A 55,650-nucleotide genomic window follows, 5' to 3' on the forward strand; every position below is an offset into this window, starting at 1 on the left:
AAAATTTAAGACGCAAGAAAATCTAAGATTTTCAGCAAGGGACGCGACAGAATAGTATTAAATTTCTCGCAGATCCAGCAAATGCAGATTAAAATCTACAGTACACAATTTTATCGGAGATAAAATCCTTGCGCCTTAAAAGCATGAGTTATATCAAAAAAATTGCGCCTTAGCGTTTTCCAACTCCTCATCCTTTTTAGTAAAAAAAAGACTGCTTCAAAATTGAAACAGTCTCTTGTGTAATATTATTTTTCAAGCTGCTTAGCATCTCTTTTTTGTTGGAATACGCAAAGGCGCAAGGGATTTTCATGTAGTATGAAAATTTAAGACGCAAGAAAATCTAAGATTTTCAGCAAGGGACGCGACAGAATAGTATTAAATTTCTCGCAGACCCAGCAAGTGCTGGTTAAAATCTACCGTACACAATTTTATCGGAGATAAAATCCTTGCGCCTTAAAAGCATGAGTTATATCAAAAAAATTGCGCCTTAGCGTTTTCCAACTTCCTCATCCTTTTTAGTAAAAAAAGACTGTTTCGAAATGAAACAGTCTCTTGTGTAATATTATTTTTCAAGTTGCTTATAGCTTCTCTGTATAAAGTTTGTCAGGTCTTTTCCTTTCAGTAAATTCTGTGAAAGCTTGGCAAGATCCAGAGCATATTTGATCAGGTTTTGCTTTTCGTCACTATTTTCAGTTTTTAATATCTGATTAGAAAGTTCACTGTTGGAATTGACAACAAGATTGTACATTTCCGGGAATCCTCCCATTCCGAACATTCCACCTCCACCTGTAGCCTGCATTTCTTTCATTCTTCTCATAAACTCCGGCTGGGTAATAGTGAAAGGAGCATCACTGCTGTCAAGATCTTCAAGCTGAACGGTGAATTTAGCATCCTGTATTGCTTCTTCTACATTCTTTTTTAAAGATTCTTTTTCAGTTTCATTTAATTTTGAAATAACCGGCTCATCTTTTTTGATCAGGTTATTGATGTGATCAGCATCTACTCTTGCGAATGAGATGTTTTCTTTTGAAGTTTCCAGTTTCTGGATCACATGTGGAATAATAGGAGAGTCTAATAAAAGTACCTCATATCCTTTATCCTTTGCAGATTGGATGTAGCTGTGCTGTTCATCAGCATTGGTAGCATAGAGAACAACTAATTTGTTATCCTTATCCGTTTGTGACGGCTTGATTTTCTCAACTAATTCATCCCATAAAAAGTATTTTCCGTCTGTGGTAGGATACAGCGTAAATTTATCTGCTTTTTCAGAAAATTTCTCTTCAGTGATAATTCCGTATTCAATAACGATTTTAATATCGTTCCATTTTTTCTCATAATCTTCACGGTTTTCGTTGATCAGAGAAACCATTTTATCGGCTACTTTTTTGGTGATATAAGATGAAATTTTCTTTACAGCACCGTCTGCCTGAAGATAAGAACGGGATACATTCAACGGAATATCCGGAGAGTCGATAACTCCTCTAAGAAGCATCAGGAAATCCGGAACGATACCTTTTACTTCATCTGTTACAAATACCTGATTTTGGTAGAGTTGGATTTTATCCTTGTCGATATTCAGATTGTTGCTCAGTTTTGGGAAGAATAAAACTCCGGTAAGGTTGAATGGATAATCAACATTAAGGTGAATATTGAATAGAGGTTCATCAAACTGCATTGGATACAATTCGTGATAGAACTTCATATAATCTTCGTTGGTCAGCTCACTTGGAGCGATAGTCCATGCCGGTGTAGGGTTGTTGATGATATTATCTACTTCTTCTGTTTCCGCAACGGCATCTTCAGGAGCGTCTTCCGGTAAAGGCAGGGTATGTGTTTTTGTTCCGAATTTAATAGGAACAGGCATAAACTTGTTATACTTTGATAATAGCTCACGGATTTTTCCTTCTTCTAAAAACTCTACAGAATCTTCTGCAATGTGAAGGATGATTTCTGTACCTCTGTCAGTTTTATCCGTTGTTTCCTCAAGGGTAAATTCCGGGCTTCCATCACAGATCCATCTTACAGCCGGTTCATCTTTATATGATTTGGTAAGGATTTCCACTTTCTCAGCCACCATAAAAGCAGAGTAGAATCCAAGCCCAAAATGTCCGATAATTCCTGAATCTTTTGCAGAATCTTTATATTTTTCCAAAAACTCTTCAGCTCCGGAAAAAGCAACCTGGTTGATGTATTTTTCAACTTCCTCACCCGTCATACCAATACCCTGGTCGATGATGCGTAACGTTTTTTGTTCTTTATCGATTTTAACCTCAAGTTTTGGGTTACCGTATTCAACCTTAGCCTCTCCGATACTTGTTAAATGCTTTAATTTTAAGGTAGCATCAGTAGCATTAGAGATTAATTCTCTTAAAAATATTTCGTGGTCGCTGTAAAGAAACTTTTTTATAAGGGGAAAAATATTTTCAACAGATACATTAATATTTCCTTTAGTCATAATATTTTAGATTTTTAATTGTTACCCATAACTTCTCAAAAAAAATACCACGAAGAAGAATGTGACAGAATGACATTTTTTTTATGAGCGGTCTATTCATCCCTTTTATTATATTTACCGCCAATTATAATAACAATATGGGAATCTTTAATTTTTTTAAGAAAAAAGAAAACAGACAGGAGGAAGTTTATGCTCCGGTTCAGCAAAATGAAACATCAGTTAAAAATGTAATGGAAGAAGCTGAAGAAGTGGAAGTAATGTTAGATACATTACCTGAGCAGCCTTCGGAGCCAGTTGAAGAAAAGAAGATCAATAATGAATATGAAAAGATAAAGATTTACAATGATTATATTGTCTATTTCATTGCGCTTCAGCTAAAGGGTGATTATGCCCCTATTTCTGCATTTGAAAAGGAAAATGGTGAAGTGGAAGGATTTGCCTATATGGTGAACGATGATACATATATGTTTTCAATGGAAGATGCTATCGGAAGAATGGAAAAAAAGTTTGAGTCTGAGCTTAAGGAAGGTAAGATCAGGTCATACATGATTTTATACCATTCTAAGTTTGATGATAATGGCAACCATGAAGTGGCAACCCAGGAAGGAGAGTTCAAATCAATCACGCTTTCCTATCATTATAAAGGTTTTGATAAAGCTAAAACAGCATTGCCTTATGTTTTTGAAAACCAAAGCATCACTTATAAAGGTTTTTCAGAGTTTTCTCAGGAAGAAAACAATGAGATCATGAATAATCAGTTGGTAGAGGGTAAAGAGTATTTCACCAATATAGAAGAAATTAAAATACCGGAAAGTAGTAACGAAGCTGGAATTAAGATTAAAAAATCAAATGTTCATACCCTTGCGAGCACGTGGGGTGGAGTTTTCGGATTTGAAAGCTTTCAGAACCAGAAAGAATTTTCCGAGTATTTGATCCACACCATGTCTTTATTTAGAATGGAAGACCCTGCTTATGACCAGGATAAGCTGAAGTATACAGAATTTAAAGATGTAAAATTCAAGCCGGTACTTTCCGATGATTTTACTACCATGTATCCGGAAGTAAAAACTGATTTTTCCCTGGATTTTGAAACAAAGGAGATTAACGAATGGGAAAATGTGAACAACAATGAAGCGGTTATTGGAGGTTCGGCAAGAGATACCTTTGGAATTTGGTTTTTCGCAACGGATTATGTGGAGAATAGGAACAGATATTTGACACAGACAAATTTAAATGTTAATATCAGTGGGATTATTTTCGTATTGGATTTGCATGAGAGTTTTGAATTACCGGACGGTACTATGACGGGAGAGGATTTTACAGCGTATAAACCAAGCCAGGATCTTCCTAATTATGGATGTTTTGATTTTGTGGGTAAGATTATAGACTTCAGAGAAACGGAAGTACTGGCAGATGGAAGTGCTAAAGGCTATATACTGAAATTAAAGCTGATCACAAATTCTGAAATGGAAGACTTCTTTACAATTGATGCCTTTGTTAGTAAAGGAAATATGAGATTTGAAACGTTGACCAAAGGAATGCAGGTTGCCGGAGCATTACAGTTGCAAGGTAAGATGGCAGACTAATAATAAGCATACAAAAGAAAAACGGTCTGAATTTTCAGACCGTTTTTTTATTTTAATTGAAACAAATTATTTGTTTTTCAATTCTTCCTTGATTTTGTTTTCCAATTCCTCAGCAAGATCAGGATTATCTTTTAAAACATCTTTTACAGCATCACGTCCCTGACCTAATTTGGTCTCTTCGTAGCTGAACCAAGAACCGCTTTTCTTTACAATTCCCATATCTACTGCTGTATCAAGAATCTCTCCTACTTTAGAAACTCCTTCTCCATACATAATGTCAAATTCAGCCTGTTTGAAAGGTGGGGCTACTTTGTTTTTCACAATCTTCACTTTCACACGGCTTCCGATAGCTTCGTCACCCTGCTTAATTGGAGCACTTGCTTTTCTGATATCCAGTCTTACAGAAGCATAGAATTTAAGAGCATTACCACCGGTAGTTGTTTCAGGGTTTCCAAACATAACACCGATTTTTTCTCTTAGCTGGTTGATGAAGATTACCGTACATTTTGTTCTTGAAATAGTAGCAGTAAGTTTTCTTAATGCCTGAGACATCAATCTTGCATGAAGACCCATTTTAGAGTCTCCCATTTCCCCTTCAATTTCAGCTTTTGGAGTAAGAGCAGCTACAGAGTCAATCACAACGATATCAATAGCTCCTGAACGGATAAGATTATCCGCAATTTCTAAAGCCTGCTCACCGTTATCCGGTTGAGAAATAATAAGGTTTTCTAAATCAATTCCTAGTTTTGCAGCATAGGTTCTGTCGAAAGCGTGCTCAGCATCAATAAATGCAGCAATACCCCCTGCTTTTTGAGCTTCAGCGATAGCGTGAAGAGTCAATGTTGTTTTACCTGAAGATTCAGGACCATATATTTCAATGATTCTTCCTCTTGGATATCCACCTACGCCTAATGCGATATCTAATCCTAAAGATCCTGAAGGAATAACTTCTATGGTCGTATCTACGGCAGCATCCCCCAAAGTCATTACAGTTCCTTTTCCGTATGTTTTATCTAATTTGTCAAGCACTAATGCGAGTGCTTTTTTCTTATCTTCAATGTTACTCATCGCTATTAAAATATTTCTCAAAAATACATAATTTAAATATCAAAAACTAATATTATTTATGGGTGAAACCTGTTTTTAAAGTTAAAAAATGATAAATTTTTACTACTGATCTCATTCATAACGAAGCAGATGCAGAATATAGTTTTCGGGAAATTTTAAAACATATTTTTTATTTACAACAGAGATATTATCTAATGGAAATTTGAGTTTTTTGTGATATTCAGATAGTCTTCCAGTACCTTCATCTGATCCTTATTTCCTCTTTGTATTCTTGCTTCCCGGCTTACCAGCTTGTCATAGATTTTATTGAAAAATATCTTAGATTTTGGAAATAGTTTTTTATAGGAAACTTCCGGAATTTGTAGTCTTTTACAAACCTCGTCACCCAAAAGAAACCAGGTACAGCAGATATGGAGATACCTTAAGTTTTTTCTTTGGAATTCAAATTTTAAAATAGGATTTTCTAACGATTCGTTCAGTAAAGAATGGGCAAGGAGAACAGAGTCTTTATCTGAAGGTGGCTGAACCGAAGTCCATAGATAAAAATATTCTGTAGCCTGCTTTTTATTATCGGGAAGAATCTGCTCCGGAATTCCTAATAAATATCCTACATATTTCCAGAGGTGAAAAATACCCTGTTCTTCTTCGACAGAAAAAGTATTTCCCAGTTTTTGAAGGCTGTGAAGGAAAACGAGGCTGAACCCAATATAGGTAGCCATCATATCCCAGGAATTGATGGGCTCTCCCCAGTTTTCAGTGTCCCAGTCTTTATAGTGTTTCTTTATGGAAAGCCTGGCATAGGAATGGATAAGCCTGGTTTTTATGGCAAACTCATATCCTTTTGCGTGAAGTTCGAGTGCATTGTAGCGGGTAGCATTGACCCAGAAATCCAGTGTTTCCGAAAGACGCTTTACAGCTCCTTTTTTTAAGGCTTCCGTTACGATCAGCGGTTTATTGAGATAAGCATAATCATATCCTCCGATCAGGCAGTAATCCCGCAGTGAGATCAGAGAGTCCAGATTACTTCTCATGCAAAGTTCAGCACCGCTTTTAAGCAGGTTATAATCAAGCCACTCAGGAACCTTTTGGGTTTGGGCGAATAATTTTTTTACGCTGTCAGGAACATCGTCGGTTTCAGAAACACCATTGCGGATATAGTTTTCAATTTCTCTGGAGGCTTCCTGGTATTTTTTAGTAAAATAAACCTCTTTTACAACCTCATCACCGGTTTCATCTACATGATAAAAGAAAGGCGCATATTTCTCAAAGTTTTCAAAACTCACTTCAGCTCCTGAAATTTCAATGAGCTGTTTGCCATTGCCTTCTTCCCAAAAGTTTTTGAAATGAGAAGAATCTTTAAAGCGAGGTTGTATTGTCGTTCGTTCCATGTAATATAAAAGTACAAGTTTTACACCGAAATCCCCTGATGATATTGATCAGCCTTTTAGATGATATGAAGCTTGGTTTCATTTTTTTCTGAAAAATAACACAAACGGGTTATTTTTTTGTCTCCATAAAAGTCCAAACTTTGTTGTGAAGCTAAGAGTCATCAAAATATCAGTTCTAAAAAGATATTGTTTCAGAATTGAATTTCTCTGCTCTTCAATGATAAAAACTTTAACCCTAAAACAACTAATTATGAAAACGAAAATTTTACTGCCACTTTTGCTTTGGACAGGAGTGATCTTTGGACAAGTTAGAGATTCATTAAATGCAAAATTTGCCAACCCTGAGGTTGATCAGAGTAAAATAGTTGCATCAAACATTTTAAGAGTTGAGGCTGATCTAGTATCATCCTGGAGAGGAGTCAGAGGTTGTGGCGATGCGCCGACACCGCGTAAGAATATTGAAGCTACAGCCAATGCTTGGATTAAAACGAAAATGTTTGAACACAAAAACTTGAAATGGATCAGATACGGATGGAATGTTCCGGTAATTTCAGTAAGACGCTGGCAGGATCCATTTCCGGACAAAAGAAGGCATTGTTCCGGAAATGCCAGATTCAAAATTTTTATGGAATTTGAAAAACAGTAACCCTTAAAACAAAAAAACCTTCCCATCGGGAAGGTTTTATATTACTTATTGCTTATCGCTCATTACTTATTATAAAGAAGCAGCGTGTACAAGCATATCTACTAACTTGTTAGAATAACCCATTTCGTTGTCATACCAAGAAACAAGTTTTACGAAGTTTGGAGAAAGCATGATACCAGCGTCTTTATCGAAGATAGAAGTTCTCTTATCTCCTACGAAGTCCTGAGAAACTACTGCATCTTCAGTATATCCTAAGATTCCTTTCAATTCACCTTCAGAAGCTTCTTTGATAGCCGCACAGATCTCATCGTAAGAAGTTGCTTTTTCTAATCTTACCGTAAGGTCAACTACAGAAACGTCTACAGTAGGTACTCTGAAAGACATACCTGTTAATTTTCCGTTTAATGAAGGGATTACTTTTCCTACTGCTTTAGCAGCACCTGTAGAAGAAGGGATAATGTTGTTTAGAGCAGCTCTACCACCTCTCCAGTCTTTCACTGAAGGACCGTCAACAGTTTTTTGAGTTGCTGTTGTAGCGTGTACAGTTGTCATTAAACCTTCTACGATTCCAAATTTATCGTGGATTACTTTAGCTAAAGGAGCTAAACAGTTTGTAGTACAAGAAGCGTTTGATAAAATTTTGATATCATCAGTAAGTTCCTTGTGGTTTACACCCATTACGAACATTGGAGTATCATCTTTAGAAGGAGCGGAAAGGATTACTTTTTTTGCACCTGCATTGATGTGAGCCTGAGCAGAGTCTTTAGATAAGAAAAGACCTGTAGATTCTACGATATAGTCAGCTCCAATTTCATTCCACTTTAGGTTGTTAGGATCTTTTTCAGCAGTTACTCTGATTTTTTTTCCGTTTACAACAAGATCATTTCCTTCTACAGAAACTTCACCTGGGAAAACACCATGTACAGAGTCATATTTTAACATGTAAGCCATGTATTCTGCATTGATTAGGTCATTGATTCCTACAACTTCAATGTTGTCTCTTTCAGTCATTGCTCTGAAAACAAGACGTCCAATTCTACCAAAACCGTTGATACCTACTTTAATTGTTGACATAATAGTTTGTTTTTATTAGATTATAAAAATAATTAGATTGCTAAAATTTCTGAAATCAACATCAGATCTTTGTTGATTTCGTTATGTTTTTTAATGGCTTCTTCAATAGGAGTATACACCACATCATTGGAGCGCATTCCTGCCATTACATTGTTTTGTCCTTCCATTAATCCTACTACGGCACCATATCCAAGTCTGCTGGCCAATACTCTGTCTGCACAACTTGGGGATCCTCCTCTTTGCATATGTCCTAAAACCGCTACACGAATGTCATAGTCAGGGAATATTTCCTTTGTTTTTTCTGCTAACCCATAAACATTGGCTAGTTTTTCACCTTCTGCTACCACTACAATGCTGGATGCTTTTCCTGTTTTTTCAGCTTTTCGGAATTTTGCAAAAAGATCATCCATGCTGTCTTTTTTCTCAGGAATTAAAATATCCAAAGCACCTGTTGCCAGACCACTGTTTAAAGCAATAAAACCGGCATCACGACCCATCACCTCTACAAAGAAAACCCTGTTGTGAGAAGTAGCCGTGTCACGGATTTTGTCAATAGCTTCCATAGCTGTATTCAGAGCTGTATCATACCCAATGGTATTATCAGTCCCGAAGATATCATTGTCAATAGTTCCCGGTATACCAATTACCCGGATTCCAAATTCTTCATTGAAGATTTTAGCTCCTGTAAAGGTTCCGTCTCCTCCAATACATACCAATCCGTCTATTCCAAGCTTGACACAGTTATCATAAGCTTTCTGACGGCCTTCTTTAGTTCTGAATTCGTGGGATCTGGCAGACTTTAGAATAGTTCCGCCCTGGTTGATTATATTTTTTACGGAACGAGCTCCCATTTTCAGGAAATCAGCATTGATAAGACCATTGTAGCCTTCTCTCACTCCGTAGCATTCGATATTATAGTAGTTGGCGGTTCTTACTACCGCTCTTAATGCAGCATTCATACCTGGAGAATCTCCTCCTGAAGTAAGAACTGCAATTTTTTTTACAGCACTCTCTTTCATCTAGTAAAAAATTTCGAACACAAATTTACAAAAACAAGTTCAGATTATGGCAGTAACTTTCTAATAGTTTTGAATATAAATTATTAAAAGCTTCTGAAGTTTGTAGGCTTAAAAATATATCGTGCCGTTTTGGTTTCCGGAGAGTCAACATTAAGATCATACCATGGAGAAGTTTTTTTGTTAAAAGGATTGGAAAGTAAATGAACAGACTGAGCCGGAGTAAACCCTTCACCCAATAAGAATAATTTCTTTCCGTCCTTATTGTTACATACTCCTGCAATAAACACCACGTGACCCGGACTTCCCGGAGTAATCAGGATATCTCCGGTTTTTAAATCTGAATTTTTAGTGACCGGTTTTGTCTCCTGATGTAAAGAGATCGTTCCTGCATAATTGAAGATGAGGTCAAGATAACTTCTGAAATTCTGATAAGAATCATCAAAATCTGCTGTTTTTCTAAAATTGACAGAATTACCATTCACAAGAGCTCTTGTTCCGTTTTTATAATCATTCCAGCTGAGCAGATCCCCGCTTGTGAAATGGAATTTTATGGCATCGGTTTTTTTATCTGCATATAAATATTCTGCGCGCAGTCGTATCACAGCATCAGCACATTGCTGCAGGTCTTTATTTCCCGTGTCAATATCAAAAACAGCTTCATGAAGATGTTGGGTAGAAATGGGGGTTTCATCATATTTCAGGATCTGACTTCCATAAGGCTTCAGTTTAAAGTTTTCAATAAAATATCCGAAGGAACCGGATGCTTCATCCTGCCATTCATAATCCTTAGGAGGAGAGAATCTTTCTTTGATGGTATTTTTACCTGTATTGACCAGCACAGAACCTTCGGAAACAAAGTCCTGGGTTTCCTGAGAACTAAGTTTTGAAGATGTTTTATCCGGGGTGCAGCTTACCAGAACACTAAGAATAGTTAATCCTGAAATAATTTTTTTCATATGGCATTTGATACAGTTACAAATATGATGATTTTTGTAATATGTAAGTATAAAGTATAAAGTATAAAGTATAAAGTATTTGTGGTGTATACTACTGCAGGGTATTAAAAAAAATGTGGGGGCCCTGTGGTTAAGAAGCTATGCTTTCTCTTCTTCAGGAATCAATAGTTTTCCCCAGTCATTAAGCTGCCAAAGAATCTTAACCAGCTTTTTTCCAAGTTCCGTTAAGGTATACTCAACTCTGGGAGGTAATTCATTGAAAGATTTTTTTGTTAAAATACCGTCTTCTACCATTTCATTGAGCTGTTGATTAAGAACCCTTCGGTCAACCTTAGCAATACCCCGAAGAAATTCACTGGGCCGTTTTTTGCCCTCATTGATCTGCCATACGATAGGAATCTTCCATTTTCCGCTAATGCTGTTCACAGCTACTTCCAATGGACAGATTTTATTTTCTTCAGCTCTTCCCTTTATTTCCATAAAATTGACTTTTTTATCCCTATGGGTGAAAAATATGCGGTATTGCCTGTTTCTAAAGGCTTTTAGACCTTTGTAAAAATAATAAATTAAAAAGTAATGCATAGGTTGGCAAAGCAGATTGATCAGTTGAATCAGGAATTGTTTTTCAGCTTCAGGATTTTGTGCTTTCTTATTATCAGAATTGAGCTATCTGAGTTTAATAAGAATGATGAAAATACCTTACCGGTTCCTGCTGTTTTTGTGGTGGATGAAAATAGAATGGTAACATATAAGTTTTTAGATGTAAATTACATGAACAGAGTAGATATAGAAGAATTAATAAAGGTATTATGACAGAAAAAAGAAAAGGAGCACGTTCCATCAAAGACATTCCGGGAGATATTCTGGAACAGCTGAATCGGGGAGAACTTGAAACAGCTAATCTTACGGAATGGCTGGCGGTAGATCAAAAATTACTGTTAGAAAATCTCCTTCACCAAAATGGGCGGACAGAATATTTGAAACCTATTGTAGACCTTGTGAATCAGCTGAAAAAACAGACGGTTAATACAGTCAATGAAGCGATTGGAATGGGATTGCTAAAACTTTCTCATCAAAATCATGATGAAGCATTTTTACTGGACCTTTCAAGACATCAGGCAGATTTGGTGCGCTGCTGGTCTGCTTATACCGTGGGGAGAAATTCAAGGACAGATCTTAAAGAAAAACTGAAAAATATACAGCCTTTTGCTTCTGATCATCATTTCGGAGTAAGGGAAATCTGTTGGATGACGGTACGTCCGGATATTTCAAAAAATCTTACAGAAAGCCTGTCGGTGTTGTCAGGATGGACATCGCACAAAGATGAAAATGTCAGACGCTTCGCCAGTGAATCAACGAGGCCCAGAGGTGTCTGGTGTGAGCACATTCCGGAATTAAAGCAAAATCCGGGATTAGGACTGGATATCTTAGAGCCACTACGATCGGATCCCTCAAAATATGTACAGGATAGTGTAGGAAACTGGTTGAATGATGCCAGTAAGTCACAACCTGAATTCGTAACGGAAATCTGTGATGAATGGCTTCGCGAAAGTCCTACTAAAGAAACACAGTATATTGTCAAAAAGGCACTTCGAACTCTCCGTAAATAAAAGTTATTCACAAAATCATAATTCCGGCAGGGATTTATATACATATTTCTGATAATTAAATAATTACATACTTGTTATTCAAAAAAGTATAGTATGTTGTAATAGTATTTCAAAAAAACATAAAAGTTATCCACAAAGTGGAAATGTTGATTTTATTTGATTGCATGATATTGATATTTAATGCTTTGTGTGGGCAGTTTATCATGAGTATCTGTGCCATCTGTGGTAGAAAAAAGTTATCCACAATATGGAAATATTACCCCATGTTTTATCACAAATCAGAAGACGCCTGCAGATTGAATAAAAAAAGAAAAATCACTTTAAGGAAAATCCTTGTCACTCCTGACAGAACAGTTTATCCACAAAAAGGAGAATATAGATTGTTATCGGTTTTAATGTTCTGATTATTACGTGTTAAATTGATATTTTAGAAAAAAGCTTATGTAAATTTGTGATCAGTAAAAAGTTATCCACAAAGTGGGAATGTTGATTTAATTTCGCTGTATATGATTGATAGTTAGTTTTTTTGTGTTGGAAACTTATCATGAGTATCTGTGTTGTTTATGGTGGGAAAAAGTTATCCACAATATGAAGATTAGGGTTGGAGTGTTTCCACAAATCAGAAGAATGCCGAAGCTTAAATGAAAAAATAGAAATCACATTCGGATCAATCTTTGTCATCCATCATAAATAGGGATGATTCACAAAATGAGAATATGGATTATTATTGATAATATCGTATTGAATACCAAATCAGCAATGGAGATTTTGGAAAATTGTTTATCTCAATTTGTAGTCAATAAAAAGTTATCCACAAAGAATAAGTGTCAATTTAATTTCACTTCATACTATTGATAATTAGTTATTTGTAAGGGTTTTTTAGAATGAATGTTTGTGCTAAAAAAAAGTTATCCACAATGTATGAATTCTGAATCCGGGTGTACAGTTATTTTCAAATTATCCCATGCTGAAATTTTCAAAGTACTTCCTTAGTATTTCTCCGTCAAATATTTCCAATATCTCCTGGGTACATGCTGAATATGGAGTTTTAGATTTTTTCTTTCCACAATATTGGTTTTTGTGAAATACCGCTGCCAGAGCGTTTGATAGTTCTTCTCTTCATCATGGAATTTCTGTTGATATTGATTGAAATCCGGTTTTTCTTCAGGATGAAAGAAATCACAATTTTCAAGATCATAAAGAATTCCATAGTTTCTCCTAAGATCATAGATCATCCATTTCTGATCCTGGTAACGGTCTTTAAAATGTTTTCTGATCAACGGAAGAACATTAAAATCCGGATCTATTTTGGCGAAAAAAATACCATCTTTCATTTTTTCAAAGCGTACAAAAGCGGTCATTCTATGTCTTTCCCGGTCTACAGACTTACAGATTTTTGAAATTTTTAAAATATCATGATCTGCAAAATTTTCCAGAATATTTTCTCCCGGATGTTGTATAGATTGTTTCACCGCAGATAAGATCAATATCTCACTTTCAGGATCATCAGATAAAAAAACTTTTAACAATTGATGAATTCCCTGTTTCCCTATATGTTGTTCTAATTTCTTTAAAACCCGGTCTGATTTATCTGTCTGCGTAATGACTTCATGTATTTCGGCAAAAATATTTTCCTGAAAAAACTTTTCTCTGCCTGTTATTTCCACGTCTTTATAATGGTATTCGAAAACTTCAAACACCGCAGTGAAAAGACCGTCAAAACTTCCGTCATAGATAAGGGTTGTCATAGTTTAATTTGAAAATATAAGAATTGTTGTTTTTTTGTTATTCTATCGCATTTCAGAATGATAAAGAGTTTTTCATTTTCTATAGCATATTAATCTCAATTCATTTTCATCCGATTCCAAACAAAACTCACCAATGCTTTGTGTAATTGTAGAAATTTTTTCCAGATCCTGAGCCGTGTTGGAATCAAGAATTTTAGGGAAAGAAAGATATTCTATTTCTTTATATTGGAGCCAGTCTCCAAATGAATTATTCCCTTCAAAAGCCGAATCCCAATAATCAAACTCAAAAATGCTGTTTTCATCCAGATATAATTCTCCAATTTTTTCATTTTGAATTTTTTTAAATTGGATTTTCTTTATTTCATGGGCGTTGGCAACTATTACCTCGATCAGTTTTACCCATTTTGAGTTGGACATGAAGTGTTGAGAAAATTTTGCAATCTCTTTTTTAATTTCCCTTTTCCATTGCTCACCAGCATGTTTCGCCTTTTTTGTTCTCATATTTAAAATAAACTCAATTGTTGTGAAAATTGATTGTGAAATTTAGATGAACTTCCTCCTACCAGGAGTTTCCTGAAATTTTTATCCGTTAAATATTTCAAATAAGCATTCCCTGTATTAAAATCAATAAAATATTTTGCCCTGTTGACTGCTGTTCCCAATTGTTTCAAATGATCCATCGTTAACATCTGAAAACGCCTGGCACTTATAATCTTCTGTGCGGATTTTACACCAATCCCGGGAATTCTTAAAATCATCTGATAATCGGCAGTCTGAATATTAACAGGAAACTGATCCAGATGCCGCAATGCCCAGCTTAATTTTGGGTCCACTTCCAGATCAAGAAAAGGAATAGCAGGATCTAAGATTTCTTCTGCTTTAAAACCATAAAACCTCATCAGCCAGTCGGATTGATAAAGCCTGTTTTCCCGTAGCATCGGAACTTCTGTTGCCAGTGAAGGTAATCTTTTGTCTTCCAAAACAGGTACATAGCCGGAGTAATACACCCTTTTCAGATTGAAATTTTTATAAAAATGATCGGCAACCTTGATGATTTGCAGGTCGTTTTCATTGGTAGCCCCTACAATCATTTGAGTAGACTGTCCTGCCGGAGCAAATTTAGGAACTTTCTTTAAAATTTTCTTCTCATCTTCATACTGGCTGATCCCTTTCTGGATATACCGCATCGGGCTGATCATATCCTGTCGGTTTTTCTCTGGAGCGAGTAGTTTTAATCCGCTTTCTGTAGGGATTTCAAGATTAACAGACAGCCGGTCTGCATATAAAGCCGCTTCCTGCATCAGCTCATCACTTGCCCCCGGAATAGACTTCAGATGAATGTAGCCATTAAAGTTTTCCTCTAAGCGTAATTTTTTTGCCACTCTTACAAGCCGCTCCATGGTGGTATCTGCATTTTTGAAAATTCCGGAACTCAGAAATAATCCTTCAATATAATTTCTACGGTAAAAATTAATCGTCAGATCTACTACTTCCTCAACGGTGAAGGCGGCCCGTTTGATATCATTTGAGCTCCTCGAAACACAGTAAGCACAATCGTAAATACAGTGATTGGTCAATAAAACCTTAAGTAAAGAAACACATCTTCCATCTTCTGTATAGGTATGACAAATTCCACTTACGGAGCTGTCTCCTAAAGCCCCTTTTTTGTTTTTTCTTGTGCCTCCGCTGGATGAGCAGGAAACATCATATTTCGCTGCATCAGCAAGGATTTCAAGTTTTTCTTTAAGGCGGTCAAAATTCATTTTTTATAAGATGTGATATTGTTTGTATCTATTTTATTTTTAAATTTTGTTCAAATTTAGTTCCAAAATTGATAAATGTCAATCTTTTTTCATAGAAGTTATCAACAAAAAAGACCCTCAAAATCATTATATTTACGGCTCATTAAAGTTTATATCATGAATCATAAACCCATCGAAGGTTTTTCCAAGCTACCTAAGCAAGGGAAAATCGACTGGCTCGTAAACGAATATCTTGAAGGAAATCAGGACTACCAACATATATTAAAACAATATTGGAATGATGATGCAGATCTTCAGAAACTTCATGAGGAGTTTTCTGAAAATACGATTTCCAACTTTTATATGCCTTACGGAATTGCTCCGAACTTTTTAATTGATGGAAAACTATTGGCACTTCCAATGGCTGTGGAAGAAAGTTCTGTAGTTGCTGCCGCTTCCAAAGCTGCTAAATTCTGGATTGATAAAGGTGGTTTTAAAACAACGATTATCAACACTGAAAAACTGGGTCATACCCATTTTATATTTAATATTGAGCCTCACAAATTATTGCATTTCTTTAATTTCAATTTGAAGAAAAAATTATTTGAAGCTACAGAAGACATTACGGCCAATATGAGAAAACGTGGCGGTGGAATTCTAAACATCAGCCTGATTGATAAAACGGCAGAAATGCCTAATTACTATCAGCTTAAAGCCAGTTTTGATACGGTAGATTCAATGGGAGCAAACTTTATCAACTCATGTCTTGAGCAGTTTGGAAAAACTTTGAGACAGGAGGTGGCAACCAGTGATGACTTTAGTCAGGAAGAAAAAAATTCATTGCAGATTGTTATGAATATCCTTTCCAACTTTACTCCTGACTGTGTGGTAAGAGCTGAGGTTTCTTGTAAAATGGAAGATTTAAAGGATGACAGTGGAATTTCTCCTGAAGAATTTGCAGCTAAGTTTAAACAGGCCGTTACCATTGCTGAAATTGAACCTTACCGTGCAACTACTCACAATAAAGGAGTAATGAATGGGGTAGATGCTGTAGTGATTGCAACCGGAAATGATTTCAGAGCAACAGAAGCCTGTGCTCATGCTTATGCAGCAAGAGACGGACAATACCGATCCCTGACTCACTGTACAACAGATAACGGGGTTTTTAGATTCTGGATCGATCTTCCGATTTCTGTGGGAGTAGTAGGAGGGTTGACTAACCTTCATCCCTTAGTTAAATTCTCTTTGGCCTTACTTGGAAAACCTTCTGCACAAGAGCTAATGAGTATTTTAGCCGTTTCAGGTCTGGCTCAAAACTTCGGTGCACTGCGCTCTCTGGTAACGACAGGTATTCAGAAAGGTCATATGAAAATGCACTTATTGAATATCTTAAACCAATTGGGAGCTACAGAAGAAGAAAAACATCATTTTGTTACCTATTTTAAAGATAAAACGGTAAGCCATCATGAGGTCATCAATGAGTTTAACAGAATGAGAGAAAACTAATGTTACAGATCATTTTGCCCATAGTATTTCTCATCTTCGGAATTTTTTTGAAGAAAACGAATATGGAAGGCTTTAAAGGTTCCAAAAGATTTGCCAATATGTTTATTATACTGGGAATCTCTACATTGGTTGCCAAGTTTATTTTAATATATCTAAAATCAAAATAGTGAAAAAAAGCATCTTATTCTTTCTGTTGATTTCCGGCTTAAGTTTTTCGCAGCAAAAAAATCTGAAAATAAATTTTTTACAGCCGAAATCTGAAAATTGTTATTTTCCTGTGGTTTCTTATCCGGACCAGCCAACAATAGAAAATAAGATCAATACTTTTTTACAGGTTGATCAGCTGGAATATGTTCCCGGATCAGGAGGAAATCCTTTTAAGCTGGTTTCCGGCGGAAAGACTTCTTACTCCAACTATGTTCATTTTTATAGTTGGGAAAAGAGGGAGACTCCAAAGAATATTCTGTGTCTTGCCATAGATGGTGAAGCTTCCGGAGCCTATCCGGAAAATTTCATGATCTGGAAGAACTTTGATCTGAGAACCGGAAATTTGATCAACATTCAGGATCTTTTTCAGCCCAATGCTGTTAAAATAGTGGAAGGCATCATTCAGAAAAGAATAAGAAAAAATATTAATGACTTTCTCACGCAGTTAAGATCGGAGAAAAATCCTTCACAGGAAGTCTTAGATCAGATTGCTCTGTATGAAGGTTGCTATACTGATTATACTTTAGATGGAATCAAGTTTTTTTTCACGGAAGAAAAGCTGAAGTTTATTGCCGGAAGATGTGCGAACCACGCGATGAGAGCACTGGATGAACTGGACGATCATGTTATTGAGTTTCCTTATAAAGAACTGGAGAACTATTGGAGCCCTTATGCCAGAAATTTACTTAACGGGTCTGAAAAACTGGAAAAAACCAGCTTCAGAAACAAGCTGTACAGAGGGAAAATTGATGGGAAATATCCGGTTACAGTGCTTATTAAAGACTTTTATGCTGCTAAAGATACGAACGAAGAAAGTTCTTTTTCTGCAGTGTATTGGTATGATAAAAGTAAGAAACTGATTGAGTGGAACGGAAAGATGAAAGGAAACCATATTTCAATTACTGAAAGTGAGTATTACAGCCAGGAAACAAATCAATGGATTTTGAAAGCCTTTGTAGAAGCAGACATGAACGGAAAAAAAATTGTAGGAACCTGGCAAGATTATAATACAAAAAAATATTTAACTCTAGAATTAGAAGAATTATAAAATGAAGACAATTACTTTAGTTTTTGGTGCGGTCTACGGAATGATATCTGTGATCCTTGGTGCATTCGGTGCACATGCCTTAAAGAAAATATTAGCTGTGGAAAGACTGGAAAGTTTTGAAACGGGAGTGAGATATCAGATGTATGCAGCATTTTTCCTGTTGATTATCGGGTACATTTTAAAATTTGAAACCTCTACTGAAAAATGGACCTCTATTTTAATGATTGCAGGAACACTATTATTCTCTGTAAGCATCTATTTCCTGAGTATGCAGGACTATTTAGGAGTTAACCTTAAATTCTTAGGACCTATCACGCCGCTTGGAGGCCTGATGATGATCTTAAGCTGGGCAATGCTTATTCTTTACTTTGCTAAAAATAAGATCTAAATAATGAAGATCAACAGAAGAAGACGGCTTATAAGAACATTCAACCTTTTGGATCAGCCGATGAGGTTTAATCCGTTTGTTTTTAGCCGTACTTTTTTCATGTGGGCCTTTACGGGGCTCGTAGGGGGAGTTATTGCCGGTGGATACTGGATTGTACTGGAACATTTTACCGAATTGCTGGCTCATTTTCAAGGATGGATGGTAATTCCTACGATGGCAATTTGTGGTCTTTTGGCAGGGTTGGTCATTCACTTCATTGGTGATCCCGGAGAAATTCATCTGATCGTTAATAACATCAGGTTTAATAAAGGAAAACTGGAACCGAAGAATAATCCTTCCATGATCCTTTCATCACTTTTCTGTGTAGCTTCAGGAGGAAGTTTAGGACCGGAAGCACCCCTGGTGCAGGTAACGGGCTCCACAGGAACATGGTTGGGGAAAATTTTCAGGCTGAAAGGTGAAGAATTACGTTCTTTAAGTATTGCAGGGATGGCTTCAGGTTTTACAGCCTTATTTGGAGCACCTCTGGGAGGAAGTCTTTTCTCCCTTGAAATCTTGCATCATAAACATGCCGTGGAATATTATAAAGCGATTATTCCTGCATTGGTAGCCAGCTGTTTCAGTTACCTTATGTTTGCTTTAATTATCCATTTGGGAATTGGGGCAACATGGGATTTGAAAGCTTATCACTATGCTGGAGTATATGATTTTGCCTATGCTACAGCATTTGGAATTGTAGGAACCCTATTCGGCTGGATTTTTATTTTTGTAGTGAAATTTTTTAAAAAAATTTTTGAATACAGAAAGTTCCCGATCTATATTAAAACATTTGCAGGTGGGGTTATCTTAGGGATTATAGCGTATAATTTTCCTATCACAAGATATTTTGGACATAATGAAATCAATCAGCTGATCGGTGGGAATTTTGGACTGAACTTCCTGATCTTAGTTCTGGTATTTAAAATCCTGGCTATTGCTATTACAGTAACCTCCGGATGGAGAGGTGGTTTTATCATTCCATTGTTTTTTGTAGGAACAACATTAGGGTTGATTATTCATAATTTGTTTCCGACAGTCGATACTACTTTAGCTATCGTAAGCTGTATGGCTGCCATCAATGCGTGTGTGACGAGAACACCCATGAGCACCACCATTATTTTGGGAACACTCACAGGGTTTACTTATTTCGTACCCATATTGTTCGCCAGTCTTACAGGATATTTTCTGGCTCCAAGAATTCCGTTTATCGGATCGCAGTCTGAAAAATTAGCGGAAGAATAGGGGATTTATATTAACATGTCAAAAATCAAGGTAAGTAATCTTTAATTTTTGAATGAAGAATCTTGAACTTCCGTGTCTTTTTAGTAAATTTGTCAACCTTTAAATTTTTAAATAAAATAATAAAAATAATATGAATCTTCACGAGTATCAATCAAAAGAGATTTTATCAAAGTATGGAGTAGCTATCCAACGTGGTTTCGTTGCAAACAACGTAGATGAAGCTGTAGCAGCTGCTGAAAAATTGACTGCTGAAACTGGAGCTCAGGCTTGGGTTGTAAAAGCACAGATTCACGCAGGTGGTCGTGGTAAAGGAGGTGGTGTTAAGTTTTCTCCAAACATGGATAAACTTAAAGAAAACGCTCAGAATATCATCGGAATGCAGTTGGTAACTCCACAAACGTCTGCTGAAGGTAAAAAAGTACACTCTGTTTTGGTTGCAGAAGATGTTTATTATCCTGGAGAATCTGAAACTAAAGAATTTTATGTTTCTATTCTTTTAGATAGAGCTGAAGGAAAAAATACAATTGTATATTCTACTGAAGGAGGAATGGATATTGAGCACGTTGCAGAAGTAACTCCTCATTTGATCCACAACGAACTTATTGACCCTGCGTTAGGTCTTCAAGGTTTCCAGGCTAGAAAAATTGCTTTCAACTTAGGTCTTGAAGGAAATGCTTTTAAAGAATTTGTGAAATTTATTTCATCTCTTTACAATGCTTACACAGGAATTGATGCTTCTCTTTTCGAAATTAACCCTGTATTAAAAACTTCTGATAACAAAATTATCGCTGTTGATGCTAAAGTAACTTTAGATGGTAACTCATTATTCCGTCACAAAGATCTTGAAGCTTTAAGAGATACAAGAGAAGAAGATCCTATCGATGTTGAAGCTGGTGAAGCTGGTCTTAACTTCGTAAAATTAGATGGTAACGTTGCTTGTATGGTAAACGGAGCTGGTCTTGCAATGGCAACTATGGATATCATCAAATTATCAGGTGGTAACCCTGCTAACTTCCTTGACGTAGGTGGTACTGCTGATGCTCAGAGAGTACAGACTGCTTTTGGAATTATCTTAAGAGATCCAAACGTAAAAGCTATCCTGATCAACATCTTCGGAGGTATCGTAAGATGTGACAGAGTAGCTCAAGGGGTTGTAGATGCTTACAAAGCTATGGGAAGCCTTCCAGTTCCATTGATCGTAAGATTACAGGGAACTAACGCTGTAGAAGCTAAAAAATTAATTGATGAGTCTGGTCTTCCGGTACACTCTGCAATTACTTTAGAAGAAGCTGCAAACAAAGTAAAAGAAGTTTTAGCGTAATCTAAAATTTTTATATAAAATAGAAAACCGTTTCATTTTTGAAACGGTTTTTTTGTTTGAAAACCGCAAAGAATATTAAACTGTGTGCTGTTTTTAAGATGTGGTTTTAGGACTATTTTCGAACTGTGTATAAATCTGTATCGCCTTAGCATTGATCCGGCCTATCCAATATTCTAAAAAAAGACCACTTCAATTGTTGAAGCAGTCTTTTATGTCTTTAAAGAATATTTTTATTTATCCTGATTCTCGGTTGCATTAGTTTCTCCACTGGTAATACTGATACTTGTAGGAGTTACCAGCTGGATCTTATCCACATCAAAACGCTCTTTAATACCTAAATAGGCTTTACTTCTTACCTGAGCCAGATTAGCACCTATTTTTATCCAGAATTTTACCTGAAGGTTAAATGAACCCTGTTTTAAATCTGTAAAGATCACCTCTATGGTGTCCAGCTTATCCACATTGTCCAGATTTTTAATGACATCCAAAATACTTTTCTGTGCCTTACTGATATCTTCATCAGCAGGAATTTCAAAGTTTAGGATGATTCTGCGTTGTGGAGACGCTGTAATATTATAGAATGGTGCATTAAAAACAACCTGATTGGGAATGTATGCTTTTTTCCCATCATCAGTAAGGATTTTTGTAGTTAAAAAACCAATTTCCTGAACGGTTCCTGAGTGAGTGCCAATGGTAATATAATCTCCTACTTTAAAGGCCTTATCAATTCCAATAAGCATTCCTGAAAAAATACTTGAAACCAGATCTTTCAGGGCAACCCCTGCGATAACCCCTGCAACTCCCAAGCTCCCGATAAACTTCCAAAGGAAACCACTGAAGCCCATAATCTCAAGTGAAATAAAAGACCCAAACAGCATGATCAGAAATCTGAATACTCCGATCAGAGTAACTAAAGAACTCTCTTTTTTACTTTTTGGGAAGAATCTGTGGAATAATTTTACTGCAATTAAACTTAAATACTTACTTGTGATGAGGAAAAAAGTAAATACTAAGATTCCCACAATAAGTTTAGGAGTGAGTTCGGCAAACGTTATATACCAGCTTTCCAATACTTTGTATACCAAGTCTACATAGCTGAGTCCTGTTTTCTCCATGAATTTTTTTAATAAAGATATAAATTTTCAGGAAAAATTTTGCTAGTTTCAAAAAGTCTACTAAATTTGTAGACTAACAAACGCGAAATAATATGTCAATTAAACTAGGAGATACAGCACCGAACTTTCAGGCAGTCTCATCTTTAGGAGATATCAACTTCTATGATTATCTTGGAGATTCATGGGGAATTTTATTTTCACATCCGGCAGATTATACTCCGGTTTGCACTACAGAGCTGGGCTATACGTCCAAGCTGCAGGCCGAATTTGCTGAGAGAGGAACAAAAGTGATTGCCCTGAGTGTAGATGAAGTAGAGGATCATCAAAACTGGATTAAAGATATTAACGAAACTCAAGATACCCATGTAGCGTTTCCTATTATTGCTGATAAAGACAAAAAGGTGTCAGAACTGTATGATTTTATTCACCCGAATGCTTCTGCTACGGCTACAGTTCGCTCTTTGCTGATTATTGATCCTGCTAAAAAAGTGAGACTGATTATTACTTATCCTGCGTCTACAGGCAGAAATTTTAATGAAATTTTGAGGGTGCTGGATTCTTTACAGCTTACAGATACCCATCACGTTGCTACACCTGTTAACTGGGAATATGGTGATGACGTTATTATACCACCGGCAATATCTACAGAAGAAGCCAGAGAAAAATTCCCTAAAGGAGTTACTGTCATAAAACCCTATCTGAGATATACGCCCCAGCCCAATACATGATTTATTTGATTTTTTATAGTTTAGTTTTATTTGTACGAAAAGCGCCCTGAAAATAATTTTCAGGGCGCTTTCATTTTTATACGTATTTCTGATTACTTAACGTCGTTGATAATTTGTTTTCCTTTAGACGTTGGAAGATAAATCTGGAACCCTAAACCAAAAGTAATTTTGTTGGTATAACCTCCGCTTCCGAATCCTGCATTAGCATCATATTTCACCAATCCTTCTAAACCAATGTTTGGTGTAATGAAATATGAATACCCAGGTCCAAATCCGAAGTTAAGTCCGTTAGAAGAAGAACCTCCTTTAGAGATTGATGTTCCTCCAACACCTAAATTACCTTCTAGGAACCATCTTCCGTGGTGTAACAGATTGTTTACTCCCTGTTCTCCCGGATTAAGGTAATAACGTCCTAATGCTCCTACATTATACGTGAAAGTAGTGGGTGCATCTTTAGCTCCTTTGAATCCTAAATCTACATATCCCCCAATAGCAATGTTATCTTCAATAAAGTAAGCTCCTTTTGGCTGAATATTGAAATCATAACCACCTCCTTTATTTAAACCGAAGTTGGCGCCTGCAAGGTTACCACCTACCATCCAATTACCTTTTTGAATCTGAGCGTTTGCAGTTGCTGTTAAGCCTGCTACGGCTAATATCCCTGTTAAAATAAGTTTTTTCATAATTTATTATTTTAATAATTAAATGTTTATTATTCACGAATTATAGAAAAAACAATAAATGTGCCAGACTCCTAATTTTAGATAATTTTTCAAAATTATTGTTAACAATATCAATGAGATAGAATTGATTTTTTTAACACAATTACTAAATATTTCGCAATTATATTAAATAAAATGAAACGCTCTAAATTGAATATTATTAATATTAGAGAGATTATCTATTCTCCTTTTACTATTTATTTGTTTGGATTATAATTAGGAGGTATCAGGATATTTGAATTTTCTTTAAATAAACAGAAGAAGTAAGGATATAATTAATCCGGCAATGGTAAATTTTATTCCTCGTTTGAATGCCTTGGTTTTAGGATTGAACATCCAGAAGCTTGAGATTACAAAAAAGAAAAGGGCAACTCCGAAGAATATACTTAAAGGTGCTATGGCATCTTTAGACTGTGATTTGTGAAGAGAAACCATTTTATCCAGTACAAAAGGCAATTCCATTTTTGAATACTTAGCTACTCCTGTTGCTGAATCATAAGTTCCTTTTTTAAAGTGGAGAACACTACCTTCAGTCTTTTCTACTTCAAGACCTTTCATCTTCAGTTCTTTTTTCAGTTCTTTTTCAGAAAGGTTTACAGATAAAGTCTTCTCATACTTTTTTTCACTCTTTAGAAAATCTGTGTCTCTGTAGACCAAAATAATTCCACTTACTGCATACACTGCCATAATACCTGCAAGGAAATATCCCAGATAACGGTGTGTAATCCTCATGAAACTTCTCGTGTCTTTAATCTTATCCATATTGTATCGTTTGTTTTTAAATTTCAAAAGTGGAAACTGCAAAAATGCAATTTCCACTTTGAGTTAAAAAATAAATAGTTATTTATTTCTAAAGTTTGTACGTCAATGTAAAATAATAATTTCTCGGCGTGATCGGGTTTACAGAATAATTCTCGTGAACGTTGTAGTTTACAACATCAAATAAGTTACCCACTTTACCCTGGATAGAGAATTTCTTCCATTCATATCCTACAGATACTGTTACCGTAGTGTAATCTTTTAGATCAATCATTCGGGTTACATTATTTCTGGTGATATTGGTAGATTTTGAATCATTCCACCCGGCAATTCTGTCTCCGATATAATAGATACCTGCACCTACTCTCAATCCTTTTACATAATTGGTGAATTTATAGAAGATGGAAGCATTAGCTGTTGTTGCAGGAGTTCTTACCAATCTTTGATTTTCGACATATCCTTTTTCAGGGGTGTCTGTATAAACAGCATTGTTGTAAGATACACCGGCAATAATAGAGATGTTTTCGGTAGGATTCCCTGTAATATCCAATTCTACCCCACGGCTTCTCATTTTTCCTGCAAGCTCCTTCAGGTTAGAATCAGGAGTCTGTACTTTTCCGGCATTATCAACATAGAAATAGTTCTGGTAATAATTATTGTACATTATTTGATACAACGTCAAATTTACTGCTAAGGCGTTATTCCAGAAATTTTTCTTCGCGCCAATTTCGTATTGATCAACTGTTGTAGGCTTGATTCCCTGTTTAGCTAAACCATTAACTCTGTTTTGTACATCAGATAAACTTCCACTGGTGTTTAGATTATCCGTTCCGTCTGACATATAACCTGCATTAGATACAAATGAATTGGTATATGTTGCAAACACAGAAAGGTTATCATTCGGCATATATACTAAACCAAGTTTTGGAGATATAGCCTGATCAGAAGTTGCTGTATTATTTACCAGTGTTTTTGTATTGCGGGTAAATTTAGTATTGATAGTCGGCATATTTTCAATATATGACCAACGTAAACCAGCGATTACTTTAAACTCCTTAGTAAGACTGATGAAATCTTGTGCATATACACCAATTCTTCTTGTGTTGATTCTGTTTTTTTCTAATGTTTTAGAATCGGGCATGCTACCGCTTGCCCATGTAGACGGATCATCCAGATAAACGGTACCATTTGAATTACCATTTGTTCCATATAAATAAGATGTTCCGAAAGTTGCCTTTTTAGGATCTGCGTTTGGATCGTAATATGTGTAAGAATCTGAACTACCATAATCAGCATCAGCACCAATTAACACTTTATGGTTAATTCTTCCGGTATTGAAATCACCATTGATATTCACCTGTGCAGAAGTATAATTCTGCTCATTATAAGTTCTGTTTAATGGTCTGTCCCATGAAAGACGGTCAGAGCCTTTTTTATATCCCCATTGTACTCTTTCTGTAGAGAAATAGTCTTTCGTATAGTTTTGATAAGACGCCACTGCATTTAATGACCATTTTTCATTAAACTGATGATTAAAGGTAACATTGGTTGAGACTTGCTCTACATTCTGATATTGCCAATCTGCTCCCAAGAATGCACTTCTCGACAGAAGGTTATTCATTTCATAGGATACTCCGTCTTGTTTTGTAATAGAACCAATACCAAAATCCGGGGTGAAGTTATTTTTAAGATAATCGGCTTCTACAATCAATTGTGATTTTGGGCTGATATTAAAAAGGAATGACGGATTGAAATAATATTTTTCAGACTGTACCACATCTCTGAAGCTTTCAGCATATTCATAAGCTCCATTTATTCTGAATGCTACATTCTTGGATAATGGACCATAGATATCAACAGTCGGTTTGTAAGAATTCCAGCTTCCTGCATTTAAACCTACGTTTCCGCCAAAATTAAATTTCGGCTTTTTAGTAATCATATTGATAATACCACCGGCAGCTGCATTACCAAAAAGCATGGCATTAGCTCCTTTTAATACTTCAACTCTTTCCAGTCCGCTTACTTCAGGAAAAACCCCACTGTTTATTCTTGTACCGTTCTTAAAGATATTATCATTCCCTAGATTAAAACCACGGCCACCAAAACTGTCCTGAGAATTTCCTCTTGAAGAGGTCACATACATTCCGTTTACGTTTTGAAGAACATCACTTAGCTGTTTTGCCTGCTGTTGCTCAATAATCTCATGAGTTACAATCGCAATAGCCTGCGGATTTTCCATTACCGTAAGGTTAGACTTTGTTGATAAGGATCTTGCCTGGTTAGGATTTCCCGTTTTGTGAAGATTAATGTCTTCAATAGTCTGGGTTCTGATAGTATCTGCTTCAGCATTTTTAAGCTGGGCACTCAATGATACAGCAGTACATAATAACCCTAAAGAAAGTAGTTGTCTTTTCATTTTATTTTTATGTAGAACAGTTTTAAATAAGCCGCAAAAGTAAGTATTTGTTTAGAATAGATAAAAATTAATATATGATTTTTATCATAATATTAATTCACTGAAATGTGTTTTATTGTTATTATTGCTGTGGATGGACAATGAGGAGCTTTTTATGAATATATTTGTTATAAAAATAAAATTATGCAATTGGTAAAAGCAGGGCTATGTGCCTTTGGAATGAGTGGGAAAGTATTTCACGCTCCTTTTTTAAAGGAACATCCCGGATTTTTTATTTCTGCTGTAGTAGAAAGAAGCAAAGAAGAATCTAAAGAAAAATACCCTGAAGCCACTATTTATCGCTCAGTAGAAGAGATGCTTCAAAGTGCAGATATAGAATTGGTGGTGATCAATACTCCGGTTCAGACCCATTATGAGTATGCAAAAAAAGCATTGGAAGCAGGGAAAAATATTATTGTTGAAAAACCATTTACGGTGAATGTGGAAGAAGCTGAAGAACTGGTGAAGCTTGCTGAAGAAAAAGGGCTCTTTCTAAGTGTTTATCAGAACAGGAGATTTGACCGTGATTTTTTACAGGTAAAGAAAATTTTAGAAGAGGGAAAATTGGGCAGTATCAAAGAAGCCGAAATTCGCTTTGACAGATTTCGTACGACACCGAGTGGGAAGCAGCATAAGGAAAATCCTGATCAGATAGGTTCGGGTTCTCTTCATGATCTTGGAGCTCACCTTGTAGATCAGGCTGTGCTGTGTTTCGGATATCCTGAGAAGCTTTTTGCTGATGTATTCTCTATGAAAGGGACGGCATTCGCAAATGATTATTTTGAGATCCTTTTATTCTACAAAAATGATGTAAGGGTAAGATTAAAGTCTTCAGTTTTCAGTAAAGAAGCTCATAATGCCTATATCATCCATGGAGATAAAGGCAGTTTCTTACAGGAAAGAACCGACAATCAAGAAAATGAATTGGTAGCAGGTGCTATTCCGGTGTACGGAAATGAATGGATGCAAGGATTAAAACAACCTGATGGAATTTTAAATTTCCTGAATGAAAACTCCGAAACCGAAAGAATTCTTACTTCAAGCGAAGCCGGAAATTATATGGATTACTACCAGCAGATCTATGAACACATTGTATTTGGGTATCCTTTGCCTTCTCCGGGAAGAGAAGTTATTCAGAATATGAAAATTATAGATGCCTCCCTAAAGAGTACAAAAGAAGAAAAAGTAATCTATTTATAAATAATGAGTTATGAATTATGAGTTGCTTCAGTTCATAATTCATAACTTATCATTATTTTTTATAGGGCTTCCTGAAGTTCCAGCCATTTCATTTCGTGGCTTTCCAGTTTTTCGGAAATGGTTTCCAATTCTGCAGAAAGTTTGACCACTTTTTCATAATCTGTCTCATTATTAAGCTGATCTAATATTTTTGCACGTTGTTCCTCCAGCTCTGGCATTTCTTTTTCAATAGTTTCCAACTCTCTTTGTTCTTTAAAAGTGAGCTTTCTTTTTTTAGCATTGGAAGATGCTGTAGTTTCCGGGAGAGGCGTATTTTCTTTTACAGGTTCTGTCTTTACCGTTGTATTTTTTCCTAAAGCATCCTCACGGCTTTTAGCTTCACGGTATTCTGAAAAGTTTCCTACAAAATCTTTTATTTTTCCATCTCCTTCGAAAGCCAAAACATGATCTATGATCCTGTCCATAAAATATCTGTCGTGGGAAACAATAATTAAAGATCCCTGAAACTGTTGCAGGAAGTTCTCCAGAACGGTTAATGTAGGAAGGTCAAGATCATTCGTAGGTTCATCAAAAATCAAAAAGTTAGGATTTTGATAAAGAATATACATCAGGTGAAGTCTTCTTTTTTCACCTCCCGAAAGTTTTGAAATAGGAGAGTACTGTGCCTGATCATCAAATAAGAACAGTCTTAAGAACTGAGAAGCAGAAAGACTTCTTCCGTTGGCTAAAGGATAGAACTCTGCAATTTCTTTAATGAAATCGATAACACGCTCGTCTTCTTTATACGTAAGACCTTTCTGGGCAAAATAACCGAAAGAAATAGTTTCTCCCGTTTCAATTTCTCCTTTGTCGGCCTTTTCATAGCCCTGGATAATATTTAGTAAGGTAGATTTACCCGCTCCGTTTTTTCCAATGATTCCAATTTTTTCACCACGTTGGAACTGATAACTGAAATCTTTTAATAAAACTTTATCTCCAAAACTTTTATCAATATTCTTCAGTTCTAGAATTTTATTTCCAAGGCGTTTCATTTCGAAATCAAGTTCCAGACCTTGTTTTCTGGTATCGGTTTTGGCTACCTTTTCAGTTTCATAAAATGAATCAATTCTGCTTTTAGACTTCGTTGTTCTTGCCTTAGGCTGTCTTCGCATCCATTCAAGCTCTTTTCTATACAGGTTGTTGGCCTTATCGATGGTCGCACTGAGATTTTCTTCGCGGATCATCTTGTTCTCAAGATATGTAGCATAAGACCCGTTATGAAGATAAAGGTTCTGATCCTCTATTTCCCAGATAATATCACAAACACTGTCCAGGAAATACCTGTCGTGGGTCACAAGCAGTAAAGTTATTTTAGCTTTATTCAGATAATTTTCAAGCCATTCTACCATGTCTACATCCAGGTGGTTGGTAGGCTCATCCATGATCAGGAGTGTGTGTCTGTGCTCAGCTCTGGTTTCTGTTAATAACTTTGCCAACGCAACACGTTTGATCTGTCCTCCCGAAAGAGTTCCCATTTTCGCATCCAAATCAGTGATCTTAAGCTGGGAAAGAATTTGTTTCATTTCATTTTCCAGATCCCAAGCTTTATGAGCCTCCATATCAGCCAAAGCTTTTTCAATGAATTCATTATCGGTGGAATGAAGGGATTTATGATAATTTTTCAACGCAAGGATAGGCGCTGAATCCAGAGTCATCATAAATTCCTCAATGTTTAAATCAGGATCATAATGGATCTCCTGGTCAAACAGAACAACCTGGATATCCTTATTGATGATCGCAGTACCGCTGTCTGCAATTTCTTTACCCATTAATATTTTCAGAAGGGTAGATTTTCCACTTCCGTTTTTGGCAACAATAGCAATTTTGTCTCCTTCATTGATGTGAAAAGAAATGTTTTCGAACAAAACTTTGATACCATAAGATTTGGTAAGATTTTCGGCAGAAACGTAATTCATTGGAAATTAATGGTTTGATTTTGATTTTGAATTGAACCGCAAAAATACGAAAATGTAGCCATAAAACTTTCCGGAACTTCTTTTATAAAAATGAATATTTATAATTTTTTAATAGACTGTGTCCATTGCCTGAAAAAACTATTCAGTAATTTTGATAAGATTAATTTTAATAATACAAAATCTGATTTGAAATAATGAAAAAAGTAATTGTCGACATGGATGGGGTAATGGCGGATGTATACCATCAGCTGATACAATTTGAAAAAAGAGACTCAGGAAGAGAAATAGAGATCAGTGATCTGACAGGCAAACCTGAAATAGATGCATTTCCCAACGGAAAGAAACACGTTAATGAAGTAGGTTTTTTCAGAACTTTACCTGTTATGGAAGGCAGCCGTGAAGCAATAGAATATCTGAACAACAAATATGAACTGTATATTGTATCTGCAGGCATGGAATTTCCCAACAGCTTAAGAGAAAAATACGACTGGCTTGCAGAGCATTTTCCATTTATTACCTGGGAACAGATTGTTCTTTGCGGTAGCAAAAGAGTGGTTTCCGGAGATGTGATGATTGATGACTATCCAAAAAACCTTGATCATTTCCACGGAGAAAGATTAATTTTTACACAGCCTCATAATGAACTGGTTGAAAATGAAAGCTATAAAAGAGTAGGATCCTGGGATGAGATTATGAATATGCTGTAAAGCAGACACAACTTAATCTATAGTCAACCTTTTTAGGGACCATGAATTTCCATTGTAAATATTAAGATCCACTTTGGTATTGATACCATGAACAATGCCGTTTTCTGTAAATTGCCAGAAATCCCATTGGTCATCAGGCGAAGGAGATGGCACATCATTGTAATTGGCTAGCCAGAGTGGATAACCGTCAAATTCACCTTTTAGAAAATCTTTATAATAATGGTAGTAGGTATAGATGATAGGTTTTTCACCATAGGTGTCTTCTATTATTTTGCACCATATTTTAAGATCTTCTATCAGCTTTTTGTTTGTTTTGCGTTTTGGAATTTTCTCAATATCTAAAATAGGAGGGAGGTCTCCGCTTTCTAATTTTACATTAGCCAAAAAATTGTTAGCCTGGATGATAGGGTCTTCGTCAGCTCTGTAGAAATGATAAGCACCACGGATAAGGTTGTGTTTTTGAGCTTTCCCCCAAAATTCCTCAAAATGCTTGTCGGCATTGCGGTTACCCATGGTTGCCCGCATAATGACAAATTCTAATGGGATGGTTTTATTGCCAATACTGAGGCTGTCCCATTTAATATCTTCTCTGTTTTGATAATGTGAAACATCAAAGCCATACGTTTTATCAAGATTATCTGTAAGAATTTTTTGAATCCTTAATGTTTCTCTTTCACTGTTGTGGAGTTTTTTATGACTAAATTTATTAAAGTACAAAGCATAATAGTAGCTGACGGATTGTTTTAAATAAAAACCGGTCCCTATCAATGCTATAATTAATATTGCCAATACTACCTTTCTGCGGAAAAAATAGTTCTTCCGTCTATTGATATGGAGCTGTTTGGCAGTTTTTTTGGTGTACTTTTTTGGTGTCATAAAGTTTTGCAAAACTAACTTTTTTCACTACTAAATGCTAAATAAAATCAGTAAATTTGTTTATTATGGAAACACGCGAAAAAATCATCATTATAGGAGGAGGATTTGCGGGGCTACAGCTTGCAAAAACATTAAATAATAAAAATAAAAAAGTTATTGTACTGGATAGGGTGAATCATCACATGTTCCAGCCGCTTTTTTATCAGGTAGCTTCAGGGAGGATAGAACCTTCCAATATTTCCTTTCCTTTCCGAAAGATTTTTCAGCAATCCAGAAACACGCAGTTTCGTATGACGGAGGTGAAAGAAATTGATCCTGCCCACAACAAAGTCATTACTGATGAAGCAGAATTTACTTATGATAAACTGATTATTGCTACCGGTTGTAAAACTAATTTTTTCGGCAATAAAGATCTTGAAAGCAAAGCTTTTGGGATGAAAAATACCCAGGAAGCCATCGGGATCAGGAATCATGTTTTAACAACTTTTGAAAAACTGATCCTGGAAAAAAGCCGGAGTGATGACGGAAACTGGAATATTGTCATTGTAGGAAGCGGACCTACAGGAGTAGAGCTTGCAGGGGCCTTTGCAGAAATGAAAAAAGAAATTCTGCCAAGAGATTATCCGTATATGAATTTTGATCAGCTGAAAATTATTCTGGTAAGTTCCACAGAAAAGCCACTTGCCGTGATGAGTAATGAAGCACAGGATCAATCTGAAAAATACCTCAAAGACCTCGGAGTAACTTTTATGAGTGGTGAAGTGGTTACAGAATATGATGGAGATAAAGTACATCTGAAAAGCGGTAAAGAAATTCCTTCAAACAATGTTATTTGGGCAGCAGGAGTTACCGGCAATGTAATAGACGGCTTCCCAGAGGAAAAATTAATAAGAAACCGATATATAGTAGACCGCTATAATAGAATAAAAGGCTACGATAACATCTATGCCATCGGAGATATTGCCTATATGGAAACTCCGAAATATCCGCAAGGACATCCACAGGTAGCTAATGTGGCCATTAATCAGGCGAAAAATTTAGGAAGAAATTTTTTAAAGAAGAATCCTTCCGAATGGAAAGAATATGAATATAATGACCAGGGTTCTTTAGCTACTATAGGTAAGCATAGAGCCGTTGTTGATTTACCGTTTATAAAATTTCAGGGATTTTTTGCATGGTATTTCTGGATGTTTCTGCATTTAATGTTAATTTTGAGCGTTCGAAATAAGCTGGCCATCTTTTTCAACTGGATGTGGAGCTATTTCAATAAAGATTCATCTTTAAGATTAATTATTATACCTACTAAGAAAAACGGAACATTACAATGAGAATTGATATAATAAGCGTGCTACCGGAATTAATGGAAAGTCCGTTTCAAACTTCTATTTTGAAGAGAGCAATGGATAAAGGATTGGCAGAAGTACATTTTCATCATTTGAGAGACTGGGCGATCAACAAACACAGACAGATTGATGATGAACCTTATGGAGGTGGAGCAGGGATGGTTATGATGATAGAGCCTCTGGATAAATGTATTTCGGAGCTTAAATCTCAGAGGGATTATGATGAGGTTATTTATCTGACACCGGATGGAGTCACTTTAAATCAAAAAATTGCCAATACACTTTCCATAAAGAATAATCTGATCTTCCTATGTGGTCATTATAAAGGAATTGATCAGAGAGTAAGGGATCTTCATATTACAAAAGAAATTTCAATAGGGGATTATGTGCTTACGGGAGGTGAGCTGGCAGCATGTGTTCTTGCAGATTCTGTGATCCGACTGCTTCCGGGTGTTTTAAATGACGAACAAAGCGCTCTTACAGATAGTTTTCAGGATGATTTACTTTCACCTCCTATTTACACCAGACCCGAAAGCTATAAAGGTCTGGAAGTTCCTAAAATTTTACTGAGCGGGAATTTTGCAAAGATTGAAGAATGGAGACATGATGAAGCGGTAAGAATTACCAAAGAAAAACGTCCCGATTTACTTTAAAAAAATATTCTTGTTTTTTTTAAACCTATTTGCAATAATTGCGAATGGAATAATATTTGTTATATGATATTTTATTAAGAAAAATATTAGTAGTTTTTATTTTAAGTTAATATTTTATTTTATTTATTTTGAATTTTGCTTATTGTCTCAATTTTCGATATTGAGGTAATATCATGAAATGATTGAAAAATTAATTCACTAAGTGTTGTTTTGTTAGTGATTTTTGTTATATTTGATCGTTTTTTACTGAAAAATTAATTTTGAAATTAACAAATATTAATTAAAGAAATTTAAAAAAATGGTAAATTTATAATTGAAAAAAGAGCATACTAACTAAAGATAGAAATTTGTGCTGATGGAGCTATTCTCTTTTTATAATGTTGAAAATTTATTTTTGCCTGATCCAAAACCTGTTCATAAACTGGATCCTACAAAATCAGGTTTAAGAAGCTGGGATGAAAAGAGATATAAAAATAAACTTTTTAAAATCTCTCACGTATTCCAACTGATGAAGGAGGAAAATGGCGTATTGCCATTTATGATAGGACTCTCTGAAGTTTCCGGTAGGAAAGTTTTGGAAGACCTTGTGGAGATGGATCCTTTTCACTCAGAATATGGAATTGTACATTATAATTCTATGGATGAAAGAAAGGTAGATGTAGCAATGCTGTATGATAAAAATAAAGTAGAGGTAATAGATTCTGAAACCATTACTTTCTTTTTTGAAATATCAAATAAAAACACAGGAAATTACGACACAACCAGGGACGTACTTTTTTCTAAGATTAAATATAAAGGGGAAATTATCAATGTCTTTATCGCCCACCTTCCCTCTAAGCGCGAAAAAGATATCAATAAACCTAAAAGAGCTTTTATATTAAACGAAATCCGGCAACGGATCTTGAAAATTGTAGATGATGATAAGGAACATGTTATATTGTGTGGTGATTTTAATGAAAACCCGGATGATGAAAATTTAGTAAAAATTCTCTATGACAATGATCATGAGAAGGTTTTGATGAACCCTTTTCAGGAATTGTTTTCCGCAAGAAATTATTCTACTTTTCATTATAAATCTGGATTGCTGTATGATCAGATCATAATGTCGAGATCACTTCTGGACAATAAAACGCTGGCCTTTCAGGAGGCTTGTATTTTTAATTCTGAGAAAATAAGCAGCAGGACCAGAAATTTTGAGGGACGTCCTTTCCGAACTTATGCCGGTACAAGGTATTTGGGTGGGTATAGTGATCACTTTCCGGTTTTTGTCAGATTTAGTGACTTATCTTAAAAAACATAAATAATAAAAAAGTAGAAAATGAAAAATTCGAGTAACACAAGTTATCATTTAGATTCAATCGACAAAGAGATCATCTACATGTTGATGGACAATGCTAAAACTTCTTTAGCACACATTTCAAAAAATGTTGGAATTTCTACAACAGCAGTACATCAAAGAATTAAAAAACTGGAACACGCAGGAGTTATTGAAAACTCGATTTCGTTCCTTAATCCTAAGAAAATTGGATATAAGGTGATTTCGTATATTGGTGTGTTTCTGGACCAGCCAAGTCATTATCCTGATGTGGTAAAATCTTTGCATGATATTAATGAAGTAGTAGAGGCCCATTATACTACGGGAAATTACACCATATTCCTGAAGGTTCTTTGTAAAGATAATGATCATTTGATGCAGATCCTTAGCAAACTTCAGAAACTAAAAGGAGTAACAAGAACAGAAACCTTTATATCTTTGGAACAAGGTATTTACAGACAATTGAAAGTATAACGATATGAACATAGGACAATATTTGGATTCCACTTACTTGAAAACACCTGAGCAATCAGGGATTTCACACGAAGAAACTCTTCAAAAAGATAAAGAACTGGCTCAGGAAGCTATTGACAATGATTTGTTTGCTGTAATGATCCGCCCGGATTATGTAGCAGAGATCAAAAAATATATTCAGGAAAGAGATTCAAATGTTGCAGTGGGAACTGTAATAGGTTTTCATGAAGGAACATACTCTATTGATGAGAAGCTTGCAGAAGCTACAAAAGCAATTGAGGATGGAGCAGATGAATTGGATTTTGTTATTAATTACAAGGCATACCTTGAAGGAAATACAGCCTTGGTAAAAGAAGAATTTGTACAGTGCACAAAGCTTGGGCTGGAACATCATAAAGTTGTAAAATGGATTATCGAAATTGCAGCTTTAACCGATGAACAAATTGCTGATCTTACCAAAAATATTTCCGGTTGGGCCGGAGAAAATTTTACAGAAAAGGACTTTCCTCACATTTTTGTAAAATCTTCAACAGGTTTTTTTGAAACCACTGGTGGAAAACCTAACGGTGCCACATTTGAAGGAGTGAAAATAATGCTTGATAATGCAGGAAAACTTCCTGTAAAAGCAGCAGGAGGAGTAAGAACCCCAGAGGATGCTGAAAGAATGATCAATATGGGAGTGAAAAGAATAGGAACTTCTTCAGCCCTGGCATTAATTAAAAATCAGTCTTCATCAGAAGGATATTAATATTGATATCAATTATAAATAAAAAAACCATCAAATTCATTTGATGGTTTTTATTTTATGCCTGTGCCTGATATTCTTCGTAAAACTGTTGAGTCTCCAGAATAAGGCTGCTCATTTCTTCTAATGTGAAAACTTCCAGGAATTTTTTTCTGAATTCCTTAAAGTGAGGAACACCACGGAAATAGTTACTATAGTGCTGACGCATTTCTATTAGTCCTAATTTTTCCCCTTTCCATTCTACACTCCATTCAGCATGCTGGCGTACTGCCAATAAACGGTCTGCGACGGTTGGCTCAGGTAAATGTTCACCTGTTTTAAAGAAATGTTTGATCTCATTAAATATCCAGGGATAACCAATTGCTGCACGTCCGATCATAATTCCGTCACATGCATATTTTTGTTTGTATTCCAATGCTTTTTCAGCAGAATCGATATCACCGTTTCCAAAAATAGGAATTTCAATATTCGGATTCTGTTTTATTCTTGAAATATGTTCCCAGTCTGCTTCCCCTTTATACATTTGTGCACGGGTTCTGGCATGTATCGTAAGGGCCTTAATTCCTGTTTCCTGTAGGCGCTCTGCTACTTCATCAATATTAATACATGTACTGTCCCAACCTAAACGGGTTTTAACAGTCACTGGCAAATGAGTAGAACTTACTACAGCTTTTGTAAGACGAACCATAAGGTCAATATCTTTCAACACTCCTGCTCCTGCTCCTTTGCAGACCACTTTTTTTACAGGGCATCCGAAATTAATATCCACTAAATCAGGATTTACCGTTTCTACAATTTTTGCAGACATAGCCATTGCCTCTTCATCTCCTCCAAAGATTTGTATACCAACAGGTCTTTCATAATCAAAGATATCCAGCTTTTTACGGCTCTTCATTGCATCACGGATTAAGCCTTCGGAAGAAATAAATTCCGAATACATTAAATCTGCACCATGCATTTTACACAAACGTCTGAACGGAGGATCACTTACATCTTCCATCGGAGCCAGCAAAAGTGGAAATTCCGGCAGTTCTATATTGCCTATTTTTATCATGGTGCAAATTTACAAAATTCTTAGGATTAGAAAATATGATAATATCTATGAGTGTGATGGGGTGAATTTGATCGGTTGGAAGCGGAAGATATGAGAATGTACATGTATATCATTCTCCTTTCTTCAGGTCTTAGAAGCTTGCTTTTACCTGCATGCTTCCGATATGTATTGTCCTGTCACCAGAGTTTCTTCCTTCATAATTTAAATTTAACTGAATGAAAGAGTTGATCGCCTGCTGGATAAATACACTCCATACCTGGTTTTTTCCAGGCTTTAAACCATCCAGCATCTGGTTTCCTACAATACTGTAATTATTTCCGGTGAAGGTATTATTGATGAATGAAAAATTCCCACGGATTGAAGTTTTTTTACGTTCCCACTGAATGGTTCCGGTAATATCAAAGGCTTTAAGATTTTCCTCTCCATCCACTCTCTCTTTTTTGCGGTAAGCGGCTGAGAGCTCAGTCTGGATAGCATCAGTAAATTTATAGGTAGCCTTCGGTTTGGTTTCCATATTGTTTAAACGATAATCTCTTGTTGCAAACAGCTGCGAGGAGTTTTTAATATCATGAACCGAGTTTTCCCAGTCTACCCTGAATTCTTTATTGAACCAGTATCCTATATTCAGGAAATGAGAAATTTGCTCACGTTCTTCACTGCTGAAGTTTGCATTGATAAGATTGTCGTTAGATATAAATCGGTAGTTTCCGTTCCAGCCGGATTTGTCGGTAGGATTAAACTGTACGGAGGTCAGTATATTTTGATTTTTAAGAATCTGATCACTGTTTTTTTCAAAAGGATTAAGGACCAACACCCTGTCTTTTTTATAGAAAGAGTTTTGAGAATTTAATGAAATATTGAAGTTCCAGCGTTTTAAAAATGCATTCTCGGAATTGAAAACAATAGCAGGGTTTACAAATAGAGCGAGCTGAAGTTTATTTTTATTAGACGGAATATATCGTACAGAATTGGTGTAAACACGGATGTATTTTGCTAAATCTGAATATTCTGCAATTTCAAATTCATCCAGCTGCTGAATACCGTCTCCGTTATAATCGGTCCATTTATAGATCCCTTGTCCATCTGTTACTTTAATGTATTGAAACTCCCTTTGTGCCTCCTGTCCGTTTCCGAGTTCGTAGAATGCCTGCAAACGCATTCCATTCCTGAAAAGCTGCTGATTGTAAAGGATATTTCCAACCACAAAATCATTGTTTCTGGTTACGGCATCGGCAATATCGTTCTGGTAAAAGAATTTTCTATAGTGAATTAACGCATTAAGAGTGGTTCTTTCAGTTTTAATGATTTGACTTTCTGCCATGATCCCCAAAATACTGTTCATGTTTTGAAGTCTGTTATCACGTACAGAGTCATTATCTCTCATATATACTTTTGCAAGCAATTTGGTCCTGGTGCTATCACCAACTTTCTTTTGAACAAAAATTTCTTTCCAGCTGAAACTGGTTACATCCAGGAGTTGAGTGTCATTATATTTTTTCTCATTGTGCTCCATGCTTCCTCCAATAGCCCAGCTGCCTTTTTTACCGGTATATTCTGTGGAAACACCTCCTCGTATAAACTTGGTATCCTGTAACGTTGCATTGGTATTCAGGAAGGAGAAGTTTCCTTTGGTAAAGAACTTTCCTTTGATCCAACCAAAATCCAGGTCATTTTTAATCCCTTTATAAGAATCCTGCTCATTCAAATAGTTAATACGGTAATTTAAAGTAGACTTATTATTCCACTTATTCAGGAAGCTGAAAGTAAACCTGTTTTGAGTTCTGTTGTTGAATTCCTGCACCAAGTTGAAATCTCTGGAGAATTCTACATCATTGATACGGTCCAGAATATGGAATTGCCTGTCTATATATTGATATTCAAAACTTGGAGTTCCTTTCCAGTTGTTTTTAGTAAAGCTTTTATTTCCGAAAATCCGCCATGCATATCCAATATTCTGATCAGAATCTTTTGAGGAAAATAAATTGATATCATAGTTACTCATGGAAATATCAGTACCAATTTTCCCTTCATTTAATAAGTATTCCGAGTTTAGGGAGAAGACCTGTGATTTTTGAGGAGAAGGAAGCTTTCTTACGGCTCTGTAATCTCCTCCATTCGGTCCTGCATATTCGAAAACACGTCCGTTATTGGTGGTTTGTGCTACTTTATAATCTCCCTGGTTGGCTCCAAAATAAGTGAAGGAAACCTGATAAAGTGTTTGATTCTGATCTGTAGAAAATTCATAAAAATTTCCCGTAGGATTTGAATGCAAAACATATAGGATTTTGTTGACATCATATTCGGTCACTACACCGGATGGTGCATACATCAAATTAGGGTCATTGCCGGCATTAGCCAGGATTTCCTCATCCTCTTTAGAAAGGTTTAAAGAAAGTGGTGCATTTTTATTATCATTTTCCATAAACCAGTTAAGGCCTACTTTGAATTTTTCTCTCTGATGTTCCAGTTTACCTGTAAATAAATATCTGGAATAATTTCTGTTGGCGTAGTTATAAGAGATGGTGATGAAGTTTTGTTGGAAAATAGGACGGAAACTGGTAAAAGTAACCTCACCTGTGTTATAATTGATAATATAATCCTGGTTTTCACCACGTTTCATTAAAATACCATCAATGAATACCTGCTCAGATCCTGAGATCAGTGTGATAAACTGTTCTCCGTTTTTACCTGTCAAACGATAAGGTCCCTGGTTTCCTTCTACCCCCTGAAAACGGATCCTGTGAAATTCACTTCGTGCAACTCCCATTGAAACATCTACAAGTGTTTTGTTTTCAGTTCCAAATTCAGTCTGAAACTGAAGCCCCATGCTTCTTCTCTGATATTTGGCAAAGTAATTTTTAGATTCAACAAGATCTAAATGCCCGGCTCTAAGAATAGATTTATCCTTAATATTAAGCTGCATATAAATCTTATCAAATTCTTCCAAAGTCTGCGTATACCCATCAGCCTGAATCGGTAGATTATGATCTGAAATACTGGCCAGAATGGTTACGTCCTTGGAAAGGCGCCCTGAAATTTGAAGATCCATGGAACTTTGTACAGATTGCCCCTGATTATTACCAAAAGTAATCCCACGGATGATAGACCCTTTAGAATTAAGCTCTCCTAAAAATCTTTTTTTATCATTTTTAGCCAGTACAGCTTCATCAATAATAATTTTATTATTCGTCCTTATAAAGTCCAGAGTGTCTTTGGTGAAAATATCCTGTTCCAGCCTGGCTGCCAGAATACTGTCCTTTTTTATACTGTCCTCAGGAACATTGGGATTTTTCCATGAAAATACCTGGGCACTCCCTGAGAAGATGCCTAAAAAGAAGAATACGAATAGTAGAATAAAATTCCGCAAGTCCTGAAAATAATCCGTAAAAATAATTAAAAAATGTTAACGGAATGGGGTTTAGTATTATTAACAGAAAATTAATATAATTATTGCGAATGACTAAAAATTTGATATAATTTAGCGGTTGAAATTATTAATATTTAAATTTTAATCATGAAAAAACTTTATTCGTTAGCTTTGTTTTGTTTAACAGGTTTTGCATTTGGTCAAATTAGCTTAACGACACTAAACACTCCTTACACTCAAAATTTTGATGAATTAGTAAATACTGGAACAGGTTCTCTGGCCTTAACCGGTGGTTTAGTAGGATGGAGCATTGTAGAGACGGGTGCTAATGCCAATACTACGTATGCAGCAGATACAGGAGCATTAAATGCTGGTAATACTTATAGTTATGGATCAGCAGGGAGTACTGATAGAGCATTAGGATCTGTGGCGAGCAGTAACTTATTGTCAAGATGGGGAGCTCAGTTTAAAAATGATACGGGAAATCAGATTACAGATCTTCAAATATCTTATACTGGTGAAGAGTGGAGAATGGGACAACTGAACAGAGGGAGTAATGATAAGATTATATTTGAGTACAGTACGGATGCTACCTCATTAACGACAGGAACATGGACTGCTGTTTCAGCTTTAACTTATGAAACAACTAATGCTACAGGAACTGCAGGAGCAAGAGACGGGAATGCTGCAAGCTACAGAACTGCACTTAGCTCTACAATTTCTGCATTGAATATTCCTGTAGGACAAACATTTTGGATCAGATTTGTTGATTTTAATGCCGATCAGTCTGATGACGGTCTTGCTATAGATGACTTTTCTTTAACACCTCAGGGAGGAACCTTAGCAACAGGAGAAAATAGAATTTCAAACAAATCTTTTGTTAAAAACACCTCAGTTGAAAATGAAATCTATTTCGGAGTACAATCAGAAGTTAAAATCTTCAATATAAGTGGACAATTGATAAAAGCAGCTTCAGTGAGAGAAAACGGAAGTTTAAATGTAGCTGAACTTCAAAAAGGAATTTATTTTGTAACAGGAATTGTAAACGGTAAAAACGTTTCTGAGAAGGTTATTAAAAGATAATTTTAACTAATTGTTAAATATGCACCGTCACTTGAATTGGGTGACGGTTTTTTTGTACTTTTAGACTATAAATTTAAATCATCATATAATGAAAAAAATCTTTACTATTTTGGGAATAGCTTCTGCTATTGGTTTTATGAATGCGCAAACTACCGTTTTGACGGAAGATTTTAGTTTTACAGGAGCTCTTAATGCAAATGGATGGGTTACTCACAGTGGAGCAACGCCGGGACAATTGACATCTAACGGAAATGCTGCTAATCTAGTGGCAGGGAATACAGAAGATGTAAACAAAGCATTTTCATCTTTGTATACACTTAGTTCAACCGCTGTTAACAAAGCTGAATATTCTGCTACAATTAATGTAGCAACTGCAACGGGTCTGAGTACATCGGGAGATTACTTTTTAATGTTTACAGTTACTTCAGGGGCTAACCCGGGAAATAATTTTAACGCAAGACTTTATGCGAAAGGAAGTGCAACGGGATATACTTTAGGAGTATTAAATAACGGTGCTGGAACCGTAACGCCTACTTATGGAACTGAAATTCCTTATGGAACACCTGCCAATATTACAGTGACCTATATTATTGATAATACAGTAACTCCAGGTACAAATACGGCAACTTTACAAATCAATTCACAACCATTACTTACAAACACTACGGGAACAGGAGCTGCTTCTGCGACAATTGGTGGGGTGGCAATCAGACAGGGTGGAAATGCCACTTCAGGAACTGGAAATATCTCCATTGATAATCTAGTAGCCAAAGTATATTCTCCAACATTGGCTGTTTCAGAATTTAAAAATGGCAAATCGGGAAGCTTTGTGAAAAATTCTTTCGTTAAAAACGGAGAAATTACTTTTGGAGCTGATGTAAAAGATGTAAAAGTTTTCAATATGTATGGACAAGTTGTGAAAACGGCTTCTGTAAAAGAAAACGGAGCTGTCAACGTAGCTGAACTTACAAAAGGAAACTATATTGTAACCGGAACGGTAAATAATCAGCCGGTATCTCAAAAAATATTGAAGGACTAAAACGAAGTTTTTAGATAAAATAGAAGCCACTCATTCAAAGAAATGAGTGGCTTTTTTTATATTAACAGATCCTTATTTATTGTAATTTTTCTTATTAATTTTTCAATTATATGGTACTGTTTTTGATATTTTTAATTCAAATTTGTTGCTAAAATTATACACCCATGAAAAAAACATTTACTATTGCAGGATTAATACTGTTTGCTGTAGTGGCACATGCTCAAATCGTTATCAATGAGATCTACGGAGGGAACGAAAATTCCGGGGCTGTATTAAAAAATAATTATATTGTATTAAAAAATATAGGAAATGTTCCCGTTTCTTTATCCGGAGCTACTATTCAGTATGCCCCTGCAGTAGGAGCATTTAACCAATATCATACATTACCGGATTTTACCCTGAATCCGGATCAAACCTACCTGATTCAGGAGGCTGGGATTAGCGGTGGGACCATAAATTTGCCAACTCCGGATTATATTGCCACAACGGTAACCAATTTTGATGCAACTCCTAATCAGTCAAAGGGATTACATATTTCAGGAGTTTCAGGAAAAATTGCATTGGCTGCCAATAATGTACAGGTTCCCGGACCTATATCATCCAATGTACTGGATTTTGTAGGATATGGCTCCAACGCAGATCAGTTTATGGGTGACGGCCCAGCTCCGTCTCCAACAATAACAACGGGGATCAAAAGGATAATGGGCAGCAGCAATGACAATCAGGTTGATTTCTCTCTTGAAGGTACTGCAAAGTCCGGTTTTGTACAAAATCCATTTATAAAAGGTAATGAAATTGTTTTCGGATCCGAAATTACTGATGTCAAAGTGTATGATACCTTCAGACGTGTCGTGAAAAAAGCCCCTACAAAGACGGCCTTAGCTCTCGATATTGCAGAATTACCTAAAGGAACTTATATTGTAACAGGAACAATTAATAATGTCCCTATTTCTCAGAAAATTGTAAGGGATTAGTTTTTTATAGAGAAGGCTACCTTAGACTAAGATAGCCTTTTATTTTTTTAGTACTTCGTTAATACCCGGCATTAAAAATATAGCCATTGTTTAATACCAACCTCTTCTGGCAGCATTAATAATGGTCCCCAGATTGAGAACAAGAGTATATCTGATCCGTTTTGCGTAGTCTTTAAATGAAGGTTCAAACCCAAGAGAAGACTGTATTGGGAAGTAAACTTCAAGGAAATCCGGAATAATTCTTACTTTTATACCGCTGTCCCAGATAAATTTTGTGGGACGGTCTTGATTTTTATAGATCCCTGCATCAGCATATACATGAAATATTTTCCATACACTGGAATCTACATTGAAGGAAGTAATCCATTTATTAACGGAGCCCGGTATAAATGATTTGAACCCTCCATCAGCCAAAATAAATTGCTGAGAAAGGATACCACTGTTGGCACTTTCACCCAAAAGACTGTAGGAAAAAGCATAATTTGAAACCCTTGAAATTCCGTAATTAAATAAATTATTTCGGGTGTCATTTCTTAAAAAATATCCTGCAAATAGACGTAAACTCAGCTTTTGTTTTGGGGCAAATTCCCATCTGTAAAAGGCTTCAGCTGTAACTTTATTGAAATCTTCCATTCCCTGTGTGCTGATGCTGAAACTCTTTTCATGAATCATCTGATTGTCACTATAGCCATACCCAAAGCTCCATAGGTTATACTTTTTGTAATCATTATTAGCAATCATAACAGGGCTGAGATCTCTGTCGAAATAATTATAAGACATCCCAATGCTTCTGCTTATGGTACTTCGGGGATCTTTCCTAAAGCTTATATTAGAAAGTACCGATGCTTTTCGGTAGGCCAATCCATAATCATAGTGGAAATAAGATCCGGAAACTCCAAAAGTAAGGCTTCGAATGATACTTTCAGCAGGTAGAAAAGAATAGGAGACTGCTCCTGATCCGGTTAGCTTTCCTGTTCCTGAACTGTACATTGGTGTAAATGAATACAAAAATTTCTGATCAAAGAATGATTGGTTTTTAAGATTGATTCCTAAAAGAAATTTATCGTAGGTATTATTAAAACGTACTCTCGGACTGATATAGATCTCATTGTATTCAGGATCCGGAATGTCTTTGATGAGTTTTAGCTTGATTTTTTTAGCATTCGAAAATATACCTTTTGCGTACAGGAAATTATCCCTGTAATTTGATTCCGGGAAGCTATAGCCTGTGTTTAAGGTGACTTTATAAATATTATCTGATGCAGGAAGAAATAATTCATTATTATTCTTATTTTCTTCTGTTTCTATCCAATAGGCTTTTTTCTCTCCCTCCCGGGTTTGGGTTTCCAGTTTTACAGGAATGGGGGCATCTGTATTTTTTGTGATTTTGATATGTAGAGAATCGTTCTCTTTTTTTATGTTTTTCAGTTTAAAGTTAACCCTGTTTTTCTGCTTAAGAAAATTGGTGAGGTATCCTGAGGTTTTATCTTTTTCACTGAGGTCACTCAGAAATTCTTCAGGCTTTATTTTTTTACCGGAATTTTGTGAAATATAATTTTTCACAACCCCATTGAAAGTGTCATTCCCCATTTTATCTGCCGAATAATCAAATAGACTTCCTGTTTCAAAGCTGCTGACAGCCATGTCATTAAAGTTACTTAATGAAGAGAAATTGTCGTCAATCTTTTGATCCAGATTTTGCAGCATGATATATTGGTAAGCCAATCCATACCGATCCAAAAGTTTCACTTTGGATGCGTGAAATATTTTTAAAGGCTTAATTCCGAATAATTTGGTCTCCGGAAGGGCACCTAAAAGTTTGGTGTCTTTATAGAATTTTTTCAGATACTGAATCTCAAGATAAGATTTTAAACCGTTTTTAAACCAGTGATCTTTCTCTTTATCGGCAATGATATTCTCATCAAGAATTTTTTTTGTTATGATTCCAAAATAATCAAGATCGGTTTTTTCAGCATCTGTAAATAACTGAAATCTGAATTTCCAGAATCTAATATCATTATTCCCGAAAAAGTCTTCCTTAGCTCTGAATTTATCCGAAATGAAAAGAGTCTGTGGAATAAAACCAATTTTATCTTTAAGAAATTTCAATTGTAAGGGCAGAAGGAATTCCAGGTTTTGTTTTTCTTCGGGTTTCAGATTGTATCCGAATTTAACCTCAGAACTGAAGCCATCAACATCAACCTTAATAGAAGGATAACTGTTGGTGGAGATTATAAATTCAGGGTCAGAATCCAGATACCCTTTAAAAGAATTCATCTGAACCTGCGGAAGATTACTTTCAATAAAACTATTGACAGGAATATCAAAATTGACGGTCCAAAAAGTATTGAAACTTACAGATTCTTCAATATCACGATATTCTTTCTTAGAAATATTGTCCGGATCAAATTGATCCGGAACAATAAAGAAATATTTTAAAGCAGTATTCTGGTCGGCTGTACCATATCCTGTAAATGTTTTATCAGGAAGCTGTATCCGGTACTGTAATTTCAAAGTAACGGCTTCGCCGGGTTGTAATGCCTCTTTTAGTGGAAGAAATAAATTCTCATCCGAAAGAGCATTGATAGAAATGGGCTGGTTTTCTGAATTTTTAATATTCAGCTCCAGAAGTTTACCCAGCTGATCAGCTTTTGCAAAGTGCAGATCATTGTTTCTGTCTTCCAGCTTTCTATAGACAAGTGAGGTTCCACGTTTATGATAGGCGGAAATCCAGTTCAGGAGTTTTAGGGTTTGAAGCTGTTTGTCAGAATGATTGTAATAAACAATTTCCTGATTGACTTCAAGCGTTTTTCTGTCAGCAGACAACTTTGCTTCAATGTATATGCTGTCTTTTTGTGCAGAAACCTGTACAACTCCTAAAAACAAAATAAGGCAAATCGTGATCTTTTTCAAATATAAGTGATAAAGTACCAAATATAACTTATTTTGTAAATACTTTATAGGATTTTAACCCTGAGTTGTCTTTTTTTCCAAAGAATTAATATAGGCATTCCAACCCTCAGTTTTATAAGTAATCGCTGAAGCTTCCGGATTGTCTGATTTATAAATTCCTCTTCCTACGATGATGAAATCTGTATGTAAGGTTTTAAATACGTGTTCAGGGGTATTGTACTGCTGGCCTTTACCATCACCCGAATCGGCTAGATTCACTCCAGGGGTGAATAATAAAAGATCTTCCGGGATTTTATTCTGGGATACACCACCAATTACATTAGGATGGGATAAAGCTACTTTTAAAGCATCTTCACGATAGCTCGCAGTCGTTAAAGCTCCTTTAGAAGACATTCCTACGATGGCTACTACTCCTACATTTTTAAAGCAATCCAATGATTCAAATCCCCCGATAACCTGTGATGTCACAAAATCTGCCCAATCTGTAATTTTGAAAACTCCACTGGTGAACTGAAGTTCCTGAGTATTTCCGATATCTGCAAATTTTCTGTCTTCCATTAATAAAAACTGATGCTTTTCAGCAATTGCTTTTAATGGGCTAATTGTTTTTGCATAGTCAAAATCTGAGATGATATCGATATGTGTTTTCAAAGCAATGATATGAGGTCCTACTTTTTCAGCAAAATCCAATAGTTCCTGTGTTGTCGTAACATCTGCAGAAGCAATAAGGTTAGATTTTTTTGCCAAAGCGGTTTCTAATAATTTCTTTGAAACAGAATGCTGAGTACTGCTCAGCTTTTGCTCATATGAAGCTCTGGTCTCTTCTTCAAACTGAATATGATTCCCCTGTAGGAAGTCCTGAATTCTTTTTACTTCTTCATCAGATAATTCTCCTGTTTCCTGAAGAATAACACATACTTCTGAAATGTTGAAAAGAGTATGTACTCTGTATCCTTTACTTTCCAAAAGTTGTTTTCCTCCCTGTTCTCTGTCTAAAACCACAACAATATCCGAAACTTTCAGATCTTCCTGCTCGATTTCAGGAATCGTTTCCAGCAAAGATTTTCCTGAAGTAATAACATCCTCCACCAAAAGACAGTTTTGACCTTTCTGATAAATACCTTCAATCAGCTTTTTGGTACCGTAGCTTTTAGCTTCTTTTCTTTTAATAATTAATGGAATGTAACTTTCCAATGACATCGCAGTAGCCATCGGAAGTGCAGCATAAGGAACTCCGCAGATTAGATCGAAATTATCTAATGGAAGCATTTCCAATAAGTAGTTGGCAAGATTTTTTAAAATTTTCGGATCTGAAGCCAAAGGTCTTAAGTCTACATAAAATGGGCTTTCAATACCACTTTTTAAGGTAAACCTACCGAATTTGATGATACCCAGCTTGTAACACTCTAAGAAGAATTCTTTTTTACTTTCCATTATTTTTTATTAGATATTGCAAATTTAAGGATTTGAAATAAGGCTTAAAAATTTATCACCTATTTGTAAATAAAAAACCACCCTGAAGGATGGTTTTAAAAACTATAATAAACTATTATTTTATAATTTCAGCATCAATAACTTTGGCTCCGCTATATTTTTGCTCGGCTTCCCAAAGTAAAAATTTATCAACTTCTTTGATGAGCTTGGGGATAGTTAACGATAATACCGCTAAGTCATCCATTACTCCAAGTACCGGTATGGCAAATTCAGGAAGAAGGTCGATAGGGGAGATGATATATAAAATTCCGAGTAAAGGAAGAATGATGTCAATGGATTTCATTGGATAAACTCCTTTTCTCCACATTTTTACCATTCTGAATATGTCGGGAATCTTTCTCACAAAACCTTTGTGATTGATAGCTTCTTTAGCAATGTTTAACTTTGAATATTTCATTTTGTGTTTGGTTTTAAATAAGTTTTTCAACGATGTTAATTTCGCAAATCTTATACCAACAAATTATAAAATTTAGTTAAAAATGATTATTTAATAATATTGTCAATGAACTGATGCACAGTCTCTGTGTTCCAATCTCTGTATGCATCTTCTTTAATAATAATCCTCCCTGTTTTATCTAAAAGAAAAGTGGTAGGAAATACTTTAGGAAGAATTTTTTCAGAAATAGGACTTTGAGCAATATACACAGGAACAGTATAATTATTTTCTTTCAAAAATTTTCTTACGTCCTCTTCCTTATCATTCATGGCAATAAGGATGAAATCAACATTATCTTTTCTGGAATCATATAGCTTCTGAATAGTAGGCCATTCTTTTCTGCACGGCGGACACCATGTTCCCCAGAAGTTCAGAAAAACAGCTTTATTTTTAAAGTTTTTAAGGTTGGTGCTTGGAGCATTAATTCCTTTAAGGTCGATATCATAATCTTCTTCACTTACATGTACAGCATTTTCAATAGTAGCAATAGGAAAGAACTGATCTTTCATAAAATTCCTTATTCCAGGCACAAAAGCAATGATGCCAATAATGACGATGAGTACAATATAAATAATGTTCTTTTTCATTTACTATTTTTTACTGTTAATAAGTGTCAGATCTATTTTATAATAAATCTAAAATTTCCTGAATAGAATCTTTACCTCTGTTTCTTGCATAATAAATCTGCAGATCATTGTAAAAACTGTCTTTTGGATATCCTTCAGGATCAGCTTTATATTTCATAAGCAGTTCATATCCATATTTTGGACGCGGACCCCATGAATTTTTTACGTTAAAATCTTTATCCAGGATAATTACCTTAGGAATAGACTCTGTTCCATTGGTTAAAAACTGATTGATCAGGCTTTTATCACTGTCTCTCAGGAAAACTCTGATTTCATTATGGCCTTCAAAAAATTTAAAAAGAGCAGGTACAGTAGCACTTGCATCTCCACACCATGCCTCGGAAATAATTAAAATCTTTCCATCGAAATTTTTATCAGCTAATTCCTTCAACTGTTCTTCATCGGGAACATACTTCTTAAGAGTTCTGTCCATTCTCTGAAGTCCCAGTTCGTAATATTGTTTGTAGTCCGCTTCCTGTTGGTCAGCTGGATTTTCTAATCTTTGTTTTGCAATTTGAAGGTATTCTTCAAATGAAATTCCTTTATCCCAGTAATTTTTCATTACCAAAAAATTATGTTTAAAAATTATTGATATTTCTTGTTTTGTTGATCAAAAAAAGATCAGCCAATACGAATGCGGCCAGAGCCTCTACTACAGGAACTGCTCTTGGAACCACACATGGATCATGACGTCCTTTTCCTTCTACAATGACAGGGTTTCCTTCTTTATCTATACTGTCCTGAGGTCTTAAAATAGTGGCTACAGGTTTGAATGCTACACGGAAGTAAATATCCATTCCATTGGAAATTCCACCCTGAATCCCTCCTGAAAGATTAGATTTTGTAGTGAAATCTGTATTGAAAGCATCATTATGCTCCTTTCCGGTCATTTTTGCCCCACAGAATCCACTGCCATATTCAAAACCTTTACACGCATTGATGTTCAGCATTGCTTTTGCCAGTTCTGCCTGAAGTTTTGAAAATATAGGTTCACCAATTCCCACAGGAACATTTTTAATAACACAGGTAATGGTTCCACCGATGGTATTGCCTTCTTTTTTGATTTCTTTAATTTTTGAAATCATTTTTTCAGCAGTTTCCGCATCCGGACAACGTACGTCATTGCTCTCTGTCTGAGAAAAATCCAAGGCCTGATAAGGTTTCTCACAGAAGATATCTCCTACAGAAGAAACGTAAGCATTTATTTCAAGTTCCGGTAGAAGCTGTTTGGCAAATGCACCCGCAACTACCCAATTCATTGTTTCTCTTGCTGAAGATTTTCCGCCTCCACGATAATCCCTAAACCCAAATTTCTGGTCATAGGTGAAATCAGCATGACTTGGACGATATGCACCAGCAATATGGTCATAATCTTTTGATTTCTGATTTTCGTTTTCGATGATAAAACCGATTGGCGTACCCGTTGTTTTTCCGTCAAAAATTCCTGAAAGAAACTTTACTGTGTCACTTTCTTTTCTTTGGGTAACAATAGCAGACTGCCCCGGTTTTCTTCGGTTCAGTTCGTACTGAACTTTTTCGAGATCTACCGTTAAACCTGCCGGAAAATTATTGATGATACCGCCATAAGCCACTCCGTGACTTTCTCCAAATGTTGTAAGACTAAGAAGATTACCTAATGTGTTGAACATAATACAAAATTACCTTTTTTTCTCCATATAATAAAGTTTCAGTATTTGTTCTATTTATCAGTGTCTTTGATATTATGGATAACATCTTCTGCTTCCATTTTCTCTCTGGAAATGAGCTTTTTCCAGATAAATCCTTTTCTGATATCATTTTTATCGGAAAGTTGAGGGAATATTCCTGCTTTGACGTCGTCAAAAATAAAACTTGTTGATATGGCGGGAAGAGGAGTGTCAAAATTAAAAGGATAATTTTTAGAAACATTGAATTTTAAATTGCCAACCTCAAAGGTATTGTATTGCTGATATTCATAGGTTGATGGTTGGTAAAATTGTTTTTTTTCAAATCCGGCGATGAAATTTCCGGGTCTAAAACTTGGAAGATGTTCCTGAATGAAGTTGGGGAAAGACAATATGGAAATAAAAAATATACTCAAAGCTGAGAAAACGGCGATTGATTTTCGTTTGTCAAAATATTCATAACAGAATATAAAAAATATCACAAAGAACACGTCTATAAAAAATCTGTATTGAGCTGAAAAAGCAAGCACAAGTATACTTTTTATCAATACTGAAATACAGAGTAAAGAGATCAGCTTTCTTTTTTTGATCCAGGCAAATGCTGAGAAAGCAATCAGGCTTATAATAAACAGGATGTTGATGTTGGATTTTATTCCGTCTAGGAGAAACCAGTTTCTAATGTGATCAAATGTTGAGAACCTTTGAATTTCTTCATAGGAATACTGCATATCATAAGTTTTCTGAATGGCATATTGTGAAGAAGTTTTTAAGATCTCGGGGTTAGGTTTCCAGGGCATTCCCAATTCGCCAATGGCAACAGGAAATATAGGATAGCCAAATGTCCAGATGTTTTTTGCAAAAAATACGAGGAGAATAAAAATTCCAAAAAACAGTTTTTTAAAATCTGATTTAAAAATAAAAACAGCACAAAGGAAAGTCAGTATGGGCAGCCAGATCATGGTAGGCTTTATGGCAAAAATAAAAATGGAAAATGCAAAAAGAAGTGTTGTGTTTCTGTTTCCTGCTGTTATTTCATTCAAAATAATTAAAGAAAGAGCAATCACTGGAAGATCTGGGCTTGGTGATTGTGAGAACAATAATAATACAGGGAGAAAACATAGATGAATCCATGCTTTTCTTTCAGTAATATAAATGGTATAAATGATCAATAGGATGGTATTGATTCTTAAAAAGGGATCTGAGAAATTTGAGAACCCGGCCTGGAAAATATGCCATATAGACATTTGCCCCAATGTAAAGTCAAGGTTGGAAATTCCTTTTATCAATCCATATTCAGTAAGCCATTTTATGGTGGGTACATAGTAGCCAAAATGATCTAGTATATATGGAGAAAATGTACCGGCTAACACAATAATAAATGATACTGTGGTCATTAAAAAAATATCCTTTCCCGAAAAGTGGTATAACTCCCGGTACAGTTTATTTTTAAAAAAGAAAAGAAATCCGAATGCAAGAGTACCTATTTCTACATAAATATTCAGGGGAATAAAAAAAGAAAGAAGGGTCCATCCTATGCTTATTCCTAAAATACCTGCTAAAGCTTTTCCTGCAAGACCCGGAAGAGGACTGCCCCAGAAAAAGTCCATAATTTTACCTGCACCTATCAAGACAGGTATGATAAAAATAGCAGAAAAAAGAATCAGTATCATAAAAAAAGATTGCTTAAAAATAAGCAATCTTTATATTGTATTGTGAAAAAATATTATCTGCGTGGCTGTACTCTGCCGTCTTTTCTGTCTCCTGATCTCCCTATGGCATATCCGGTAGCGCCACCTACGACACCACCAATTACAGCTCCAAGACCTCTGTTGTTCTTAGAGATAATAGCTCCTGCAGCAGCCCCACCTACAGTACCAATGATGGTTCCCTTAGCAGCTTTACTCATCCCTTTTTTTGTAGTTGTACCTTGTGAAGAACTGCTTCCGTTATCTGCATAGTCTCCATTGCTTCCTCCGGAATTGGAGTTAGAGTTAGAACTAGAACCGGAGTTTCTATCTCTGTATATAGTTCTGGTTTCTCTTATCACCTGTGGCTTTGAATTATTTGCAGCTTTTGCTTTTTTGCTTTCTGAGATACTGTCAGATTTTTTCTGTGCTTCATAAACCAGCTTTTCCTTTTCAATAGCTAATTTCTGTTTTTCTATTTCAAGCTGCTTAGCTTGAAACTCAAGTTTTTGTACTTCCAGAGACTTTTCAGCAACGCTGTTGTTATCATCTTTTTTGCAGGCCGTCATTAAAAAAACGGATAAAAAACCTGCTAATATTACCTTTTTCATAATTCAAATTTTAATAAGCTAGAGCCTAAACGACTGTAGTTTTAGTTTTATTTCCAATTATGAAGCCAAATTTCAGTTAAAGGATGTTAAAATTATTAAAAAAGATAAATGGTAATAAATGAAGCATGATAAATATCGTATGAAAGCTTTGTGTTTTAGTACAATTCTTGCTATTTATTCAGAAGCTTTTCAGTGTTGGAGAATTAAAAGTTTTTTTGAACAATTGTAAATTTTAATTAATTAATAGTTTTCGTTGAATTAATCTGAGATCATTAATTTTGAGAAACTAAATTACTTTCAATATGAAAAAAACAACATTTACAGCACTGGCTTTCATCGGATTGTTGGGTACTGCTGTTTCATGGTCTTCTACTGATAATAGTATGAAGACAGAGTCGCAAGCACGTCCAGAGGTATCAAAGAGTGAAACAAAAGCACAAACTTATAAAATACGATATGGTTTGCTTTCTAAAAACGGAACAAAAATTCTTTCCGGAAGTCATGATGTAGGAAGTTTTCTTGCTGAAAATATGGCTACGGGAGATGTGTATGATACGTATTACAGTGGAGGTTTTCAGGCTTTACCTCAGTATTATGAAGGAATCCCTGAAGGAACCTATACTTTTTCTGCAATGCAGGGACAAGGTGCCTGGACTGGCTATGGATCAGTTGTAGCGACTGTTTCAGATGCCCAAGTAGATGCTGATGGATATATTACAGTATATATTCCAATAACTTGGGAAGAATAATATTGCATAAAACAAAATATTTAGTAAATTTACCAATCTCTTAAAAGAGTGTTTTTAATTAATTATTAAGTTAATTACTTTGTTTACTTAATTTATACTCGCTATTTTATTCGTGGTAAAATCAATTATAGATGTAATTATAGCATAAATAGTAAACAATTTTAAGATATTCTGTTTGGATTTTTCTGAATAGATTTTTTTCATCATTTGTGTTTTTTAGGCCTCCTGATTGGAGGTCTTTTCTATTGTATGATCAACTAAAGACCTAAGGTTAAGTATTTTTCAAATAATAGCTTTAGATATACCCGCTAAAAGGTATTGCAAATAATTCTCTGTTAAGAAATTGTATTTCATACTTATGATCTGATGATAAAAAAACTCCTCAAAAAATGAGGAGCTGTTTATTATAAATGTAGAGTTACTTTTATCTTGTTGATCAAACGATGAAGAGTACTGGTCTGATAAGCCAGGAGTTGGTAGATCTCTTCTGAATTGGTGTAGGTTTCAGGAACATTGAGATTGTTGATCTTCTTAATTCCTCTTCTTTTCATGGTATCATAAATCACTTTAGCAAATGATTCTTTTGCTCCCTGCTTACTGCTGTGCTGTGAAATGCCATCGGAATGAAGTCTGTAGAGGTATAAAGGTTCTTTGATGTATTTTACATCACCATATTCCAGAATTTTCAAATACAGATCCTGATCTACAGCGCTTCTAAGTGCTGGATTAATACCCGAGGTTTTTAAATACGCTTCTTTTTTAAAAGTAAAAAAATGGGCAAACTGAATAGGGCAATTAAAAAAATACCGGCTGTTGTAAACTTGTTTGGTGCTGGCAAAAATCTTATCAGGGACAAGATTATCATCACACAGCATCATTTGAGAATAGGTAGCAACAATATCGGTTGTATTGGCAAATTCATTGATTGTTTTTTCCAACGCTTGTGTATAGATCGCATCATCAGGGTCAAGGTAGGCGCATAGCTCTCCCTCTGCATATTTCATGCATTCTCTCTTGGTAAATCCACAGCCCTGATTCACTGCATTATGATACAGTTTGAAACGGGGATCATCTTTGATAATTGACTTTATAACTTCTACTGAATCATCCGTAGAGGCATCGTCAACAATGATGGCTTCCCAATTTTCATAAGTTTGATTGACTAATGAATTATAGCAGTCCCTAAAATACTTTCCATTATTATAGTTGGCTATAAGTATAGAAAATTTTATCACGTTTTTTTGAGTTAAGTTTAATTTAATGTGTAAAACTATAAAAGAATATCCATGAAAAACATATCTTTAGTCATAGTATAATTGATATATTTTTCTTATTTTACAAGAATTTACCATTGTTTAATTTGAAATTGGTAAGATAAAATAAAAACTATTTTATGAGTTCAATCATAAAATAATAATAATAACTAGTATATTTTTGAAAAAAGATTAATTATTTTATTTCTGATATATAAAAATTTTTTTCATCATTTGTGTTTTTTAAGGCCTCCTCTGGAGGCTTTTTAGTTGAAAAAACACTAATGAAAAAAAAATCTGTTATCAAAAAAAGGTCAATCCTAATCAAAAATTGATTTTCATACATCAGAGATTTGAAACATTTCCTGTTTCTTTTTCAATGATAAGGTTGCCATTTTTGCTCATGTCAGTTATTTTATGGCTAAGTCTGATATGGCTTGTCATATTTTTTTGCTGTAATTTTATTTTTTTTATATCAAAATATTATCTTTAAATGATTTTGTGAATATTAGAATATTTTATACTAAATTTACGAATTTAATTTTCAATTTTTAATGATTGAGATTAATATATGTTTTTTTTATTTTTTAATTCATCTGTTTTTTATTAAAG

At 35.4% G+C, this 55,650-nt stretch carries 48 protein-coding genes; 21 read left to right on the plus strand and 27 right to left on the minus strand.

Features of this window, described 5'->3' with window-relative positions; all coding sequences use genetic code 11:
- Positions 1–562: 562 nt before the first annotated feature.
- The gene (htpG, locus tag DRF57_RS20235; RefSeq protein WP_115920532.1) at positions 563–2,455 is read right to left on the minus strand and encodes a molecular chaperone HtpG; all 1,893 of its coding nucleotides are present in this window, start codon (positions 2,453–2,455) and stop codon (positions 563–565) included.
- Positions 2,456–2,538: 83 nt separating this feature from the next.
- On the opposite strand from htpG, the gene DRF57_RS20240 reads away from it, so the two are divergent.
- A complete protein-coding gene (locus tag DRF57_RS20240) occupies positions 2,539–4,041 on the plus strand; it encodes a hypothetical protein (RefSeq protein WP_047490098.1) in 1,503 nt (500 codons plus the stop codon).
- 66 nt (positions 4,042–4,107) lie between these two features.
- On the opposite strand, the gene recA is transcribed toward DRF57_RS20240, so the two are convergent.
- Together recA and DRF57_RS20250 are read right to left on the minus strand one after the other, a co-directional pair.
- Positions 4,108–5,109 carry a recombinase RecA gene (gene recA, locus DRF57_RS20245; protein WP_047490101.1) on the minus strand — a complete coding sequence of 334 codons (1,002 nt, stop codon included), beginning with the start codon at positions 5,107–5,109 and terminating at the stop codon, positions 4,108–4,110.
- 191 nt (positions 5,110–5,300) lie between these two features.
- Positions 5,301–6,497: an oxygenase MpaB family protein gene (locus tag DRF57_RS20250; protein WP_047490104.1), complete on the minus strand. Its 1,197-nt coding sequence runs from the start codon at positions 6,495–6,497 to the stop codon at positions 5,301–5,303.
- A 250-nt stretch (positions 6,498–6,747) separates the two neighbouring features.
- On the opposite strand from DRF57_RS20250, the gene DRF57_RS20255 reads away from it, so the two are divergent.
- Positions 6,748–7,143: a hypothetical protein gene (locus DRF57_RS20255; protein ID WP_047490109.1), complete on the plus strand. Its 396-nt coding sequence runs from the start codon at positions 6,748–6,750 to the stop codon at positions 7,141–7,143.
- 69 nt (positions 7,144–7,212) lie between these two features.
- Here DRF57_RS20255 and gap read toward each other — a convergent pair whose 3' ends face one another.
- The 4 genes from gap to DRF57_RS20275 form a co-directional block, all read right to left on the minus strand.
- Positions 7,213–8,217 (minus strand): type I glyceraldehyde-3-phosphate dehydrogenase, encoded by a 1,005-nt coding sequence (gene gap, locus DRF57_RS20260; RefSeq protein WP_047490113.1) that lies wholly within the window; start codon positions 8,215–8,217, stop codon positions 7,213–7,215.
- Between the two features lie 32 nt (positions 8,218–8,249).
- Complete coding sequence (gene pfkA / locus DRF57_RS20265) at positions 8,250–9,236, minus strand: 6-phosphofructokinase (protein ID WP_047490116.1); 987 nt, start codon at positions 9,234–9,236, stop codon at positions 8,250–8,252.
- Between the two features lie 83 nt (positions 9,237–9,319).
- Positions 9,320–10,192, minus strand: coding sequence for a DUF4846 domain-containing protein (locus DRF57_RS20270; protein WP_115920534.1), 873 nt, complete (start codon positions 10,190–10,192; stop codon positions 9,320–9,322).
- Between the two features lie 138 nt (positions 10,193–10,330).
- The gene (locus DRF57_RS20275) at positions 10,331–10,672 is read right to left on the minus strand and encodes a winged helix-turn-helix transcriptional regulator (RefSeq protein ID WP_115920536.1); all 342 of its coding nucleotides are present in this window, start codon (positions 10,670–10,672) and stop codon (positions 10,331–10,333) included.
- Between the two features lie 96 nt (positions 10,673–10,768).
- Here DRF57_RS20275 and DRF57_RS20280 point away from each other — a divergent pair, with 96 nt between their 5' ends.
- Positions 10,769–11,005: a hypothetical protein gene (locus DRF57_RS20280; protein ID WP_047490124.1), complete on the plus strand. Its 237-nt coding sequence runs from the start codon at positions 10,769–10,771 to the stop codon at positions 11,003–11,005.
- Positions 11,002–11,802, plus strand: a complete 801-nt coding sequence (locus DRF57_RS20285; protein WP_047490126.1) for a DNA alkylation repair protein — start codon at positions 11,002–11,004, stop codon at positions 11,800–11,802. The genes DRF57_RS20280 and DRF57_RS20285 overlap by 4 nt, the downstream gene beginning before the upstream one ends.
- 989 nt (positions 11,803–12,791) lie before the next feature.
- Here the strand turns inward: DRF57_RS20285 and DRF57_RS20290 are convergent.
- The 3 genes from DRF57_RS20290 to DRF57_RS20300 form a co-directional block, all read right to left on the minus strand.
- Positions 12,792–13,550: a TIGR03915 family putative DNA repair protein gene (locus DRF57_RS20290; protein WP_115920538.1), complete on the minus strand. Its 759-nt coding sequence runs from the start codon at positions 13,548–13,550 to the stop codon at positions 12,792–12,794.
- A gap of 72 nt (positions 13,551–13,622) precedes the next feature.
- On the minus strand, positions 13,623–14,051 hold the full coding sequence (locus DRF57_RS20295) for a hypothetical protein (RefSeq protein WP_115920540.1): 429 nt from the start codon (positions 14,049–14,051) through the stop codon (positions 13,623–13,625).
- Between the two features lie 2 nt (positions 14,052–14,053).
- Positions 14,054–15,313, minus strand: a complete 1,260-nt coding sequence (locus DRF57_RS20300) for a putative DNA modification/repair radical SAM protein (RefSeq protein ID WP_047490140.1) — start codon at positions 15,311–15,313, stop codon at positions 14,054–14,056.
- Between the two features lie 156 nt (positions 15,314–15,469).
- On the opposite strand from DRF57_RS20300, the gene DRF57_RS20305 reads away from it, so the two are divergent.
- The 5 genes from DRF57_RS20305 to sucC all read left to right on the plus strand — a co-directional run bounded on the left by DRF57_RS20305 (position 15,470) and on the right by sucC (position 21,043).
- Positions 15,470–16,798, plus strand: a complete 1,329-nt coding sequence (locus DRF57_RS20305; RefSeq protein ID WP_047490143.1) for a hydroxymethylglutaryl-CoA reductase, degradative — start codon at positions 15,470–15,472, stop codon at positions 16,796–16,798.
- 166 nt (positions 16,799–16,964) lie between these two features.
- Entirely contained in the window at positions 16,965–18,053 is a 1,089-nt protein-coding gene (locus DRF57_RS20310; RefSeq protein WP_115920542.1) for a hypothetical protein, read from the plus strand.
- Between the two features lies 1 nt (position 18,054).
- Positions 18,055–18,441, plus strand: a complete 387-nt coding sequence (locus DRF57_RS20315) for a DUF423 domain-containing protein (RefSeq protein WP_047490149.1) — start codon at positions 18,055–18,057, stop codon at positions 18,439–18,441.
- Positions 18,442–18,444: 3 nt separating this feature from the next.
- Entirely contained in the window at positions 18,445–19,722 is a 1,278-nt protein-coding gene (locus DRF57_RS20320; RefSeq protein WP_115920544.1) for a chloride channel protein, read from the plus strand.
- 130 nt (positions 19,723–19,852) lie between these two features.
- Positions 19,853–21,043 carry an ADP-forming succinate--CoA ligase subunit beta gene (gene sucC / locus DRF57_RS20325; protein ID WP_047490155.1) on the plus strand — a complete coding sequence of 397 codons (1,191 nt, stop codon included), beginning with the start codon at positions 19,853–19,855 and terminating at the stop codon, positions 21,041–21,043.
- Between the two features lie 230 nt (positions 21,044–21,273).
- Here the strand turns inward: sucC and DRF57_RS20330 are convergent, their stop codons facing one another.
- The gene (locus tag DRF57_RS20330; protein WP_047490158.1) at positions 21,274–22,158 is read right to left on the minus strand and encodes a mechanosensitive ion channel family protein; all 885 of its coding nucleotides are present in this window, start codon (positions 22,156–22,158) and stop codon (positions 21,274–21,276) included.
- 92 nt (positions 22,159–22,250) lie between these two features.
- Here DRF57_RS20330 and DRF57_RS20335 point away from each other — a divergent pair, with 92 nt between their 5' ends.
- A complete protein-coding gene (locus tag DRF57_RS20335; protein WP_047490159.1) occupies positions 22,251–22,886 on the plus strand; it encodes a peroxiredoxin in 636 nt (211 codons plus the stop codon).
- A 92-nt stretch (positions 22,887–22,978) separates the two neighbouring features.
- Here DRF57_RS20335 and DRF57_RS20340 read toward each other — a convergent pair whose 3' ends face one another.
- From DRF57_RS20340 to DRF57_RS20350, 3 genes are all read right to left on the minus strand, one after another.
- A complete protein-coding gene (locus DRF57_RS20340) occupies positions 22,979–23,569 on the minus strand; it encodes an outer membrane beta-barrel protein (RefSeq protein WP_047490162.1) in 591 nt (196 codons plus the stop codon).
- Positions 23,570–23,854: 285 nt separating this feature from the next.
- Entirely contained in the window at positions 23,855–24,370 is a 516-nt protein-coding gene (locus DRF57_RS20345) for a membrane protein (RefSeq protein WP_047490165.1), read from the minus strand.
- An 88-nt stretch (positions 24,371–24,458) separates the two neighbouring features.
- Positions 24,459–26,783 (minus strand): TonB-dependent siderophore receptor, encoded by a 2,325-nt coding sequence (locus DRF57_RS20350; protein WP_115920546.1) that lies wholly within the window; start codon positions 26,781–26,783, stop codon positions 24,459–24,461.
- Positions 26,784–26,966: 183 nt separating this feature from the next.
- Here DRF57_RS20350 and DRF57_RS20355 point away from each other — a divergent pair, with 183 nt between their 5' ends.
- Complete coding sequence (locus DRF57_RS20355; RefSeq protein WP_115920548.1) at positions 26,967–28,022, plus strand: Gfo/Idh/MocA family oxidoreductase; 1,056 nt, start codon at positions 26,967–26,969, stop codon at positions 28,020–28,022.
- A 59-nt stretch (positions 28,023–28,081) separates the two neighbouring features.
- Here the strand turns inward: DRF57_RS20355 and DRF57_RS20360 are convergent, their stop codons facing one another.
- Positions 28,082–29,977 (minus strand): ABC-F family ATP-binding cassette domain-containing protein, encoded by a 1,896-nt coding sequence (locus DRF57_RS20360; protein ID WP_115920550.1) that lies wholly within the window; start codon positions 29,975–29,977, stop codon positions 28,082–28,084.
- 194 nt (positions 29,978–30,171) lie between these two features.
- On the opposite strand from DRF57_RS20360, the gene DRF57_RS20365 reads away from it, so the two are divergent.
- Positions 30,172–30,684: a 5' nucleotidase, NT5C type gene (locus DRF57_RS20365; protein ID WP_047490176.1), complete on the plus strand. Its 513-nt coding sequence runs from the start codon at positions 30,172–30,174 to the stop codon at positions 30,682–30,684.
- Between the two features lie 12 nt (positions 30,685–30,696).
- Here the strand turns inward: DRF57_RS20365 and DRF57_RS20370 are convergent, their stop codons facing one another.
- A complete protein-coding gene (locus DRF57_RS20370) occupies positions 30,697–31,560 on the minus strand; it encodes a glycoside hydrolase family 25 protein (protein WP_047490179.1) in 864 nt (287 codons plus the stop codon).
- Positions 31,561–31,625: 65 nt separating this feature from the next.
- Between DRF57_RS20370 and DRF57_RS20375 the strand changes: the two genes are divergently transcribed.
- The 5 genes from DRF57_RS20375 to deoC all read left to right on the plus strand — a co-directional run bounded on the left by DRF57_RS20375 (position 31,626) and on the right by deoC (position 36,093).
- Positions 31,626–32,888: an NAD(P)/FAD-dependent oxidoreductase gene (locus DRF57_RS20375; RefSeq protein ID WP_047490181.1), complete on the plus strand. Its 1,263-nt coding sequence runs from the start codon at positions 31,626–31,628 to the stop codon at positions 32,886–32,888.
- A complete protein-coding gene (gene trmD / locus DRF57_RS20380; protein ID WP_047490184.1) occupies positions 32,885–33,556 on the plus strand; it encodes a tRNA (guanosine(37)-N1)-methyltransferase TrmD in 672 nt (223 codons plus the stop codon). Before DRF57_RS20375 ends, trmD begins: the two co-directional genes overlap by 4 nt.
- 355 nt (positions 33,557–33,911) lie before the next feature.
- Entirely contained in the window at positions 33,912–34,847 is a 936-nt protein-coding gene (locus DRF57_RS20385) for an endonuclease/exonuclease/phosphatase family protein (protein WP_047490187.1), read from the plus strand.
- A 27-nt stretch (positions 34,848–34,874) separates the two neighbouring features.
- Entirely contained in the window at positions 34,875–35,345 is a 471-nt protein-coding gene (locus DRF57_RS20390; protein ID WP_047490188.1) for an Lrp/AsnC ligand binding domain-containing protein, read from the plus strand.
- Positions 35,346–35,349: 4 nt separating this feature from the next.
- Entirely contained in the window at positions 35,350–36,093 is a 744-nt protein-coding gene (gene deoC / locus DRF57_RS20395) for a deoxyribose-phosphate aldolase (RefSeq protein ID WP_047490191.1), read from the plus strand.
- 55 nt (positions 36,094–36,148) lie between these two features.
- On the opposite strand, the gene dusB is transcribed toward deoC, so the two are convergent.
- Both dusB and DRF57_RS20405 read right to left on the minus strand, forming a co-directional pair.
- Positions 36,149–37,144, minus strand: coding sequence for a tRNA dihydrouridine synthase DusB (dusB, locus tag DRF57_RS20400; RefSeq protein ID WP_115920552.1), 996 nt, complete (start codon positions 37,142–37,144; stop codon positions 36,149–36,151).
- Positions 37,145–37,274: 130 nt separating this feature from the next.
- Positions 37,275–40,511 (minus strand): hypothetical protein, encoded by a 3,237-nt coding sequence (locus DRF57_RS20405; protein ID WP_081989044.1) that lies wholly within the window; start codon positions 40,509–40,511, stop codon positions 37,275–37,277.
- Between the two features lie 147 nt (positions 40,512–40,658).
- On the opposite strand from DRF57_RS20405, the gene DRF57_RS20410 reads away from it, so the two are divergent.
- From DRF57_RS20410 to DRF57_RS20420, 3 genes are all read left to right on the plus strand, one after another.
- Positions 40,659–41,594, plus strand: coding sequence for a T9SS type A sorting domain-containing protein (locus tag DRF57_RS20410; protein WP_052188640.1), 936 nt, complete (start codon positions 40,659–40,661; stop codon positions 41,592–41,594).
- An 88-nt stretch (positions 41,595–41,682) separates the two neighbouring features.
- Complete coding sequence (locus DRF57_RS20415) at positions 41,683–42,633, plus strand: T9SS type A sorting domain-containing protein (RefSeq protein ID WP_115920554.1); 951 nt, start codon at positions 41,683–41,685, stop codon at positions 42,631–42,633.
- 164 nt (positions 42,634–42,797) lie between these two features.
- On the plus strand, positions 42,798–43,607 hold the full coding sequence (locus DRF57_RS20420; RefSeq protein ID WP_115920556.1) for a lamin tail domain-containing protein: 810 nt from the start codon (positions 42,798–42,800) through the stop codon (positions 43,605–43,607).
- A 90-nt stretch (positions 43,608–43,697) separates the two neighbouring features.
- Here DRF57_RS20420 and DRF57_RS20425 read toward each other — a convergent pair whose 3' ends face one another.
- The 8 genes from DRF57_RS20425 to DRF57_RS20460 all read right to left on the minus strand — a co-directional run bounded on the left by DRF57_RS20425 (position 43,698) and on the right by DRF57_RS20460 (position 53,036).
- Positions 43,698–46,520, minus strand: a complete 2,823-nt coding sequence (locus DRF57_RS20425; RefSeq protein WP_228450388.1) for a gluzincin family metallopeptidase — start codon at positions 46,518–46,520, stop codon at positions 43,698–43,700.
- A 54-nt stretch (positions 46,521–46,574) separates the two neighbouring features.
- Positions 46,575–47,954: an orotidine-5'-phosphate decarboxylase gene (gene pyrF, locus DRF57_RS20430; protein ID WP_115920560.1), complete on the minus strand. Its 1,380-nt coding sequence runs from the start codon at positions 47,952–47,954 to the stop codon at positions 46,575–46,577.
- Positions 47,955–48,069: 115 nt separating this feature from the next.
- Positions 48,070–48,411, minus strand: a complete 342-nt coding sequence (locus tag DRF57_RS20435) for a YkvA family protein (RefSeq protein WP_047490446.1) — start codon at positions 48,409–48,411, stop codon at positions 48,070–48,072.
- 86 nt (positions 48,412–48,497) lie between these two features.
- Entirely contained in the window at positions 48,498–49,037 is a 540-nt protein-coding gene (locus tag DRF57_RS20440) for a TlpA family protein disulfide reductase (RefSeq protein ID WP_047490207.1), read from the minus strand.
- A 37-nt stretch (positions 49,038–49,074) separates the two neighbouring features.
- On the minus strand, positions 49,075–49,638 hold the full coding sequence (locus DRF57_RS20445; RefSeq protein ID WP_047490211.1) for a thioredoxin family protein: 564 nt from the start codon (positions 49,636–49,638) through the stop codon (positions 49,075–49,077).
- A gap of 16 nt (positions 49,639–49,654) precedes the next feature.
- Positions 49,655–50,725 carry a chorismate synthase gene (gene aroC, locus DRF57_RS20450; RefSeq protein WP_047490213.1) on the minus strand — a complete coding sequence of 357 codons (1,071 nt, stop codon included), beginning with the start codon at positions 50,723–50,725 and terminating at the stop codon, positions 49,655–49,657.
- 50 nt (positions 50,726–50,775) lie between these two features.
- Positions 50,776–52,347, minus strand: a complete 1,572-nt coding sequence (locus DRF57_RS20455; RefSeq protein WP_228450389.1) for an LIC_10190 family membrane protein — start codon at positions 52,345–52,347, stop codon at positions 50,776–50,778.
- Positions 52,348–52,463: 116 nt separating this feature from the next.
- Positions 52,464–53,036, minus strand: coding sequence for a YMGG-like glycine zipper-containing protein (locus tag DRF57_RS20460; RefSeq protein ID WP_115920564.1), 573 nt, complete (start codon positions 53,034–53,036; stop codon positions 52,464–52,466).
- A 302-nt stretch (positions 53,037–53,338) separates the two neighbouring features.
- Here DRF57_RS20460 and DRF57_RS20465 point away from each other — a divergent pair, with 302 nt between their 5' ends.
- Positions 53,339–53,785, plus strand: a complete 447-nt coding sequence (locus tag DRF57_RS20465; RefSeq protein WP_115920566.1) for a hypothetical protein — start codon at positions 53,339–53,341, stop codon at positions 53,783–53,785.
- 404 nt (positions 53,786–54,189) lie between these two features.
- Here the strand turns inward: DRF57_RS20465 and DRF57_RS20470 are convergent, their stop codons facing one another.
- The gene (locus DRF57_RS20470) at positions 54,190–55,020 is read right to left on the minus strand and encodes a glycosyltransferase family 2 protein (RefSeq protein WP_228406074.1); all 831 of its coding nucleotides are present in this window, start codon (positions 55,018–55,020) and stop codon (positions 54,190–54,192) included.
- Positions 55,021–55,650: the final 630 nt, after the last annotated feature.

It is taken from the genome of Chryseobacterium rhizosphaerae, from assembly GCF_003385455.1.
In the GTDB taxonomy this organism is placed as follows: Bacteria; Bacteroidota; Bacteroidia; order Flavobacteriales; family Weeksellaceae; genus Chryseobacterium; species Chryseobacterium rhizosphaerae.

What these genes read in the sequence shown, in the direction of transcription:
- htpG (WP_115920532.1), bottom strand. Translation starts at nt 2,455, where the DNA reads ATGACTAAAGGAAATATTAATGTATCTGTTGAAAATATTTTTCCCCTT.
- DRF57_RS20240 (WP_047490098.1), top strand. Translation starts at nt 2,539, where the DNA reads ATGAGCGGTCTATTCATCCCTTTTATTATATTTACCGCCAATTATAAT.
- recA (WP_047490101.1), bottom strand. Translation starts at nt 5,109, where the DNA reads ATGAGTAACATTGAAGATAAGAAAAAAGCACTCGCATTAGTGCTTGAC.
- DRF57_RS20250 (WP_047490104.1), bottom strand. Translation starts at nt 6,497, where the DNA reads ATGGAACGAACGACAATACAACCTCGCTTTAAAGATTCTTCTCATTTC.
- DRF57_RS20255 (WP_047490109.1), top strand. Translation starts at nt 6,748, where the DNA reads ATGAAAACGAAAATTTTACTGCCACTTTTGCTTTGGACAGGAGTGATC.
- gap (WP_047490113.1), bottom strand. Translation starts at nt 8,217, where the DNA reads ATGTCAACAATTAAAGTAGGTATCAACGGTTTTGGTAGAATTGGACGT.
- pfkA (WP_047490116.1), bottom strand. Translation starts at nt 9,236, where the DNA reads ATGAAAGAGAGTGCTGTAAAAAAAATTGCAGTTCTTACTTCAGGAGGA.
- DRF57_RS20270 (WP_115920534.1), bottom strand. Translation starts at nt 10,192, where the DNA reads ATGAAAAAAATTATTTCAGGATTAACTATTCTTAGTGTTCTGGTAAGC.
- DRF57_RS20275 (WP_115920536.1), bottom strand. Translation starts at nt 10,672, where the DNA reads ATGGAAATAAAGGGAAGAGCTGAAGAAAATAAAATCTGTCCATTGGAA.
- DRF57_RS20280 (WP_047490124.1), top strand. Translation starts at nt 10,769, where the DNA reads ATGCATAGGTTGGCAAAGCAGATTGATCAGTTGAATCAGGAATTGTTT.
- DRF57_RS20285 (WP_047490126.1), top strand. Translation starts at nt 11,002, where the DNA reads ATGACAGAAAAAAGAAAAGGAGCACGTTCCATCAAAGACATTCCGGGA.
- DRF57_RS20290 (WP_115920538.1), bottom strand. Translation starts at nt 13,550, where the DNA reads ATGACAACCCTTATCTATGACGGAAGTTTTGACGGTCTTTTCACTGCG.
- DRF57_RS20295 (WP_115920540.1), bottom strand. Translation starts at nt 14,051, where the DNA reads ATGAGAACAAAAAAGGCGAAACATGCTGGTGAGCAATGGAAAAGGGAA.
- DRF57_RS20300 (WP_047490140.1), bottom strand. Translation starts at nt 15,313, where the DNA reads ATGAATTTTGACCGCCTTAAAGAAAAACTTGAAATCCTTGCTGATGCA.
- DRF57_RS20305 (WP_047490143.1), top strand. Translation starts at nt 15,470, where the DNA reads ATGAATCATAAACCCATCGAAGGTTTTTCCAAGCTACCTAAGCAAGGG.
- DRF57_RS20315 (WP_047490149.1), top strand. Translation starts at nt 18,055, where the DNA reads ATGAAGACAATTACTTTAGTTTTTGGTGCGGTCTACGGAATGATATCT.
- DRF57_RS20320 (WP_115920544.1), top strand. Translation starts at nt 18,445, where the DNA reads ATGAAGATCAACAGAAGAAGACGGCTTATAAGAACATTCAACCTTTTG.
- sucC (WP_047490155.1), top strand. Translation starts at nt 19,853, where the DNA reads ATGAATCTTCACGAGTATCAATCAAAAGAGATTTTATCAAAGTATGGA.
- DRF57_RS20330 (WP_047490158.1), bottom strand. Translation starts at nt 22,158, where the DNA reads ATGGAGAAAACAGGACTCAGCTATGTAGACTTGGTATACAAAGTATTG.
- DRF57_RS20335 (WP_047490159.1), top strand. Translation starts at nt 22,251, where the DNA reads ATGTCAATTAAACTAGGAGATACAGCACCGAACTTTCAGGCAGTCTCA.
- DRF57_RS20340 (WP_047490162.1), bottom strand. Translation starts at nt 23,569, where the DNA reads ATGAAAAAACTTATTTTAACAGGGATATTAGCCGTAGCAGGCTTAACA.
- DRF57_RS20345 (WP_047490165.1), bottom strand. Translation starts at nt 24,370, where the DNA reads ATGGATAAGATTAAAGACACGAGAAGTTTCATGAGGATTACACACCGT.
- DRF57_RS20350 (WP_115920546.1), bottom strand. Translation starts at nt 26,783, where the DNA reads ATGAAAAGACAACTACTTTCTTTAGGGTTATTATGTACTGCTGTATCA.
- DRF57_RS20355 (WP_115920548.1), top strand. Translation starts at nt 26,967, where the DNA reads ATGCAATTGGTAAAAGCAGGGCTATGTGCCTTTGGAATGAGTGGGAAA.
- DRF57_RS20360 (WP_115920550.1), bottom strand. Translation starts at nt 29,977, where the DNA reads ATGAATTACGTTTCTGCCGAAAATCTTACCAAATCTTATGGTATCAAA.
- DRF57_RS20365 (WP_047490176.1), top strand. Translation starts at nt 30,172, where the DNA reads ATGAAAAAAGTAATTGTCGACATGGATGGGGTAATGGCGGATGTATAC.
- DRF57_RS20370 (WP_047490179.1), bottom strand. Translation starts at nt 31,560, where the DNA reads ATGACACCAAAAAAGTACACCAAAAAAACTGCCAAACAGCTCCATATC.
- DRF57_RS20375 (WP_047490181.1), top strand. Translation starts at nt 31,626, where the DNA reads ATGGAAACACGCGAAAAAATCATCATTATAGGAGGAGGATTTGCGGGG.
- trmD (WP_047490184.1), top strand. Translation starts at nt 32,885, where the DNA reads ATGAGAATTGATATAATAAGCGTGCTACCGGAATTAATGGAAAGTCCG.
- DRF57_RS20385 (WP_047490187.1), top strand. Translation starts at nt 33,912, where the DNA reads ATGGAGCTATTCTCTTTTTATAATGTTGAAAATTTATTTTTGCCTGAT.
- DRF57_RS20390 (WP_047490188.1), top strand. Translation starts at nt 34,875, where the DNA reads ATGAAAAATTCGAGTAACACAAGTTATCATTTAGATTCAATCGACAAA.
- deoC (WP_047490191.1), top strand. Translation starts at nt 35,350, where the DNA reads ATGAACATAGGACAATATTTGGATTCCACTTACTTGAAAACACCTGAG.
- dusB (WP_115920552.1), bottom strand. Translation starts at nt 37,144, where the DNA reads ATGATAAAAATAGGCAATATAGAACTGCCGGAATTTCCACTTTTGCTG.
- DRF57_RS20410 (WP_052188640.1), top strand. Translation starts at nt 40,659, where the DNA reads ATGAAAAAACTTTATTCGTTAGCTTTGTTTTGTTTAACAGGTTTTGCA.
- DRF57_RS20415 (WP_115920554.1), top strand. Translation starts at nt 41,683, where the DNA reads ATGAAAAAAATCTTTACTATTTTGGGAATAGCTTCTGCTATTGGTTTT.
- DRF57_RS20420 (WP_115920556.1), top strand. Translation starts at nt 42,798, where the DNA reads ATGAAAAAAACATTTACTATTGCAGGATTAATACTGTTTGCTGTAGTG.
- pyrF (WP_115920560.1), bottom strand. Translation starts at nt 47,954, where the DNA reads ATGGAAAGTAAAAAAGAATTCTTCTTAGAGTGTTACAAGCTGGGTATC.
- DRF57_RS20435 (WP_047490446.1), bottom strand. Translation starts at nt 48,411, where the DNA reads ATGAAATATTCAAAGTTAAACATTGCTAAAGAAGCTATCAATCACAAA.
- DRF57_RS20440 (WP_047490207.1), bottom strand. Translation starts at nt 49,037, where the DNA reads ATGAAAAAGAACATTATTTATATTGTACTCATCGTCATTATTGGCATC.
- DRF57_RS20445 (WP_047490211.1), bottom strand. Translation starts at nt 49,638, where the DNA reads ATGAAAAATTACTGGGATAAAGGAATTTCATTTGAAGAATACCTTCAA.
- aroC (WP_047490213.1), bottom strand. Translation starts at nt 50,725, where the DNA reads ATGTTCAACACATTAGGTAATCTTCTTAGTCTTACAACATTTGGAGAA.
- DRF57_RS20455 (WP_228450389.1), bottom strand. Translation starts at nt 52,347, where the DNA reads ATGGACTTTTTCTGGGGCAGTCCTCTTCCGGGTCTTGCAGGAAAAGCT.
- DRF57_RS20460 (WP_115920564.1), bottom strand. Translation starts at nt 53,036, where the DNA reads ATGAAAAAGGTAATATTAGCAGGTTTTTTATCCGTTTTTTTAATGACG.
- DRF57_RS20465 (WP_115920566.1), top strand. Translation starts at nt 53,339, where the DNA reads ATGAAAAAAACAACATTTACAGCACTGGCTTTCATCGGATTGTTGGGT.